Genomic DNA, 57,671 nt, shown 5'->3' with positions numbered 1-57,671 from the left:
ACCCGGCGGTGCTGGTCGTCGTCCTGGCTCAGGCCGAGCTTGGCGAAGATGTGCTGGGTGTGCTTCTCCACGGCCCCTTGGGTGACGACCAGCTCGCGGGCGATCGCGGCGTTGGAGTGGCCCTCGGCGATCAGCCCCAGCACCTCCCGCTCGCGGGGGGAGAGCGAGCGCACCGGGTCGTCCCGCCGGCGCCGGGCGAACAGCTGGGCGACCACCTGCGGGTCGAGCACCGTGCCGCCGGCCACGACGTCGTCCAGGGCGGTGAGGAACTGGTCCACCTGCGCGACCCGGTCCTTGAGCAGGTAGCCGACCCCGCCCGCGCCGTCGGCGAGCAGCTCGTCGGCGTAGGCCACCTCCACGTACTGGGAGAGCACCAGCACCGCAGTCCTCGGGACGGCGCGGCGCGCCTCGACCGCGGCCCGCAGCCCCTCGTCGGTGTGGGTCGGGGGCATCCGGACGTCGACGACGGCGACGTCCGGCCGGTGCTCGACGACGGCCCGCACCAGTGACGGCCCGTCGGCGACGGCGGCCACCACCTCGGTGCCCGCCTCGCCGAGCAACCGGACGAGGCCCTCACGGAGCAGCACCGAGTCCTCGGCCAGCACGACCCGCATCCGGGGGCTGCCTCCGGTCACCGGCACGGCAGCTCGCCGATCAGCCGGGTCGGCCCGCCCCGCGGGCTGTCCACGGTCAGCACCCCGTCGACCGCGCGCAGCCGATCGGTCAGCCCGGCCAGACCGTGGCCGGGGGCCAGCACGGCACCGCCGCGGCCGTCGTCCTCGACGACCACCCGGAGCCGGTCGTCCTCGCAGACCACCGTCACCCGGCTCACCGTCGCCTCGCTGTGCTTGGCGACGTTCGCCAGCGCCTCGCTCACCAGGAAGTAGGCGGAGTTCTCCACGGCCGGTGTCAGCCGCTGCCCCGGGGGGAGGGCGACGGCCAGTTCGACCGGCACGGGGGAGCGGGCGGCGAGGGCGGCGAGTGCGGCGGCCAGGCCGCGGTCGGCCAGCACCGGTGGGGCGATCCCGCGGGACAGCGCCCGCAGCTCCTCCAGCGTCTCCCTGGTCTGCGCCGCCGCCTCCTCCAGCGTCGCGCGGGCGCCGTCCGGGTCGCTGTCGACCATCCGGCGGGCCCGGTGCAGGTCCATGCTGAGCCGGACGAGTCGCTGCTGCGGGCCGTCGTGGATGTCGCGCTCGAGGCGGCGCAGGGCGACGGCCTCGGCCGCCACGGCGGCGTCCCGGCCCTCGGAGAGCCGGCCGATCTCGGCCTGGGTGGCGGCCCGGGAGGACAGCAGCCCCCGGCCGAGCTGCGCCTGGGCGAGAGCGCACCCCCGGACGACGACCGGCAGCGTCAGGGCGAACAGCACCCCGATGGCCGTGTAGAGGAGGACCCGGTTGATCGAGGTGTCGGCCATCCCGATGAGCTCGGGTAGCGTGTAGTTGTCCGGCTGTCCCGACTCGTCGTAGGGGATCGACCAGTCCCAGGTCACCGAGGTCAGGCCGGCCAGCGTGATGGCCCACCAGACGACCGTGACCACGAAGGCGGGCACCGCCACGAACAGGCGGAGCACGGCGTGCAGCGCGTCCATCCAGTACTGCGGCTCGCGCATCGGCGCGAGCAGCCGACGCATCCGGCCGGCGTCCGGACCGGGCCGCCGGTAGACCGGACGGGTCACCGGCGTGCGCAGGACCGCGGGCAACCAGGACCGCTCGGCCGTGGCGAACCCACGGGCGGCGAGCAGGGTGCCGACCGCCACGGGCAGCCCGATCCACACCACGGTCAGCCCGAGCCCGACCGCGCCGCCGGTGACCACCAGGACGAATGCGAGCAGCGACAGCGGGAAGGCGAGCAGCACGTAGCCGGTGTCGATGCCGAGCTGGCGCCACCAGCCGCGCCGGGCCTCGTGTGCGACGGGGAGTCCGGCCGAGACGGGCAGCTCGGCGGTGGTCGTCGTCATGCCGACCAGCCTGGCCGGGGGCGACGGGCCGTCCCAGCCCGCTGGCTGGCCGGTACGGACTCGGGCTGTCCCGACCTGTGCGCGCTCATCTCAGGCGCAGATGCTCCCGGCCTGCCCCGGCCGTGTCCAGGACGTCGACCCGAGCAGCGGGTTTCGCGCCGACGGCGGACGCATCTACTGTCGGTGTGCCCCCGACCGTGTTCGTGCCCGCCCGCCCCGGGACCCCGGCTCCCTGGTTGGCCGCGGGCACAGGAAGTAGCCCATGCGCCGCACCGCAGTCCTCCCTCGTCCCGCTCGCGGCCCCGCCGTCCCGGCGCTCGCCCTGGTCACCGCCCTGGTGCTCGCCGGGTGCACCGGCTCGGACGACGGGGACTCCGGCGGCTCGGCCGACTCGGGTGGCTCGGACGACCCCGCCGTCGCCGGGGCCGTGACCGCGGCTCCGGATGCGGCGCGCACGCTCGTGCCCGACGCCGACCCGGTGGCCGCCGCCGTCTCGACCAGCCGGGCGCTGTACGAGAGCTCGGACGTGGCCGTCGTGGCCGGTGGCGGCGATGTGGACGCGGAGCTGCTGGGCGCGGTGGCGGCGGTGGGTCTCGGTGTGCCCCTGCTGCTGGGCTCCGGCGACCCCGCCGACGTGCTCGGGGCGGAGCTCGACCGCCTCGGCGTGCAGACGGTTCTCGCCGTCGGCGACGCCGCCGCCGACCTGGTCCCGGGTGGCTCGGACGACGTCGACGTCGTGGCCGTCCCCGCCGACGCCGAGGCGCTGGCGGAAGCGACCGGCCTGGACCTCGCCGAGCCCACGACCGTGCCCGACGCGGAGCGGGCGGCTGCGGTGGCCGGGCTGGCGCCGGACGCGCTGCCGGTCCTGACGGCGGAGGCCCCGCCGGCCCCGGCGAGCCCCACCGAGACGGCAGCGGAGGGCTCGGAGACCGGTGCGTCCGAGACCGGGTCCGAGGCGTCGGAGACCGAGTCCGAGGCGTCGGAGCCGGCGGAGGCGACGGGGGAGCTGCCCGAGGTGCAGCGCCCCGAGCCGCTGGAGGACGTGGTGGTCCTCGCGAGCGGGGACGCGCAGTCGCTGGCCGGGATCGCGACGGCCCGGGCCGCCGGTGCCGAGGTGCTGCTCACCGGCGGGGTGGTCGATCCGCGCGGGTCGGCGGAGGTCGTCGAGCGCCTCGCCGCCGAGCCCACGGTCGTCGTGCTGGGTGCCGACCTGGCCGGGGCGCCGGGGATCGACTGGAAGCTGGACACCGTGGCCACCGGTACGCAGTTGCCCGGCGGCGGTCAGCTGCTGTTCCCCGAGCACACGCTGATCGCCCTCTACGGCATCCCCGGCAGCGGTGCCCTGGGCCTGCTGGGCGAGCAGGACCTGCCCGGCGCCATCGCGCGGGCACAGCAGTACGCCGACGAGTACCGGCCGCTGGTGGACAACACCGTCGTCCCGACGTTCGAGATCATCGCCACCGTGGCCTCGGCCTCGGCCGGCCCGGACGGCAACTACTCCGCCGAGCAGGACGTCGAGACGCTGCGCCCCTGGGTCGAGGCCGCCGGTGAGGCCGGCCTGTACGTGGTGCTGGACCTGCAGCCGGGCCGCACCGACTTCCTCACCCCGGCCAAGCAGTACGAGCCGCTGCTGACGCTGCCCTACGTCGGGCTGGCGCTGGACCCGGAGTGGCGGCTGAAGCCGGGTGAGGTGCACCTGCGCCAGATCGGCCAGGTGGACATCGACGAGGTGAACCAGGTGGTCACCTGGCTGGCCGACCTGGTCCGGGAGAACGACCTGCCGCAGAAACTGCTGGTGCTGCACCAGTTCCAGGTGCGGATGATCGTCGACCGCGAGCGGCTGGACACCTCCCGTGACGAGCTGGCGATCCTGGTGCACGTCGACGGGCAGGGCTCCCAGCCGGCCAAGCAGACCACCTGGGAGGTGCTGCACCGCGGCGCCCCGGAGCCGCTGTACTGGGGCTGGAAGAACTTCATCGACGAGGACGAGCCGATGATCTCCCCCCAGGAGACCATCGAGACGGTGCAGCCGACCCCGGAACTGGTCACCTACCAGTAGCGAGAAGAACGAGTCCCTTCCGCGGAGGCGTGTTCGGTAGGGTTCCTCGGCGCCGACTCGGCGTCCGAACCCGCGGACGCCGTCGAAGGAGCAGGCTCTCTCGAACCGACGGGGCAGGCGCCGGTCGTCCAGATCCGTGTGGGACGGCACCGTTCCAGGGGGACGACGACAGCGATCGCGTTCCGCGTCACGTCCGGCGGCAGAGCTCCTGCGGCGGACGAGAGGACCTCATGCCCGACCTGTTCATCGATGGAACGTGGCAGGACGCCGCCGAGGGCGGGACCCGGGAGATCCGGTGCCCGGCAGACGGGACCCTGGTCACCACCGTGTCGGAGGGGACTGCGGAGGACGCGGTGCGCGCGGTGCGCGCCGCTCGTCGCGCGTTCGACAGCGGCCCGTGGCGCGACACCACCGGCACCGAGCGCGGGCGGGTCCTCCACCGGGTCGCCGACCTGCTCGAGGAACAGAAGGACGAGGTAGCCCGGCTGGAGTCGCTGGACACCGGCAAGCGGCTGGTCGAGTCCGAGCTCGACGTGGACGACATCGCCGCGGTCTTCCGGCACTACGCGGGTCTGGCCGGTGCGGACGCCGGGCGGGTCGTCGACCCGGGGATGCCCGACGTCTCGAGCCGGATCGTCCGCGAGCCCATCGGGGTGTGCTCGCTGATCACGCCGTGGAACTACCCGCTGCTGCAGACCTCGTGGAAGGTGGCCCCGGCGCTGGCCGCGGGGAACACATTCGTGCTCAAGCCGAGCGAGCTGACGCCGTCGACCGCGATCTGGCTGATGCGGGCACTCACCGAGGCAGGGGTGCCCGACGGCGTCGCCAACCTGGTGCTCGGCACCGGGGCGCACGTGGGTGTGCCGCTCACCGAGGCGCCCGAGGTCGACCTGGTCTCCTTCACCGGTGGCCTGGAGACCGGCCGGAAGATCATGGCCGCCGCCTCGGCGACGGTGAAGAAGGTCGCCCTCGAGCTGGGGGGCAAGAACCCGAACATCGTCTTCGCCGACGCCGATCTCGACGTGGCGCTCGACTTCGCCCTGACCGCCGTCTTCCTCGACTCCGGGCAGGTCTGCTCGGGAGGTGCCCGCCTGGTCGTCGAGGACACGATCCACGACGACTTCGTCGACGAGCTGGTCCGGCGCGCGGAGAAGATCCGGCTGGGCGGGCCCTTCGACCAGGAGGCGGAGACCGGGCCGCTGATCAGCGCGGCCCACCGGGAGAAGGTCGAGGACTACGTCGCCGCCGGGCTCGCCGAGGGAGCGGTGCTCCGCGTCGGCGGCGGACGGCCGGAGGACCCGGAGCTCGCCGACGGGTTCTTCTTCCTCCCGACCATCTTCGACGGGTGCCGCACGGACATGCGTGTGGTGCAGGAGGAGTCGTTCGGCCCGGTGCTCACCGTGGAGACGTTCAGCGGCTCGAGCTCCGACGAGCTCGAGGACGCGGCCGTGGGGATCGCCAACGACACGATCTACGGCCTCGCCGGCGCCGTCTGGACCCAGAACGCCGGCCGCGCCGAGCGCGTGGCCCGGCGGCTGCGGCACGGCACGGTCTGGATCAACGACTACCACCCCTACGTGCCGCAGGCCGAGTGGGGCGGGTTCAAGCAGTCGGGGACCGGTCGGGAGCTCGGCCTCGCCGGCCTCGACGAGTACCGGGAGACCAAGCACATCTGGCACAACACCAGGCCGGCCGCGCAGTACTGGTTCGGCGAGCCGGCAGGGAGGGACGCATGAGCAAGTCCTACGACTACGTCATCGTCGGAGGCGGGTCCGCCGGATCCGCCCTGGCCAACCGCCTCAGCGCGGACCCGGCCACGACGGTCCTCGTCCTCGAGGCCGGGCGCAGTGACTTCAAGGTCGACCCGTTCATCCACATGCCGGCGGCGCTCCCGTACCCGATCGGCAACCGCCTGTACGACTGGAAGTACGAGTCCGAGCCGGAGCCGCACATGAACGGCCGCCGGGTGTTCCACGCCCGCGGCAAGGTCCTCGGGGGCTCCAGCAGCATCAACGGCATGATCTTCCAGCGCGGCAACCCGCTGGACTACGAGCGCTGGGCCCGGGAGCCGGGCATGGAGCAGTGGGGCTACGCCGAGTGTCTGCCCTACTTCAAGCGGATGGAGACGTGCCTGGCCGGTGCGGACCAGTGGCGTGGTGGCTCCGGCCCGCTGGTCATGGAGCGTGGACCGGCGAAGAGCCCGCTGTTCGGTGCCTTCTTCGAGGCCACCCAGCAGGCCGGGCACCCGTTGACCGACGACGTCAACGGCTATCGGCAGGAGGGGTTCGCGCCGTTCGACCGCAACGTCCACCAGGGCCGTCGGCTCAGCGCCTCCCGCGCCTACCTGCACCCGGTGACGAGCCGGCCCAACCTCACCGTGCACACGCTCTCCCACGTGACCGGCGTGCGGGTGCACGGTGGCCGCGCCGTCGGCGTCGACTACCTGCGCGGCGGCACGTTCACGCGCACCGTCGACGCCGGTGAGGTGGTCCTGTGCGGAGGGGCGTTCAACTCCCCGCAGCTGCTCCAGCTGGCGGGGATCGGGAACGCCGCGGAACTGGAGCAGCTGGGCATCGAGTGCGTCGCGGACCTGCCGGGCGTGGGGGAGAACCTGCAGGACCACCTCGAGGTCTACATCCAGTACGCCAGCAAGCAGCCGGTCTCGATCGCGCCCTGGCTCAAGCACCGGCACAAGCCGCGGATCGGTGCCGAGTGGTTGTTCCTGCGTCGGGGCGTCGGGGCCTCGAACCACTTCGAGGCCGGGGGCTTCATCCGCAGCAACGACCAGGTCGACTACCCGAACCTGATGTTCCACTTCCTGCCGATCGCCATCCGGTACGACGGGACCCGACCGGCCCCCGAGCACGGGTACCAGGTGCACATCGGGCCGATGTACTCCGACGTCCGCGGCACCGTCAAGATCAAGTCCACGGATCCCTTCGAGCACCCCGCACTGCGGTTCAACTACCTCTCGACGGAGAGCGACCGCCGCGAGTGGATCGAGATGGTGCGTGCGGCGCGCGACATCCTCGAGCAGCCCGCGTTCGCGCCCTTCAACGCCGGGGAGATCTCGCCCGGCCCGTCGGTCGAGACCGACGAGGAGATCCTGGACTGGGTCGCCCGCGACGCCGAGACGGCGCTGCACCCGTCGTGCACCGCCAAGATGGGCACCGACGACATGAGCGTGGTGGACCCTTCGAGCATGCGCGTGCACGGTGTCGAGGGGCTGCGCGTCGTGGACGCCTCGGTGATGCCCTTCGTGCCCAACGGCAACATCTACGCCCCGGTCATGATGCTGGCGGAGAAGGCCGCGGACCTGATCATGGGGAACGAGCCGGCGCCGCCGCTGCACGTGCCGTACTACCGCCACCGTGACGGGATGCCCCTCCACCCGCCGGGCGACCCCCGGAACACGGTCCTCGCCGGGCAGACGTCATGAGCGAGCAGACCGTCGCGGCCGAGGGGTCGACGACGGCTGGGCCGTCGGCGCGGATCAAGAAGCCGGTGTTCTACGGCTCGGCGGCCGGGGTCCTGATCGTGGCCGCGTGGGCCATCGTCGCCCCGACGGCGGCGGCGGACGCCATCGGGACCCTCGTCGGGTGGACGTCGGAGTGGTTCGGCTGGTTCTACATCCTGCTGGCGACCGCTGTCCTGGTCTTCGTGATCTTCCTCGGGGTGTCCCGGTACGGGCGGACGAAGCTCGGCCCGGAGCACTCGACGCCGCAGTACAGCACCTTCGCCTGGGCCTCGATGCTCTTCGCCGCCGGGATCGGCACCGACCTGATGTTCTTCGCGGTGGCCGAGCCGGTGACGCAGTACCTGGCGCCGCCGGTCGGGGAACCCGAGACCGTCGAGGCAGCGCGTGAGGCGACGGTCTGGACGCTCTTCCACTACGGGATCACCGGGTGGGGGATGTACGCGCTGATGGGGATGGCGCTGGCCTACTTCTCCTACCGGATGAACCTGCCGCTGGCGATCCGGTCGGCGCTGTACCCGATCTTCGGCAAGCGGATCAACGGCGCCCTGGGCCACACCGTCGACCTGGCGGCCGTGCTCGGCACGATCTTCGGTGTCGCCACCTCGCTCGGCATCGGTGTCGTCCAGCTCAACTACGGCCTCGACCTGCTGGTCGGGATCCCCGAGGGCCGCGCGGCCCAGGTCGGGCTGATCGCGCTGGCCGTCGGGATCGCCACCATCTCGGCGGTCAGTGGGATCGACAAGGGGATCAAGCTCCTCTCCCAGCTCAACGTCCTCCTCGCCATCGGTCTCGCGGCCTTCGTGCTGATCGCCGGCAACACCGTGTTCCTGCTCAACGCCCTGGTGCTGAACATCGGTGACTTCGTCAGCACGTTCGGCGACCTCACCCTGCAGACGTTCGCCTTCGACCGGCCGGTCGACTGGCTGAACGGCTGGACGCTGTTCTTCTGGGCCTGGTGGATCGCCTGGGCGTCGTTCGTGGGGCTGTTCCTCGCCCGCATCTCCCGAGGCCGCACCATCCGGCAGTTCGTGGCCGGCACGATGATCATCCCGTTCACCTACATCCTCATGTGGGTGTCGATCTTCGGGAACAGTGCGCTGGACCGGGTGCGCGGCGGTGACGAGGCCTTCGGCGAGCTCGCGATGAACACCCCCGAGCGGGGCTTCTACACCCTGCTCATGGAGTACCCGGTGTTCCCGCTGACCGCGGCGGTCGCCACCTTCGTGGGCCTGCTCTTCTACGTAACCTCGGCCGACTCCGGTGCGCTGGTCATGGCCAACCTGTCCTCGGAGCTGAGGACGCCGCAGGCCGACGCAGGCAAGGGCGTGCGGATCTTCTGGGCCGTGGCCACCGGCCTGCTCACCGCCGGGATGCTCATCGTCGGTGGGGTGCCCGCCCTGCAGAACGCCACCATCGTCATGGGGTTGCCGTTCGCCTTCGTGATGGTGCTGGTCATGGTGTCGCTGTTCAAGGCGCTGCGGGTGGAGGCCAACCGCACCGCCAGCCACGCCCAGAGCCTGCCGGGGCGGCTGTCGGGACGCACCCCGATGGCCGGGGACCGGCGCGGTGGGCGGACGTGGCGCACCCGGCTGAGCCGAGCGATGTCCTTCCCCGGCAAGGCCCGGGTCGACCAGTTCCTCGACGAGGTGGCGGAGCCCGCGCTGGAGGAGGTGGCGACGGAGCTGCGCGCCGAGGGGGTCGAGACCGAGGTGCGCCGCGAGACCGACGAGCTCGGGTGGACCCACGTCCAGCTGGTGGTCGATCTCCGGGGCGACTACCCGTTCGACTACCGGGTCCAGCCCGAGGAGGTGCCGATGCCGGTCTACGGACCGGCCTCACCCCGCGGGGACGACACCTACTTCCGCCTCGAGGTCCACATGCGGGAGGGCGGCCAGGGCTACGACATCATGGGGTACACCCACACCCAGATCATCGACGACGTGCTCGACCAGTACGAGCGGCACCTGGAGTTCCTGCGCCTCCAGGAGTCCGGCACGACGTCCTGACGGGTTCGGTCGCCGCACGATCGCGTGCGGCGACCGTCCCCGTGCGTCTTACTTCTGTCGGTCCCCTCGGGCAGGATCGTCCCCGGAACAGCCCAGCCGGGGAGGAGCCCGTGATGACCGGTGCGATCGTCGAACGGCCGGACGTCGGTCAGGTCGCTGAGCTCGAACCGCGGCTGGCCGAACACCGGCGTGAGCTGACCGGGTACTGCTACCGGATGCTCGGGTCCTCCTTCGATGCGGAGGACGCCGTCCAGGAGACGATGGTCCGGGCCTGGCGGTCGCTGGACCGGCTGCAGGGCAGCGGGGCACTGCGTTCCTGGCTGTACCGGATCGCCACCAACGTCTGTCTCGACGCCCTCGATGGCCGCAAGCGCCGGGCGCTCCCGGTCGACCTGTCCGACGAGTCCTCGGCCCCCGTGCCGGCGTCGCTGGCCGGGGTGCTGGCCGACGGGGCGTGGGTCGAGCCGGCGCTGGACCGCAACGTCCCCGTCGGGGGCGACCCGGCCGACCTCGCCGTGCAGAAGGAGTCGGTGCGGCTGGCCTTCGTCGCCGCGCTGCAGCTGCTGCCGCCGCGGCAGCGGGCCGTGCTCATCCTGCGGGACGTGCTGCGCTGGAAGGCAGACGAGGTGGCGGCGCTGCTCGAGACCTCCGTCGCGGCCGCCAACAGTGCGCTGCAGCGTGCGCGGGCCACCCTCGCCGCGGCCCAGGCCCAGGAGAAGGCCCCCGACCGGGACGTCGCCGCCCCGGACGCCGAGCTGCTGGCCCGCTACCTGGACGCCTTCCTGCGCTACGACATCGAGGCCCTCGTCGCGCTGCTGCACGAGGACGCCGTGATGGACATGCCGCCCTACGCGATGTGGCTGCGCAGCGCCGCGGACATCGGCACCTGGTTCGCCGGCCCCGGTGCGGAGTGCCGCGGCTCGCACGTGGTGCCGCTGGAGCTCAACGGCAACCCGGCCTTCGCCCAGTGGCGGCCCAACGGGCCGGACGGCGCGCACCGGCCGTGGGCCGTGCACGCGCTGACCATGGCCGACGGGCGGATCACCCGGATGACGGCGTTCCTCGACACCCGGCTGTTCGACCTCTTCGGCCTGCCGCACGACCCGGCGGCCTCGACGGCTGGTTGACGCTCACCGGTTCCGACGGCTCTGCACGGACACGATGACGCCGGTGGCCAGCGCCGCGGCGGCCACGAGCAGCAGCGCCGGCGGGTAACCGACCTGCGGTGCGGCCAGGGCGAGCAGGAATGGGATGGCCAGCCCTGAGTACGCCAGCGAGTAGTAGACGGCGACCAGCCCGCCCAGTTGCTCCGGGGTGGCCAGTCGTTCCACCTCGCGCAACCCGCCCACCAGGCACACGCCGTACCCGACGCCCAGCACCAGCGCCGCCGCCACGACCGGAAGCAGGCCGGGACGGGCGGTGGCCAGCGCCGCGGCCAGCACGCCGGTCGTGACCGCGGCCAGTCCGAGGACCATGGCCCGGGCGTCCCCGCTGCCGAGCAGGTGCCGGCCCCAGCGTTGGCCGCCGAGGCCGGCGCTGAGTGCAGCAGCCGCCAGGAAGCCCGAGAACGCCACGCCGATCCCCGGGAGCGGTCCCACACCGTGGGCGGGGAGCGTGGTGAAGACCAGGGTCACGCTGCCGAACACCCACGGGGCCATCGGCGCGACGACCCGGCGGAACCGGCTGGTCCTCGCCGCTGCCGGGATCAGCTGCCACCGGCCACCCGAGGAGGCCGGACGCGTCTCGGGAGCCCGGGGCAGCAGCGCGAGCGCCGTGCCCCCGAGGGCCAGGTGGAGCAGGTAGGGCAGGACCGTGGGCAGCGGCGCCCACTGGGCCAGCAGGCCGGCGACCAGCGGTCCGACACCGAACCCGGCGGTCAGCGCCAGTGCCGCACGGCGTGCGGCCGCACCGGGGGCTCTCCCGGACAGCTCCTTGATCCACGCCGTCCCCACCGTGAACACCGTGCCGGAGACGACCCCGGTCAGCAGCCGGCCCGCGTAGAGGCCGGCCGGGCCCCAGCTTCCGGTGATCAGCACCACGGTGGCCAGCAGCGAGACCGCGGCGAAGCTGATCATGATGCGGCGCCGGCCGTAACGGTCGCTGGCCGGACCGCCGACGAGGAAGCCCGGCACCAGCCCGACGGCATAGACCCCGAAGATCGCCGTGGCGCTGGCGTCGGACAACGCCAGGTCGTGGCGGTAGACGGCCAGCAGCGGCACGAACTGGTTCGCGCCGTAGCCGACCGCGAACATCGCCAGCGCCGGCCAGCGCCACGCCCCGCTCGCCCGCTGGCCGGGCGCACCGGCCCTGGAGGTCACCGCAGCTCCTCCAGGGCCGGGCGCAGCAGCGTCAGGCCGCCTGGTCCAGCGTCGGGTAGTCGATGTACCCGGCGTCGGTGCCCCCGTAGAAGCTGCTCTCGTCGGCGAGGTTGAGGTCGGCGTCGACCTCGAGCCGGCGGACCAGGTCCGGGTTGGCGATGAAGGCCCGGCCGACCGCGACGAGGTCGGCGCGCCCGTGGGCGAGCAGTGCGTCCAGGTTGTCCGTCGTCGTCGCCAGGCTGAAGGCCGGGTTGACGATCATCGGCCCCGACCAGGCGCGGCGGATCTGCTCGGTGACGGCCGGCGGCCCCTCCACCACGTGCAGGTAGGCCAGCCCGAGCGGCTCCAGACCCGCCACGACCGCGGCGTACACGTCCTCGGTCTCGTGCTCCACGATGTCGTTGAAGCTGTTGGCCGGGGACAGCCGCACCCCCACCCGCTCGGCGCCCACGGCGCCGGCGACGGCAGCGGTCACCTCGAGGAGGAACCGGGCGCGGTTCTCGGCCGAGCCGCCGTAGCGGTCGGTGCGCTGGTTGGTGCCCTCGGCGAGGAACTGGTGCGGCAGGTAGCCGTTGGCGCCGTGCACCTCGACACCGTCGAAGCCACCCTCCTCGACCGCGAGGCGGGCTGCCTCGGCGAACTCGGCGACGACGGCCTCGACCTCCTCGGTCTCCAGCGCGCGCGGCTCGACGAAGTCCTGCAGGCCCTCGGTGGTGAACACCTGGCCGGCCGGGCGAACTGCCGACGGTGCGACCGGGCGGCCGCCGTCCGGCTGCAGCGAGGGGTGGGAGATCCGCCCGGCGTGCATGAGCTGCAGGTAGATCCGACCGCCCTGCTCGTGCACGGCATCGGTCACCCGGCGCCAGCCGGCGGCCTGCTCGGCGTTGTGGATGCCCGGGGTGTTCGGATAGCCCTGCCCGACGGCGCTGGGCTGGGTGCCCTCGGTGACGATCAGCCCGGCTCCGGCGCGCTGGGTGTAGTAGGTGGTCATCGACTCGGTCGGCACGCCGTCGGCAGCCGCCCGGTTCCGGGTCATGGGGGCCATGACCAGCCGGTTGCGCAGCTGGAGGCTGCCGAGGGTGGCGGGGGAGAAGAGCGAGGACGTCATGGGAGAACTCCTTGGTGCGTTGTCGGATCAGAGGCTGGAGTGGCCGGCGACGGCCTTCTCCAGCTCCGGCTTGAGGCCGGCGAGCTGCCGGTCCAGCGAGGCCGGGTCGGTGCGGTTGGCGTCGATCATCTGCGCGCGGGCTTCACCGCCCCGGACGACGGTGAGGCTGCCGTCGGCCATCCCGGCGATCGTCGCCGCAGCGACCTCGTCGGGGGTCTCGTAGACGAATCCGTGCTCGGGGCCGGCCTGCGAGCTGGCCATCATCGGCGTGCTGGTGGCACCGGGGAACACGGTGAGCACGTGGACGCCCTCGTCGTAGAGCTCGCGGCGCAGCGATTCCCCGAAGTGCGCGATGCCGGCCTTGGTGGCCGCGTAGGTGGCGTAGAACGGCATCCCCACCAGTCCGATGCCGGAGGAGACGTTGACGACCAGGCCGTTGCCGCTGGCCCGCAACGCCGGCAGGGCGGCGCGCGTCAGCAGGATGGGAGCGGTCAGGTTCAACGCGATCTGGGCAGCCACCTCCGCCTCCTCGATCGCTTCCAGGCGGCCGGCGCGGACGTTGCCGGCGTTGTTCACCAGGACGTCGATGCCGCCGAACTGCTCCTGCGCGGCAGCGACCGCGGTGGCCGCCGCCCCCGGCTCGGTCAGGTCTACGGCGACGACCGAGGCATGGCCGCCGCGCTCGCGGACCAGGTCGGCGACCTCCTCCAGCGGCTGGGAACGGCGGCCGACCAGGGTCAGCCGCGGTGCGTGGTCGGCGAGTTGCAGCGCGAGGCTGCGACCGATGCCGGTGGCGGCGCCGGTCAACAGGATCGAGCGGTCGTGCAGGTCCATGTGGTCGTTCCTCTCAGCGGGAGGTCCCGCGGATCAGCTGTGCTCCTCGACGTGACGGACGAGGCCCACGACGTCGTCGGGGTGTGGGTGACCGATCGCTCCGGAAGAGCAGGCGACCGTTCCGACGGTGGTGCCGGGGGCGAGGCCCGTTCAGTGCAGGTAGCGCGGTGGCGTAGGACGAGGTCGATGCTGTCGGGGTGCAGCAGTGGACTGATCGGTCCAATTCCCGCTTACCATGATCGTCATGCACACGACGGGGGATCGAGCTGCGGAACCGGTGCTAACTGCGCGAGGGCGGGCGACCCGGGAGCGCATCGTCGCCGCGGCGGCCGAGCTAATGCACGAGCGCGGCGTGGCCGGTACCAGCCTGGACGACGTCCGCGCCGCCACCGGCACCAGCAAGTCGCAGCTCTACCACTACTTCGCCGACAAGGCTGCGCTGGTCGGTGCGGTGATCGGGCGGCAGGTGGGGCAGGTGCTGCAGGTGCAGCAGCCGGAGCTGGACGACCTGGGCTCCTTGGCGGCGCTGCGGCGGTGGCGGGACCGGGTCGTGGAGGTCAACCGGCACACCGGCTGTGTCGGTGGCTGCCCCCTGGGTCGGCTCGCCGGCGAGCTGGTCGAGTCCGACCCGTCGGCTCGCGCGGACCTGGTCGCCGGGTTCGGGGAGTGGCGGGAGCACCTGGCCGTCGGCTTGCGGGCCATGCAGGCCCGTGGCGAGCTGGCCGGCGGAGCCGATCCGGAGGAGCTGGCACTCGGGCTGTTGGCAGCAGCCCAGGGAGGGCTGCTGCTCGCGCAGACACACCGTTCGGTCGAACCGCTCGAGGCCGCGCTGGACCTCGCGTTGGCGGGTGTCGCCGTCCACCTGGTGGTCTCAGGCGACCGGTGACCCGCGGGCCGACGATGCCGGTGGGTGATGTGGCCACCTCGATGAACCGGCCGCCGCGGCGGGCCCGGCACGGGACAGGACCCGGCAGACGCCAGCTGCACCCCGGTCGGCGACTCGAAGCGGGGCCCTCGATGGCCTCGGTTTCGTGCCCGACCGGGCGGGATGCGCCCCCGCCGGGCAAGGTCTCACGGCAAGCCGAAGACCAGAAGGTCTCACGGCGAGCCGAAGACCAGAGGGAGGAACCGGATGAACGGGTCCGAGAGGTTGGGCGGGACCACCGCCCTGGTGACCGGGGGCAGCAGCGGACTCGGCCGGGCGACGGCGCTGGCGCTGGCTGCAGCCGGCGCGGACGTCGCCGTGCTGGCCCGCGGCTCGGCCGAGCTGGAGCAGACGGCCGAGGAGGTCCGCGCCCACGGGGTGCGGGGGAGCGCGGTCGTGGTGGACCTGGCCGACGCCGAGGGCGTCCAGCGGGCGGTGGAGCAGGTGCGCGCCGACCTCGGGCCGGTGCGCCTGTTGGTCAACGCGGCGGGTACCGACGTCCCCGGACCGGTGACCGAGCTGGACGTGGCCGGCTGGGACCATGTGCTGGACGTGAACCTGCGCGCGTCGTTCCTGCTGGCCAGAGCGGTGTGGCCGGACTTGAGCGCGCAGGGCGGCGGGACGATCGTGAACGTCTCCTCGGTCGCGGGCCGGCGGGGTTGGGCGAATGCCTCGGCCTACTGCGCGGCCAAGTTCGGGTTGACCGGTCTGACGCAGGCGCTGTCGGCCGAAGGCAGGCCGCACCGCATCCGCGCCTGCGTCCTCTATCCCGGCGCGATGGACACCAGTTGGGGCGTCTGGTCCCCTGAGGACCGGCAGAACGGCGCCGAGCCGAACGTGCCCGCCGACGCGCTGGCGCCCGATCAGGTGGCCCGGCTGATCGCCTGGATCGCCTCCGCTCCGCCCGACGTCGTGCTCAACGAGGTCACCGTGACGCCGTTGCTCGAACAGGGTTGGCCCTGACCGACCCTCTCGGCCGTGAGGCGTTGCTGGGTTCGAGTGGGCACGCGGGGTGGTGAGCCTCGAGACTGGAGGACATGTCGCTGACGATGGGCATCGGACCGCTGGCCGCGGCCAACCGCAACCGCCTCAACGCCGATCTCTCCGCGGCGCCGGCACACCTGCTCTACTCGCACGAAGCCGGCAAGCGGGTGCGCGGCGTGGTGAACGGCGAGACGGTGCTGGACACCGAGCGGGCGGTCCTCCTGCACGAGACGGGGCTGATGCCCCAGTGGTACGTCCCCCGCGACGATGTCCGGACCGACCTGCTGACGCCGACCGACACCAGCACGCACTGCCCGTTCAAGGGCGATGCCGCTTACTGGACGCTGACCGTCGGCGACCGGACGGAGGTCGATGCGGTCTGGTCCTATCCCGATCCGCTGCCCGCCGTACCCGAGCTCGCCGGGCTGATGGCCGTCTACTTCGACCGGCTGGATGCCTGGCTGGAGGAGGACGAGCAGGTCCTCGGGCACCCTCGCGACCCGTTCCACCGGGTCGACACCCGACGCAGCAGCCGCCGGGTCACCGTCCGGGTCGGCGGCGCTGTCGTCGCCGAGACCGACCGCGCCGTCGCGTTGTTCGAGACGGGGTTGCCGGTGCGCTGGTACCTGCCCCGGGAGGTGTTCGACGTCGCCGGGCTCAGCGACTCCGACACGCGGACGGTCTGCCCGTACAAGGGAATCGCCACCTACCAGCACCTGACCGTGGGCGGCCGGCGGTACGAGGACCTGCTCTGGTCCTACGTGCCTGGGCTCCCCGAGGCGCAGCAGGTGTCCGGATTCGTCTCCGTGGACGACAGTTCCGACGACGTCCAGGTCGAGGTCAGCAGAGCCTGAGCTGTCGTGTGGGGGCTACGCGGCTCGCGCACCCACCCGACGGGTCAGAGGTCCCGGAGGACGACGGCGTAGCGGACGCCGGCTTCTTCGTCGACCGCGCCGGGTGGACGCATGCGCCCGCTCATGAAGACCTGCTCGAGCAGCTGGGACGGCTGCCGTTGCCGGCTCGGCCTCCATGTGTGTGCCGCGTGCGCCGGTCAGCGCGCTGGAGCGGGTGACCGGGATCGAACCGGCATGGCCAGCTTGGAAGGCTTGGGACTCCAAGCGCCATCTATGCTGGTCCGCGCCATGTCATGCGGATGCCGTGCCTTCCGCGTGCCTCAACTCGGCGCTCGCGATGGCGGCGAGCGGCGTCCCGCTCCTCTTCGGCCCGCCTGTAGCGGAGGTGGGTTCCGGCGTGCGACGCCGTGTCCCAAACGGTAAGTGCCTTTTGTTCAGGGGCTCGGCACGGACGGCGAGTAGGGCAATGTCGTCGCTGCAGCAGTCGGAGGTGAAGCGATGGACGGCCTCGCGCACGGTCGCCACGAGTACGGCGCTGCCAGCCGGGGGACACCGGCTCGTGCGTGTCCGCTTGGCCCACGAGGCCCTCTATAGCCTTACCGTCATCCGGGCGATCCTGATCCGATCCTCCACCGGTTGCCCTCTGGTCATGGGCCTGGCCAGTTGCAGGCGCAGGACTGCCACCCCGCGACCCTGACGGGCTCTGGACTTGCCGGCATCGAGGACGGCGACCGGATCAGCATCGGACCTTCCATCGGATTCGGCCACAGCGGTCGAGCCCGTGGTGCCGGCCAGGCGGCATGAGCTGCCTGCGTCGGCCGTGTCCGCGGTCAGTTGTTGCAGTACGCATCGGGAGGTGTTTCATAGCTCATCGAGGCATCGGAGCCACCCCATGTAACGCACCCCAATACATTAGCGAAGATGGGGCCCGCGTAGTATTGATATAACCCGCTGTCGCTAATGCGATCACTTCCATCCAGCTGGATAAAGGCTGCTATCGGCGTTGACTGACCTACGTCTGCCACCTTAAGGGTTACGACACAAGCTTGACCCATGCCCGAATTCCAAAGGAAGTAATTAACGCTGAGCGGCAATGTAAAGTAGTAGGCCACACTGAATCCTGAGCCGCAAATCTGCTCGGCTGTGTATGGCTGTGTCGCGGACGATTCCGGCTGCGACCCTGTCGGCTCCGGTTCCGCCGGCCCCGTCGGCTCCGGCTCTGCCGGCCCCGTCGGCCCCGTCGGCTCCGGCTCTGCCGGCCCTGTCGGCTCCGGCTCTGCCGGCCCTGTCGGCCCCGTGGGCTCCGGCTCTGCCGGCCTCGTCGGCTCCGGCTCTGCCGGCCTCGTCGGCTCCGGCTCTACCAGCCCCGTCGGCCCTGTCGGCTCCGGCTCTACCAGCCCCGTCGGCCCTGGCGGCTCCGGCCCTGCCGAGGCCTGGGGGGCAATCTGCTCCTCAGGGGATGGATTGACGGGAGTAGGTTCGATAGCGGCCGGTTCGCTCACGGTGGGCTCGCTAGCTGTAGCGGGCAGCTCGCTGGTACGGGCGACAGAGGGCGGCGTACTACCGGCGCGCTGGGACGTGGCCGCCTCTCCTGCTTGACCGTGGGCTACCAGGACGGCGAGACCTGCGGAGCCCGCGAGGGTCAGTGCGGCTGCGCCAGCCGCCGCCGCACGACGCCGGCCCGAGCGCTGCTTCTTCGCCGGCGGCGGCTCGCCGACCCGGGCGACCTCGGTCAGCATCTGGGAGGCCGGCGTGATGACCTCCGGTGGCGGTGGGTCGGTGACCGGAGCGGCTGGAAGGCCCGCGAGTGTGGCGCTGAGCTGTTCCAGTTGCCCGGCCAAAGCAGCGGCGTCCGGCCGGGCTTGGGGCTGGACCGCGAGAGCCTGATCAAGTACAGCCCACAGCGGGTCGGGGATGCCGGCCGGCTGGCGGCGCGGTGCGGCTTCGTGCTGCCTAAGAACCGCCATAAGGGTGTCGCCACGGAACGGCCGCCAGCCCACGACCATCTCAAAAAGCACGACACCGAGCGCATAAACGTCAACGGCGGACGTCACGGGGACACCTGCGGCGCACTCGGGCGCCATGTAGGCCGGGGTTCCCACCACGTGCTTGGTGCGCGTCACCGTGGCGGCATTGATTAGCCGGGCCACGCCGAAGTCGCTGACCTTCGCGCGGATCTCGCGCTCGCCGGGTTCCAGTAGCACGTTCTCGGGCTTCAAATCACGGTGCACGACGCCGGCGGCATGGGCTGCTGCCAGCCCTCGCCCGACCTGGGCTGCGATCTTGCAGCTGACGGCGGGGGGCAGGGGACCGCGCTCGTTGAGATGTTCGCGCAGGTTCGGGCCGTGGACCAGTTCCATGACGATGGCCGCACGGTCCTCGTGCACCAGGAACCGTTCGACACGAACCAGCGCGGGGTGCTCGAGGCCTACGAGGGCCTGGGCCTCCCGCTCGAATCGCACGATTGCGGTCGGGTCATCGAGGTCGTCGCGCAGGACCTTGACAGCATGGATTGTGCCGTCCCTTGTGTGCACGGCGCGGTAGACCCGACCGCTCGCGCCCTTCCCGAGCAGCTGGAGCAGCCGGAAGTCGCCGAGGGATACCGGGTCCACGTTCGCCACGGCAGGACCTCCCCCTGAGCCACCGAGGCGCACGACGGTACGCATGAGATTGGACGCCGGTAAGAGGCTGCGCCCTGGCGTGCAGCAACAGCTGCGCCGTGCGCCCACGGGCCGAGCGCGACGGTCATCTCGAATGTGCGGTCGTTCCTGCCGCTGCAGGCCTCGGTGGGCCGGTGATCTCAGCAGCCACGCACGGGAGTCTTTCGCTTGCTGCCCGTGGGTTGTACGTTGCGCCAGCGAGCCCGCCTCCGGCACCAAGGGAACTGCCCGTGAAATCGTGCGGTAGGCAGGAGAAGCCCCGACGGGTAGCGCACCCGATCCGAGGTTGCGTACGTACGGCGGGCCCGCGCTGGGCTGGGCGTCGGTTGACGGCCGGCCGGCCGCAGCCGACGCCGCGGACCCCAGGTGCGGGAACAGTTGCCGCTAGGTGTGCCGGCACGTGGGAGCAGGCGTGCGGCTGACCCTCACCTACGACCGGGGTAGCGGCGGCCCGGTTGACCTCCTGGTGACGGCGGACGCGACGGTCACGGTGGGTCAGCTCGCCCAAGCCCTGGCTGAGCGGAATCCTTCCGGGGGCCGAAAGCTGGCGCTTCCGACGATGGCGCTGAGCGGCGTCCTTCTGCCCGCGGATTTGTCGGTGGCCGACTCGCGGCTGCAGAGCGGTGCCCGCGTGCGTGCCGTCGAAGGGAGGGACTCTAGGTCCGGCGCCCCGGGTGCTGAGGCTAGGGCTCATCTCGTGGTCGTGTCAGGACCGGATGCTGGCGTCAATCCCATTCCCTTGCAGAGTGGCGTCAGCTCGATCGGACGCGATGAGAGTCAAACGGTCCAGCTGCGTGATCCGAAAGTGTCGCGGCGACACGCGCAGCTCGTCGTGGGCGACATGGTCGAGATCATGGATCTCGGTTCAGCCAATGGAGTGCTGCTCGGCGGGCAGCGCGTCGATCGAGCGCTGTTGCGTCCGGATGACCTGGTGGTGCTCGGCGACACGGCCATTCGTGTGGTGCACGGTGGCGCGGCGACCCCGGACCCGGAGGGCAACGGCGAGCTGTTCAACCGCTCGCCCCGACTCGAGGCCCGCTACGAGGGAACGGAGTTCGAGGCGCCCGAGCCACCGGCGCCACCGGCACGCCAGCCCGTGCCGTGGACGCCGTTCCTCGCGCCGCTGCTGCTGGGGCCCGCGCTGTACATCATCACCGGGCGGGCGGTGACGCTCCTTTTCCTGGCGCTGAGCCCGATCCTGATGGCGGGCAGCGTGCTGGAGCGCCGGTGGATGGTGCGCCGCGACCACAAGGAAGCGGTGCACCGCCACCGGGCAGCCGTGGACCGCCTACGCGCCCAGTTGGCCGCTGCCCGTGAGACCGAGGAGGCGGGACGCCGGGCCGAGCATCCGGCGACGGCCGAGCTGACGCGTGCGGCAAGGACGCGCTCCCCGGTGCTGTGGTCCGCGCGGCCGGACCGGCCCGGTTTCCTGGAGCTGAGGTTCGGCCTTGGTAGAGCCGACTCCCGCAGCAGCGTCAAGCTGCCAAGTAGGCGATCCGCCAATGCAGACCTGTGGCAGGAGCTGCTCGAGCTGCAGGACAGCGTGGTAACTGTCGACAGCGTGCCGCTCGTGGCGGAGCTGCCGGTCGTCGGATCGGCTGGGGTGGCGGGAAAGCGGTCGTCGGCGGTCGCGACGATGCGGGCGCTGGTGGCCCAGCTCGCCTGTCGCCACAGCCCGGCCGAGGTCGTGCTGGCAGCCGTTGTGTCGACCGAAACTGTGAGTGACTGGCGGTGGCTGAGGTGGCTGCCACACACCCTCAGCGAGCACAGCCCGCTACCGGTCGATCACCTGGCCGCCGGGGCGCCGCCAGTGGCCCGGCTGGTCGCGGCGCTCGAGGAGCTCGTCCAGTCCCGTCGTGCGGCCAAGGGCAGCGATGTCCTGCCCGCGGTGGTGCTGCTGGTCGAGGACGCGGCTCCAGTGGAGCGAAGCCGCCTGGTGGCTCTAGCCGAGTTCGGGCCTGCCGTCGGAGTTCACCTGCTGTGGCTCGCCTCCTCCGTGGAGCGGCTGCCCGCAGCCTGCCGCTCCTTCGTCGAGATCCAGGGCGAGGGCGAGGCGACCTCGGTCGGCTTCGTCCTCTCCGGTCGGCGCACCGGCGGCGTCCAGCCCGAGCGACTAGCGGCGGATGAGGCGGACACACTCGGCAGGTCGCTGGCGCCGCTGGTCGACGCCGGCGCACGGGTGCAGGACCAGTCAGACCTCCCGTCAGCCGCTGCGCTGCTGCCGCTACTCGGTCCTGAGCTGGCCGACGCTCCCGAGGCGGTGGTGGATCAGTGGCGGATCGGTGGGTCCCTTCCCAGCGGGGACGGATCCGGTCGAGCGCGGCCACGGAGCAGGACCGGTCTGCGCGCGACCGTGGGGGTCGGCGCCGGGCAGCCGTTCGTCCTGGACCTACGAGAGCATGGCCCGCACGCCCTGGTCGGAGGCACCACCGGCGCGGGCAAGAGCGAATTCCTGCAGACCTGGGTCGCGGCGATGGCCGCGGCGCACAGCCCGGCGCGGGTCACCTTCCTGTTCGTGGACTACAAGGGAGAGGCGGCGTTCGGCGAGTGCGTCCGACTGCCCCACTCCGTCGGCCTGGTCAGCGACCTGAATCCGCACCTGGTGCGTCGCGCACTCACCTCGCTGCGCGCCGAGCTCCGATACCGAGAGGAGGTGCTGCGCGAGCACAAGGCCAAGGACCTGCTGGACCTGGAGCGCCGTGGTGTGCCGGGCCGGCCGCCGAGCCTGGTGATCGTCGTGGATGAGTTCGCCGCGCTGGCTAAAGAGGTGCCGGAGTTCATCGACGGGGTCGTAGACGTGGCGCAGCGCGGCCGCTCACTCGGCCTGCACCTGGTGCTCGCCACGCAGCGCCCGGCCGGGGTCATCCGGGAGAGCCTGCGAGCGAACACGAATCTGCGCATTGCACTGCGGCTTGCCGACACCGAAGACAGCAACGACGTACTGGGGATCCCCGACGCAGCCACTTTCGACCCGGCGCTGCCCGGCCGGGCCATGGCCAAGCTCGGGCCCGGCCGAGTCACCGCATTCCAGGCCGCCTACGTCGGCGGCCGGACGCCAGCTACGCCGCCCGCGCCACCGATCACCATCCTGGAGCGGCCGTTCGGCACCGGCGCCGAATGGGAGCCAGCCCCGTCAGCGAGCGAGCAGACCGAGACACCGGACCGCGGCAGCAAGGACGGCGGCGAGGAGGAGACGGACCTCGGCCGGCTCGTCAGCAGCATCAAGCAGGCGCACACGGATGCCGAGATCCCGGATCCTCGCCGTCCCTGGCTGCCCGAGCTCGAGCCGGTGTACAGCCTGGAGGAGCTCTTCAGCGGGGAGAACCCCTACCTGCTGCACGAGCCGCCGCAGCAGCGCTCCGACACTGGACTCGTGTTCGGGGTGCAGGACGATCCGTCCCAGCAGCGGCGGATTCTCGCCTCTTTCCTGCCGGACCGGGACGGCGCGATGGCGGTGTTCGGCACCGGCGGGTCGGGCAAGAGCGCGTTCCTGCGCACCCTCGCGCTCGCGGCCGCCCGCAGCCCCGACGGCGGTCCCTGCCAGGTGTACGGGCTGGATTTCGGCGCCCAGGGCCTGCGGATGCTCGACCCGCACCCGTCCGGACAAACGCCGGAGGAGGGGAACGGCGGCGCCGACTCGTGCCGGTTGCCGCACGTCGGAGCCATCGTTGCCGGTGACGATGACGAGCGGGTCGTGCGGCTCCTGCGCATGCTGCGTGAGCTCGTCGACGAGCGGGCGGTGCGCTACGCCAAGGTGTCGGCGGGCACCCTCGTCGAGTACCGCCAGCTCGCGGGTCACCCGAGTGAGCCTCGGGTGCTGCTGCTCGTCGACGGCCTCGGTGCATTCCGTTCGGCGTATGAGGTCGGACTGCAGGCGCGCTGGTTCGACGTGTTCCAGAGCATCGTCGCCGACGGGCGTGCAGTCGGGGTACACGTCGTCCTGTCCGCCGACCGGTCCACCGCCCTGCCCGCCGGCCTCGCTGCACTGGTGCAGCGTCGGCTCGTGTTGCGCCTCGCCGGTGATGGTAACGAGGCCGTTCTGCTGCGAATCCCGCACGGCGCATTCACTACTGATACTCCTGCCGGGCGAGGGTTCCTGGACGGCGATGAGGTGCAGGTCGCGGTCCTGGGTGGCTCTCAGAGCACCACTCAGCAGGCGAAGGACGTCACGCAGTTGGCCGCCGAACTGGGAGCCGATGCGCCGTGGCGCTCGGCGAAGCCGCCGCCCATAGGACGGCTGCCGGAACGCGTGACCCTAAACCAACTTCCGGTGCAGGTCGCCGGCCTGCCGGCCCTGGGTATCGAGGATCTGTCTCTCGAGGCGGCGGGCTTCACTCCATCGGGGACGCTGCTCGTCACCGGTCCACCGGGAAGCGGGCGCACGTCGCTGCTAGCGACGCTGACGTTGTCCTACCGCCGCGCCCTCGGCCGGGGAAGCTGCGTGTACCTCGGCGTTGGTCCGTCACCGTTACTAGGCCAGCTGTGCTGGGACGAGTTTGCGCACGACGTCGACAAGATTGCAGCCCTCGTCAAGGACATCACCGGCCGGCTCAGCGAGACGTCGGACGCCGCAACCATCGTTGTGGTGGAGAACCTGCCCGAGTTCCTCAACACCCCCGCCGACGCGCCACTCCAGCAACTCATCAAGACCGTCCGAAAAGCAGGGGCGCTCCTCGTCGCCGATGGCGACACCAGTGCAATGACGCCGGGCTTCGGTCTTCTCCAACTCGTCAAGCAAGGACGGCACGGTATCGCCCTGCAGCCCGAGCAGACCGACGGCGACAACATCTTCAAGACCACCTTCCCGCGCGTCAATCGCGCCTCATTTCCGCCAGGCCGTGGGTTCTACATCAGCCGCGGCCATGTCGCGCGCGTCCAGTGCGCCCTACCGGAGGAGGACCTCACCGAGCTTGCAGTGGCCTGAGGTCACCGAAATCGCCTCTCGGCCGTCACCGCTCTGGCTAGCCCAGGAATTACGAGGAAGGACGACAACAATGCCCATCACTGGAATGGACATCGACGGCGTGCGCCAACTGGCAGCGCAGATGGACAACAACGCCGCGCAGATCGAGCAACTGATAGGGACGCTCAACGGCGCCCTCGAGAGCACCGAGTGGATCGGCCCCGACCGGGAGCGTTTCGTGGGCGACTGGCACGGCACGTTCATGCCCCAGCTGACGACCGTCGCCAACAGCCTCCGCGACACGGCCAACGCGGCCCGCAGCAATGCCGATCAGCAAGAGCAGGCCTCCGCGTAGGCCGTCGCAATATGAGGGGCGGGAGTGATGGCCCTCAGCGGGATGGACGTCGAGGCGGTGCGGGCGCTGGCACGTCAGCTGGACGACGCCGCCGGACAACTCGAGACGCTCAGCAGCACCCTGTCCGTCCGCCTCAACTCCGTCGAGTGGGTGGGCTCTGACGCGGACACGGCCCGCGCCGACTGGGAGGGACACCACGGACCTCTGCTCGCCGCCGCCGGCAGCCGGCTGCGCGACGGCGCCCAGGCGCTATTCCGGCAGGCCGACGAGCAAGTCGCGGCCAGCGAGGCGGGAGCCGGCGCTCTAGCGGTGCTGGTTCCCGCCCCGGCGCCGCAACCACCTGAGCCACCACCCGCGCCCGCGCCACCGGGTCCCGAGAAACAGGGCGGCTTTTGGAGCAGCTTTGGGCATACAGCACTCGACGTGGTCGGCCTTGTGCCCGTCGTCGGAGCACCCGCCGACGCCGTGAATGCCGTCTGGTACGTCACCGAGGGGGACAAGGCTAATGCGGCTCTCTCCGCGGCCGGGATGATTCCGGGCTTGGGGGAGGCGGCCACGCTTGGCAAGCTGGGCGCCAAGGGTGTCAGAGCAGCCGATGCTGCCGTCGACGCCGCTAGGACTGTGGATGCGGTGACGGATGGCGCGGTGGCCGTCAAGGGGACTGCTGGGGTGCCAAGCGGCCCTGGCCCTAGTTCGGGTGCCCGCGGTGCTGGAGGACCGCCACAGGAGCCCGTTGGCCCTCTTCCTTCGGGGGGCAGTGATCCGCTTCGGGGCCCGGTGACCTTCCATCCGCCGCCTAATTCTACGGCAGCCGAAGTTGCAGCCACTCGAGAGCATGTCCGTCGCTGCCAGGAGGCGCTGGAGCGGGGCGACTTGAACCCCGGGGGACGCGTGCCCGTGGACAGGCAGTTGAGACAGGCTGCCTCCGCGGCGGCCCGGCGGGAACGTACCCAGGCGGCCAGAGAAGGCAGGCCTTACGCGGACGATGAACACGTTGGTCACGTGCCTGACACGACCTGGACAGGCAAGGCTGAACCGCCGGGCGGTTGGCAGCCGCTTCCCGGTCGAGTCAACTCGAGCATCGGCGGCCAGTCTAATCGGTACCCTCAGGGCTACCGACCCACCGAGTTCCGCATAGGGGAGGAGGGCGGGTGACTTCCGCTACCAACTGGTCCGAGCTCATCGGGTACCTCGTGCTGGTTAAGCAACGCATCAACGAACTCGATCCCGACAACCCCCTGACCTGCCGGCTACCGCGCCCAGGGGCGACCGTCGAGCGGCTCGCACTGGTCGAGAACCATCTTGGGACCGCACTAGACCCCGCCTATCGCGAGTTCCTTCTGCAAGCAGACGGCTGGCCAGAGATCAACCTAGGGTTACATCTTTTGGGGACGGAGGACTTGCTAGGCAGCGATCTTGGGCGAGTGGCTAACGAGTACCTGAGGATTTACTTGAGTGAGCCGCTGGCTGGCTGGACCATCCTCGGGGTGCAGCCGATAGCCGTTGCGGCCGACGATCGCGACCTCGTTGTTGTTCGCCCCCCGGGGGTGCCGGGAGCAGGTGCGGTGGCGTGGCTTGACGGCGGAGTTGTGGAGGACTACCCCGGCTTTGAGGAATGGTTCCGTACCGTCATAGAGCTCCACCGACAGGAGCTCGCCAGGCTCAACGCTGCCGTCGCACCGTGAAGGGTGGCCGTCTGCGTGGTACCCACCTCCGAACGTACCGCGCGGCGCGCCGCTTGTGCTGGAGCTCGCGCCGGTCGGGGGCCACAGGTTTAGGGGGACTGCCACAGGTTTAGGGGGACTGTCATGCGCCGTGTCTGATGGAGGCTCTCAATCGCCGGAAAGATCACAGTTCGGGCGGCCCGCCGACCGCACGAACGAAAACGGTGTCGCGGGACACCAGTGGACGGTGCCCGCGACATCGCAGCGGAGCGGGTGACGGGAATCGAACCCGCACAGTCAGCTTGGAAGGCTTGGGCCTCCAGGCATCATCTTGGCTGGTCAGCGCCAAATCGGGCGCATGCCGTGCCTTCCGCGTGCCTCGGCGCCAGCTGCACTGGTTCGACGGGAGCGAATCATCCTGCGGATCGTCATGAGCTTCGAGCGGGACGGCCTCATCGATGTGGACTCGGTGACCTTGCGCGGTCTCCGCGGCCGGTCTCGAGGGGGCCTCTACGCGGGCTGATCGCCCACCGGTTTCAGGTAGATGACCTCGCCGGGATGAGGCAGCAATGACTCTTCCTCGGCTGCGGCCAGAGCGGTGACGAGTGCGCCGACGAAGCCGCGGTTCTGCGGAAAGGCCTGCATGGTGACCATGACGATTCCGGCATGTGGGCGTCCCTCGGCCAGGGACTGAAGATGCAGTCGTGCGAAGTCGCCGATGTTGCGGGTGACGACGGCGCGACCCTCGTCGCGAGCGAAGCCGAGAACGGCGTCGTCGGGCAGGGCCCGTAGGTCGGTCCGCTCGGCCACGGCGACCACGTCGAGTCCGCGGTTGCGGAGTTCCTGTGCGACGCGGGGACCGATCATCTCGTCCAGAAGCAGTCTCACGGGTGGAGGAGTGACGCAGCCCGGTCGGCTGCGGCCGCACCCTCCGCTTCCGCTCGTTCGGCGTGTGCGATGAGCGCATCTACCTCCTGCGGATAGGCGCCCCAGTACTCAAGCGCGGCGCGCACCATGCGGCGGGGGGCACCGGTGTTGTCGTCGAGCATGGTCAGGAGCTCGTCCTCGGAGAGGTCGGGCTCGGAGGCGCGCGCGGCCTTCAGCGTGCGGACAATCTCCCAGACGTCCGGCCCGCCGACGACGGTCGCGCGCCGGCCGGTCGGCCCGTCACGGAAGAGGATGCCCGGGTGCTCCTCCATGCGAAGTCCTTCATCGACGTAGCGCGCGGCGACCGCAGAGCGGGTCAGGCCGGGGTGGCGGGCGACGTATGACGACAGCCGGTCGATCACCGGCTCGTCGAACCTGATGGATGTCGGACTCGGCATGCACTACAATGTACGCTAGCGTAGTTCGGGCGCAAGCACGCGCTGAAGCATGAAGGCTGGCGGCCTTCGGGCGCCAGCCGGCGCACGTCATCCGGGCCGGTGGTCCAGGCGGCATCGCGCACCGCGTCGAGGACCTGGGCGTCGGTGGCGGTGCGGGCCCGATCGGCCGCGACGGCGACTTCCACTCCCGATAGGTCCGCGCGGCGACCTGGCAGCCCTGCTCACGCAGCACTCGGCAGATCGACTCGACCGCACGGCCCTGAGCCTGCTGATCGGCGATGAACGCCATGATCAGCGGTTGCGGGGGTCGAGTTCCCCGGCGAAGAAAACCGTGGCCGCCTTGAGGATCTCGTTGTCCTCCCGCAGCCGGCGGTTCTCCGCCTTCAGGCGCGTGATCTCTGCCGATTCCTGCGACGTGGTGCCCGGCCGGGCACCGTCGTCGATCTCGGCCTGGGCGACCCAGCGACCCAGCGGCGCACCGACTCCCGGGCCACTCCCAGCTGGCGGGCGACGGCCACCGCCGCGGCCGTGGTCGAGGAGTACTCGTCCCGGTGCTCACGCACCAGCCGCACCGCACGCTCCCTCAGCGCCGGATCGATCTTCTTCGGCATGACGCCATCCTCCGTGACTCACAAGGAGGCGGCACGAAACGTGAGGCGCTCCAGGGCGTCGAGGTTGCGTCGGTATGCAGTCACGGTTTTGGCGGGTGACGCACGCATGAACCGTCCCGGCGGGTCCGAGTCTCCGGATCCGCCGGGACGGTTCGGCCGGTGGATGCCCCACCGGCCGGCTGGTCGCCGAGCCCGCCGACACGAAGCGGAGCGCGCCCGCCGAGCTCGTCGACGGATCCGCCATCTGGCAGCGACGACTGGCCGACGGTCTGTGCCGGATGCACCGACGCGGTGAGCTCGACGCAGAATCGGGCATGCTGGCTTCGGGCCTGCTCGCCGCGTTGCAGCGAGGGCTGTTACTGGCTACTCAGACGACTCAGCCGACGCGCTCGGTCCGCCCCCTCGAAGCGGCACTCGACCGGGCACTCAGCGGCGTGGGCGCGCACCTCACACGGACGGCCGGCTTCCCGCGAGCATGGGCAAGATCTCTGGCCCGAGCGCTCCCGGAGCCAACGCCGCACCGTGAGAAACCCGGTCGACGACTGTCCCACGGGTGGGCTCGCGATGGCGGAGAGACATGGCCGGGCGGCGGCCTCCCGGGCGTACCGGTACATTCCGCCGTGGAGAGCGGGAGCTCGGGCGCACCGGGCTGAGAGGGCAGCAGAAGGCGTTGCCGACCGCATGAACCTGACCGGGTAATGCCGGCGGAGGGACTCGACGTGGTGGGCATCTCCCTGACCGTAATGACCGTGGCTGCCGTGCTCGTGCTGTTCGCGGGGGTCGGCCTCGCCGTCGGCCGCGACCGCAACCTCGAGGAGTTCGCCGTCGCCCGGGGCACGCAGGGCGGCGGAGCGCTGGGCCTGTCGTTCTTCGCGTCGGGCGTCGGCGCGTGGGTGCTGTTCGCGCCCCCGGAGGTGGGCGCCCAGGTCGGCCTGGCGGGGGTGCTCGGCTACGCGGTGGCGATCACCCTGCCGCTGGCCGCACTGGCCCTGGTCGGCCGGCGGCTGCGGGTTCTCGTGCCGGCCGGGCACAACCTCGTCGAATTCGTGCGGCTGCGCTTCGGGCGCGGGATGCATCTGTACGTGCTGGGGATCTCGCTCGTCTACATGCTGGTGGCCCTGGCCGCCGAGCTGACGGCCACCGCCGCGGTCCTGGGCCGACTGAGCGATCTCGATCCGCGGGTCGGCGTCGTCGCCGTCGCCGTGGTCACCACCGTCTACACCGCCTACGGCGGGCTGCGCGCCTCCATCCGCACCGATGGGTGGCAGGGCTGGCTGCTCCTGCTGCTGTTGGCCGTGGTGGGGGTGGTAGTGATCCGGGCACTGCCGGACGCCGGCCCGCAGGACGCCGGTCAGTTGCTGGACATCGACCTGGCCGGCCTGGAGGGCGCCGCGACGCTGGTGGTGGCGGTGCTGGCCACGAGCCTGTTCCACAACGGCTACTGGCAGCGCGTGTGGTCGGCGCGCGACCAGCGGGCCCTGACGCGCGGTGCGGTGATCGGCGCCGTGATGCGGTTCCTGGTGGTGCTACCGGCGGGCCTGGTGGGGCTGCTCGCCGCCGCGTCGGCGGTCGACCTGGGTAGTCCGCCCGCGCCGTTCTTCGCGCTGCTGGCCGGCTCGTCGCAGTGGGTGCTCGTCGTCGTCCTGCTGTTCACTCTCGCCCTCGTCACCTCCACCGTCGACACCCTGCAGAACGGGCTGGCCGCGGCCGTGGTCACCGAGGCTCCGCGGATGGGGCTCCGCGGAGCCCGCGTGCTGGTGGTGCTGCTCACCATGCTGCCGATGTTGGTGGCCTTCCAGGGCTTTTCGGTGCTGCGGCTGTTCCTCATCGCCGACCTGCTGTGCGCGGCGACCATCGCCCCGGCCTTCCTGGGGCTGTGGCGCCGCGCGACCCCCGCCGCCGCGATCTCGGGCGCTGTGGCGGGCCTGGTCGGCGCGCTCGCCTACGGCCTCATCGCCGGTGGGTCGTTGAGCGCCGCCCTGGCGCTGGCCACGTTCGCCGATGGTCTGTCGCTGCCGCCCTTCGCGGCGGCGCTGGCGGCGTCCACCGCGGTGACAGTCCTGGTCTCCCTCCTCGGCCGGGGCAGCGCCGACCTGCGAGACCTGTCGGGCCGGGTGGTGTCGCTGGACGCCGAGGGAGTGCGATGAGCAACTCGGAGCCGGAGCCGCTCGATCTGGACGCTCGGCTGCTGACCTGGATCGAGCAGGCGGTGCAGCGGTGGGACGACGCGGGTCCGGGCGAGGCAGGGGAGGCGGAGTTCGACCGCCTGGCGCTGGACCTGTTCGCCGACCAGTACGAGCGCAACACCCCTTACCGGCGCTTCTGCCGCGCGCGAGGCGCGGAGCCGGGGCGGATCGCGCGGTGGGAGCAGATTCCGCCCGTGCCGCTGAGCGCCTTCAAGGAGCTCACCTTGTCCTGCGACCCACCGGAACGCGCGGCCGCCATCTTCATGACCAGCGGGAGCACGGACCCGAGCCGGCGCGGGCGTAACCACCATCCGCACCTGCGGCTGTACGACGCCTCGCTGCGGGTGAACTTCCGGCACTGGTTCCTGCCCGACCGGGAGCAGATCCGGCTGCTGGTGCTCAACCCGCCGCCCGCGCAGCAGCCGGACTCGTCCCTCGCCTACTTCCTCGGGCGGCTGGTCGACTCCTTCGGCGCGCCGGGCAGCGGCTGCTTCGTCGAGGAGGAAGGCCTGGACGTCGACGGACTCACGGCAGCCCTGGCGGAGGCGGAGCGGGACGGGGTGACGGTCGGGCTGCTCGGCACGTCGTTCGCTTACGTCCACCTGCTCGACGCCCTGGAGGCCACCGACACCTCCTTCGCCCTCCCCGCTGGGAGCCGGCTGCTGGACACCGGTGGGTTCAAGGGCCGTTCCCGGGAGGTCTCCGCCGAGGCCCTGCGTGCTGCATTCCGGAGCCGGCTCGGTATCCCCGAGGCCTGGTGCGTCAATTACTACGGGATGACCGAGATCAGCACCCAGTACTACGACACCAGCCTGCGGCGGGCCTGGCTCGGACAGGACGCCGTCCCCGGGGTCAAGGCGGTGCCACCCTGGGCCCGACTGCGCGTGGTCGACCCCGGCACCGGCGAGCCGGTACCTGCCGGTGAGCGTGGCTTGCTGGTCCACTACGACCTGGCCAACCGTGGCTCCTGCCTCGCCGTGCTGGCCGAGGACGTCGGTTACCTCGCACCTGGCCTCGCCGTCGGCACGCCCAGTAACGAGTTCGTGCTGCTGGGCCGGGCGCAGGGCAGCGAGGCCCGCGGTTGCTCCATCGCCCTGGACGAGATGCTGGTGGCCAACAGGGGGCGCCGGCGGTGACCGGAGCCCCGGCGTCCGACGGAGTGGATGCCTTTTTCCTGCCCCAGCTCGACGCCATGGAGTTGACCGCCCTTGAGTGGACGACGTGGCGCGTGGGCACGGTGCCGCTGCGGTTCCCCGTCGTGACGCCGCGGCTGGTCGAGCAGCTGTGCGATCGCCTCCTGCAGGCCCAGGCGGAGAAGCTCGCCGAGCGCCCCGTGATGGAGGTGCTCGAGGTGGTGGGCAGGGCGGTGGCCCGTTGGTACGACCCCTCCTGCCCGCAGCGGCGCCTGGCCGAGGAGCTGCTGCCGCAGATCACCGGCTACGCCCCCGAGATGGTGCGCCGCGGACTGAAGGAACACCTCAAGACCTTCCGCCGAGACCGGCTGCTGCGGTTCCTCGCCCAGGACTTCGACAACCCGCTAGTGCTCGACGGGTTCCACCCGAACCGGGCCGGCGGACGCTCCCGCGCCTACGGCCCGCGCCTGACGACCCAGTTCTTCGCGGGCAACGTGCCCGGGCTGCCGGCCTGGAACCTCATCTGCGCTCTCCTGGTGAAGTCGGCGACCCTGGGCAAGTCCGCGGGCGCCGAGCCGCTGTTCCCCGTTCTGTTCGCCCGTACGATCGCCGAGGAGGACCCGGGTCTGGCTCGGTGTCTGGCCGTCCTGCACTGGCCCGGCGGGCAGGAGGACGTCGAGCAGACCGCCTTCCTCCGCTCGGACGCGGTGATGGCGACCGCGGGCCTGCACGCAACGGAGAGCCTGGCCCAGCGGGTCCCCGTCGGCATGCCGTTCGTCCCCTACGGCCACAAGGTGAGCTTCGCCGTGGTGGGACACGAGGCGCTGGCGCTGACCCGGTTCGCCGACACCGCTCGCCGGGTGGCGCGGGACGTGTCCCAGTACGACCAGCAGGCCTGCCTGTCCCCGCACGTGGTGTTCGTCGAGCGTGGGGGAGCGGTGGACCCACGGGTTTTCGCAGCCGCCCTGGCCGCGGAGATGGAGCGCTACGAGCGGTCCAAGCCCAGGGCCGGCCTGAGCCTCGAGGAGAGCGCCGTGATCGCCGGTGTGCGCTCGCAGTACGAGTTCCGCTCGTACGACGCGGACCAGGGGGTCCAGGTTCTCGCCGACCCGCACGGGACCGCCTGGACCGTGCTGTTCGAGGAGCGGCCCGAGCGGTTCGAGCCCTCGGTCCTCAACCGGGTGGTGCGGGTGCACCCGGTCGACGGGGTGGAGGACGTCGTGCCGTACCTCCTGCCCCTGCGTCGCTACCTGCAGACCGCCGGGGTCGCCTGCGCTCCCGAACGCCTGGACGCCTGGGCCTCGCTGCTCGGCCGCTGCGGCGCGGACCGCATCTGCGCGGTGGGGCAGATGCCGCAGCCTGCGGCGGGGTGGCACCACGACGGCCTGGGCAGCCTGGCCTCCCTCGTGCGGTGGACGGACATCGAGGGTGCGGCGGAGGCGGACGTGGAACGGTACGACCCCGAGTGGACCCGGCCCTCGGACTGGTCGCACGGGAGGCCGCGGTGAGCGCCGTCCCGGCACCCGGCGCGCACGCGGGCGGCCTGGGACGCAGCGACCTGCTCCACGGGCGCGTGGCGCTGGTCACCGGGGCCAGCCGCGGCATCGGCGCCGCCGTCGCCCGGGCGCTGGGGGCGCACGGCGCTGCCGTGGCCGTGAACTACCTGCGCGATGCGGCGTCCGCCGAGCGCGTCGTCGCCGGCATCGAGAGCTCCGGAGGGCGGGCCCGGGCCTTTCGCGCCGACGTCACCGACCCCGCCGCCGTCCAGCGGATGGCCGCCGAGGTCGACGACCGCTTCGGACCCGCGAACGTCGTGGTCAACAACGCGTTACGTAGCTACGCCTTCGACCCGCTGGCCCGCCGGACGGCGTGGGAGACCACCTGGTCGGACTACCGGGACCAGCTGGAGGGGAGCCTGGGAGGCGCGGTGAACGTCTGCCGAACGATGCTCCCCGGCATGCAGGCCCGCGGCGATGGCCGGATCGTCAACGTGGTCACCGACCTAGTTGAGCGGCCCAGCGTGCCGTACCACGACTACACGACGGCCAAGGCAGCCCTGCTCGGCTTCTCCCGAAACCTGGCCGCCGAGCTCGGTCCCTTCGGGATCACGGTCAATTGCGTCGCGCCGGGCCTGGTGCATCCCACGGACTCGAGCAGGACCGCGACGGACGAACAGCGGGACGCCCTGGAGGAGGCAACGCCGCTGAGGCGTCTGGCCACCCCCGACGACGTCGCCGGGGCGGTGCTCTTCTTCGCCAGCGAATGGGCCGCCTTCGTCACAGGCGCCTGCCTCTTCGTCGACGGCGGTCTGGTCATGCACTAGGCCGGTGGACTCCTGTGGCGTCCGTCCGTTCCGGATACGCGGACGGATGGTGCCCCGAACGGGGAATCGGGGCGCTGACGTGCGATAGGCAGTTGGGCCCCGAAGAGCGTCGTCGTTGGTGGAGATCCGATAGAATGCGCCATCAGGGACGGGACCCCCGAACCCACCAGTTGGGCTGATGCCGCATGGCTTCCGGCTGCGTCGGGCGATAGGGAGACAGCTTCCGGCGTCCGACGCCGGCCGGCGAGGCGGGGCCGGGCCCCGGCGCCCGCCCCATCCCGCGTGGACACTCGTGGCCGGTGCACTGACCGTCGGAGGCGCGGCCGCCGTTGTCCAAGGCCGACGCCGCTGCGGAAAGAACCCACGGGACCAGTCGCCAGCGTCTCAGCGGGGCTCGAAGGGTGTTCACAGGCTTCCCCATCGCGTGCATCTGCGCCGGCCTGCAGCCCGATCTGCTCAGCGACGCCGCCTGGTGGCGGACCCCGCTGTGGCAGTACGCCGTCTTCGCCGTCGTCATTTACAGCAGGGCGGCGGCCGAGCGACTGACGGTGCCGGTGGAGGAGACCGCCCGGCGGATCGCCGCTCGGCACGGCCTCGAGCTCACCGCGTGACCTGTCTCGCGCCGGTTTTGATGGAGGCCGTCATTCGCCGGAAGGGCAAGAGTCAGCGCGGCAGCTCGAACGACGAGAACCGGTGTCGCGGGAGACCTGTGAACGGTGCCCGGCGACACCGGGGTCGAGCGGGTGACGGGAATCGAACCCGCACAGTCAGCTTGGAAGGGTGTGGCTCCGTAAGCCCATACTGGCTGGTGAGGTGAATGCGCGAGAGGTGCCGTGCCTTCCGCGTGCCTCAGCTTCCGAATGCCGTCCCGAGGCGGTCGCGGAACCGTGCCGAACCTGCGCGGACGCGATCAGGACGGCCCTGGCGGTCGGGGGTGACCTCGCGCCGGTTCAGCGCCGCGAGCGCGGCCTCGATCCGCAGCCGGGTGTCGTCGGACGCCCAGCCGGCGAGGACGGCCGCGTCGCCGCCGGCAGTCGCCTCGATCGCCTCGAGCGCGGGGCGGTGGAGTTGGATCTTGGCCAGCCGGTAGGACTCGGGCGACCGGGCGGCGAGCTCACCCGCCAGCGCGACCGCCCGCGGCAGCAGCTCACCGGGCTCGGCAAGCTCGTCGACCATTCCCAGGGCCAGCGCCCGCTCGCGGTCGTGGAGGTGCGCGCCGAGCAGCACCTGGCCGGTACGAGAGCCGAGCGCGTACCGGACGATCTCCATGGCTGTGGTCGGGAAAGGGACGCCGACCACCAACTCGGTCAACCCGATCCGCCCGCCGGACATCAGCCGCAGGTCGCAGGCGAGAGCCAGGACGCAGCCGCCGGCGATCGCGTGCCCGTTGACCGCCGCGACCGTCGGCCGCGGATGGTCGAACACGGCGCGGAACGTCCGGGAGAGCGCCCCCAGGAGCTGCTCGGTGTACGGCCGGCCGCCGTGCAGGATCCGGTGCAGGTCCACTCCGGCGGAGAAGGACGAGCCGCTGCCGGTGATGACGACCGCCCGGTCGGTTGTGGTCACGGCCTCGGTGAGTGCGTCCAGCAGCTCCACGTCGAGGGCGCCGACCCGGCCCTGCTCGATGTGAAGGACGGCGACATCATCCCGATCTTCGGTGACCAGCATCGAGCCATCATCCACGCTGCGACTGGTGATGCACAGCGCGCGCAGACGGACGACGGGGCAGTGCGGACGCCAGGAGAGCCCGGCCCGTCGGTCGGGCACGCCGCGCCGTCGTGCGGAGAGGGGTGCGAAGGTGACGTCGTGCAGGTCCGGCCACGCGTACTCGTCCTGCTCGTTGCGCTCGCCTCCGCCGTGGCCCAGTCGTTCGGTCGCTTCTCGTACGCGCTGCTGCTGCCGGCGATCAACCGAGACCTGCTCGGTTCGTACGCGGTGGCGGGGCTGGTCGCCACGGCGAATGTCACCGCCTACCTAATGGGGACGGCGGCCGTCAGCGCGCTGTCCCGCCGCGCCCGGCCGGCCGCGCTGATCCAGGCCGGCCTGTTCTTCAGCGTGCTGGGCCTGGGGCTGCTCGCCCGTGCCGGCAGTGCGGTGGAGTTGTCCGTCGGACTCGTCCTCACCGGCGTCGGCGGGGCCTTCATCTGGGTGCCGGCTCCCGGGCTGGCGGGCTCGGTCGTCCGCCCGTCACGCCGAGGCGCTGCGATCGGCGTCGCGGGGTCGGGCATCGGCGGAGGCATCGTGTTCGCGAGTGCGCTGACCTGGGCGCTGCAGTCCCGGGGCGGCGATGCCTCCTGGCGCACGGTCTACCTGGTGGAGGCGGCGATCGCGGTGGTGGTGCTGGTCCTGTGCCTGCTCCTGCTCCGGCCGGCGCCGCACCGCGACGACGACGCCCCCGTGCGCGCCGGAGCCCTGCGACAGGTTCCCGGATGGATCGGCCTGACCGGCGGCTATGCCGCCTACGGCCTGGCCTACTCCGTCTACTCCAGCTATCTGGTGACCGCGCTGGAGGACGACGCCGGGTTCTCGGCTGGCCACGCCTCGGCGGTCTACACGCTGGTCGGCGGCGCGCTGGTCGCCGGCGGAGTCGTGCTGGGGCCGCTGTCCGACCGGTGGGGTCGCGGTGCCACGCTGATCGGCGGCTTCCTGGTGATGGCAGGGGCCATCCTGCTCGTGCCGCTGGGCCGGGAACCCCTGGCGTCGGTGTCGGCCTTGCTGTTCGGCTTGATGATGTCCGGGCTGCCGGCGGTCATCGCTGCCCACCTGTCGGACTTCCTGACCCCGCGGGAGTTCGCCGGGGCCTTCGGTCGCTGCACCTTGGCCTTCGGCCTGGCTCAGCTGTGTGGTCCTCCGCTCGGTGGCCTCCTGGCGGAGACGACCGGCGGGTTCCTGATCCCCTTTCTCCTCGCCGCTGCCGTGGCGGCGGTGGGCGCCGCACTCAGCCTGGACGTCCTTCGCGCCACCACCACGCGCCGCGAGGCTGAAGGCGTCACCTCTTGATCCGCGCAGCCCGGCGGCAGGTCCACCGGTTCCCACGAGCCGTCGGGGCACGCTGACACCGTCCAGTGACCGGCTGCTGGTCGGGACCCACCAGCGCCCGCCACCGGCTCGACCTGGGCTGTGCGGCCGGCGAGCCGCCGGAAGTACGGGTGCTGGCCAAACATTGCCAGCCGGACATGACAGCCCGCGGCCGGTCGGAGCACCGCGGCAATCCGTACGTTTACGCCGCCGCCGAGTCCCTCATCGGCCCCTACAAGACCGAGCTCATCCGCCGCCGCTGCCCGTGGAAGGGCCTCGACGACGTCGACCTGGCCACGCTGGAGTACGTCGACTGGTTCAACCACCGCCGCCTCCATGGCGCCTGCGGCGACATCCCACTGTTCCGCGCGGAGCCTGATGGACGCTCTCATCCGCCGGGAGGATGAGAGTCAAGGCGGCACGACGAAGCGCCAGGTGTAAACGATGTCGCGGGAGACCTGTGACGGTGTCCCGCGACATCGAAGTGGAGCGGGTGACGGGAATCGAACCCGCACAGTCAGCTTGGAAGGCTTGGGACCCTAGGCGCCATCCTGGCTGGTCAGGGGCGAGTCAGACGCATGCCGTGCCTTCCTCGTGCCTCAGCGCCAAGTGACCGGCCGGAGGAGCGGCTCCTCACTGACGCGCGGTCGGCGGTCAGTCGAGTGCTGCGTTAGCGGCGCCCCGCCTAAGAAGGGGTGGACTGGCCGGGGTGGCGGGCCGGCTTTTCCCTCGGGGTCTTCGCCACACGATCCCCGACTTCTTCCCGACGGACGACATCTCTGGCGAACGCTGGCACTCGCGGTTGGAGGTCTGGTTTGCACGGGGTTGCTCGCCTGCCTGGCCATCTGGCGCGCCTCCAAGTAGTGCACAACCGCGCCTCGTTGCTCGTTTGGTCACGGGCAGGTAACGGGCCGTACCGTCCGCCTTGTGGACATCTGGGCGCTGGTGATCACCACCCTCATCGGCGGTGTCGCTGGCTGGTTCGGCAACGTCGTGAGGTACGCAGGCGAGCGCAAGCAGAAGCGTGAGGAGCTGGACCAGAAGGACGCCGAGCTGGCCCAGACGAAGCAGCGTGACGCTGACGACCGGGTCAAGGCCCGCGAGGAGCGGGAGCTGGAGCTGATCGACAAGGCCCGTGAGCTGCTGAAGAGCGACGACGAGGACGACAAGATCGCCGGTCGGTACTACCTGATGGGCCTGATCCGGGTCCAAGAGGACCGCAGCCAGCTGGTCGACGAGATCCTCAACCAGTTCTCTCAGAAAGAGTTCGGCGCCCCCGTGGCCCAGATCAGGGCCGCAGACACCCGCCACGAGGACTACGTCGTGGTCGTGGGCGACACCGTAGCCATCAGGGATGAGGTTGTTGCCGAGACTGCGATGTTGGACGATGGTGGTACGGAGGGCACCGACGACCTCGATGACGATGACGATGACGCTGGTGAGGGGAGGGATGATGACGAAGGGCCGCAGGCTGAAGGTCATCCAGGTGACCCCGAGCCAGGTCAAGGCCGCGCAGGATCAGCTCGAGCGTGACCGCCTCATGAACCGAGAGAGCGACGCCGCCGTCGTCCAGATCGCCCGAGCCGTGCGCAACGCCGTCGTCCACGGCTCCATGGCCCCCTTGACAGTGTCTGGCACGTACGGGGACAAAAAGTTCTCTCGGTCGACGAAGGAGACCTCCCAGCGCAGTGACACGGGCATCAAAGCTACGGGGCTGTAGCTCCCGGTCCCTGAGCTAGTGCCGGGTCAGGCAACCTTCGCCCTCTTGATGGTCTCAGCTCGGCGGAAGACCTTGCGGAGCTTGGGGTCGGTGACGTGCCGGTTCCGCCAGGGGATGTAGCCTGCCGTGGTCGCTGTGAAAGATCGCCCCGGCCAGGCTGCCGCGTTCGGCTGCCGCGGCGGCGAGGGCGTCGGTGACCAGCTCGGTGCGCATGTGGTCAGCGATCGACCAGCCCACCAGCCGGCGGGAGAAGCAGTCGATCACCGTCGCCAGGTACAAGTTCCGTCCCTGACCGCAGGGCAGGTAGGTGATGTCCCCGACGTAGACGCTGTTCGGCTCGTCGGCGGGTGAAGTCTCGTTCCAGCAGGTCAGGCACGAGCTGGCCAGCCGGGTCGCCGATCGTGGTACGCACCCGGCGCCGCAGCCGGATCCCGGCGATGTCGTGGACGGCCATGACTCGGGCGACCCGCTTGTGGTTCACCCGCTCCGCAGGCGGGACGCCGTCGTTGAGCTCGGCGGTCACCCGTGGCGCCCCGTAGGCCCGGTTGACGGCGTGCACCGCACGGATCCGCCCAGCCAGCTCGGCATCGGCCTGGGCGCGGGCGGCCCGGGTCTCGGCAGCTTCGGCCCAGGCGGAGAACGACGACCGAGACACCCCGATGATCTTGCACAGCCGCTGCACTTCAAAGGCGTTCCGGTGGTCGGCGACGAACTGGAAGCGGGTCACCAGCGCGTCTCCCCGGCGAAATACTTGGCCGCCGCCCGGAGGATGTCCCGCTCGCTGTTCAGCTTCCGCGCGTCAGCCTCCAGCTCACTGACTCGAGCGCGGAGGCGAGCGACCTCCTGCTCGGGCCCCTCGCCATCCGGTGGTGCGCCGGACCGGCCCCCAGGACGGGAGTGCAGCTGGACCCCAGCGGTCCTCAGCCACGCCGACAACGTCGAGTCCATGATCCCCAGGTCGCCGGCGATGCCCACCACCGTCGCCCCCGGAGTCGACCGGTACAGCTCCACCGCGTCTCGGCGGAACTCCTCGGAGTACGTCTTCCTCGCCACCGTCTGATCTTCTCGCTTCCTCCAGGCCAGGCCTGGATTCAGCGTGTCCACGATCAGGGGTCAAGTCCCGCCTTCGGCCTAAACCGGTCCGAGCTGCACACCAGGCTGGGTCTGGCCGGTCCGGATGTCACGTTTCCGCGCGTGCTGGGGATCGAGGCCAGCGGCGTCGTCGAGGCGGCGCCGGGGACGACCCTCCGGCCGGGGCAGAAGGCCGTGGCGTTGATGGGTGGCATGGGCCGCAGCTTCGACGGTGGCTACGCTGAGTACACGCTCGTCCCCGCCGGACAGGTGATCCCGGTGGACACCGACCTGGACTGGGCCGGCCTGGGCGCACTCCCCGAGGCGTTGCAGACCGCCTACGGCTCGTTGACCACCGGCGTCGGGGCGCGGGATGCGGACGCCGTCCTTATCCGCGGCGGAACCTCGGCCGTCGGCATCCTGACCGTCCTTCTCGCCAAACGCCGGGGCATGACCGTGCTGTCCACCACGCGCCGCGAGCAACGACGCAATGAGCTGCTCTCCTTGGGCGTCGACCATGCCCTGATCGATCACGGCCGGATCGCCGAGGAGGTCCGTGACCTGGTTCCCGGCGGTGTCGACGGCGCTGTGGAACTGGTGGGAGCCCCCACCTTGCGGGACACCTTGCGCGCCACCCGCGCCGGGGGAACCGTCTGCTTCACCGGCATGCTGTCGAACGAGTGGATCATCCGGGACTTCTATCCCATCGAGTTCATCCCCAAGGGCGTGCGCTTGACCGCCTACAGCGGAGAAGCCGCCGACCTGCCCGCCGAGGTCTTGAGCGAGGTCGCCAACGCGCTGCGCCGCGGTGAGGCGCATCTCCCCGTGACGGTGCGCGGGATGGATGAGATCGTCGCCGCGCACGACGACATGGAGCACAACCGGGTTCTCGGCAAGCAGGTCGTGGTGACCCGGGGCTGATCCCGGCGCCCCATGGGCGATGGACAACGCCCCCCCCAGGACGGCCGCACAACCTTCTGTGCCATGCCCATCCGTGCCGGAGGGGACGGCGCCGTCGCGGCGCCGCCCCCTCCGCTGGCTTCCGTGCTACCCCAGCTCGACGAGGGCGTCGGTCACGGTCGGGCCGGCCGCCCCCTCGACGAAGCTCGCGAACAGCACGATGGACGCGCCGACCAGCGCAAAGTCCTTCATGAACTGCGCCTGCTCGGACGCCTGCGGGTCGCTCTCCTTCCAGAACGGGTGGAAAGACGAACGCCGCGACAACAAGGAAGGCGGCGAGTGCGAGCGAGCCGAGGTCGCCCCAGATGCCGAACGCGACGGACAGCTCGCGTCAACGCCCTCGACTCCTCGGGCGTAGTGGCCATAAACTTCACCCTGGTGACGGACGTTCCGTGGGCTGCGTGGCTGCCCCAGCAGCGCTCTGTGACCGGCTGGCCGCTATGCCCTGGCGTGGGGGCCGAGGACACGGTCGAAGATCGCGCCGGTGGCGGCAATGACCACGACCTTGTCCAGGACGTCGATGGTCCACTCCTTGCGCGACCACGTCCACGGCTTGCCCAGCCCGAGGGCTGGGATCATCACCAGGTCCTGGGTGTAGATGGCGCCGAACGTCGCCGCCGCGCCCCGCGCGCCGCGCAGGCCCAGGTGGGCGGCTACCCCGTAGGCGCCACCCCACATCGCGCCCAGTGCGGTGTGCGCGGCGTAGTTCAGCCGTTTCCTCCCCGCATCGCTGCTGGGCTTCACCGGCAGCAGCTTCTCGGCAAGCTCCGCCGGGCCGTAGCTGTCCTCACGTTCGGAGAGGGGCATCTCGACCAGCTTCTGCCACGCGGTCATCACGACGCTGCCGGCCACTCCGGCCAGCGCGCCGCGACCGACGTTCGCCGCCAGAGACGGACGCTTCGTTGAACGGTTGATGTTGGACATGGCGACCGCCTACCCCGCCGGAGTTGCCTCAACCGCGCTCGACGTCCTCCACCTCGACGTCCACTCGCTCGCCGGGGAAGCACAGCATCCCCCGGACGGCCTCGGCGTCGTGGAAGGGCTCGGGATAGGTCCACACCAGGTCCTTCTCGTACCGTTCATCAACGCGGAGCGACCAGTAGTGCGCGATCCCCTTGTACGGGCAGCGCGTGGTCGTGTAGCTGGGCTCGAGCAGGTCCGTCCGCACGTCCTCGCGCGGCAGGTACCACCGCACGGGCAGGCCGCTCTCGAGGAGCATCCGCGGCCGTGAGGAGTCGGCCACGACCTGCTCACCCACGCGCACCCGCACCCGACGGGAGCTGCGCAGGACGTCGATGCGGGTGTAGGGGTCTCGGGGGTGGACGAAGACCTCCTCGTCCTCCTCGAACACCCCGTCCATCGAGTCCCAGTCGAAGGCGATCTGGCCGGTGATCCCCGCAGCCGCGGAGGGTGGCTGCTCCCAGGAATAGGCCGCGTCCACCGCCCGCCGCTCGCCCACCTGCACCGTCCAGTACGTGCCCTCTCCCATCCCAGGGTCGGACCGCCGCCGATCGCTGGGCTCGAACAGGTCCGTGCGCACGTGCTCGCGCGGGAAGAGGTAGGTCGGCGTCCGGCCCGGCGGATGCAGGAGGCGGACGTCAGTGCTGTCGGCGACCGCCGTCCCGCCCAGGACGATCCGGACCCGCCGCGGCGAACTCTCCAGGTACAGCACCTGCTCGGGGGCGTGCGGATCGAAGTTGAATCTTCCTGCCGGATGCTCTCCGAACGGCCCGCTGCCCTTGGTCAAACCCATACGCCGCGACTACCCGGCCACCGGCGCCGACACGCCTCCGACCTGGCCAGCACAGCCCAGGCAACTGCCACGACCTTGCGGCAGCAGCAAAACGCCGGTGCAGCAGGGGGGCCCGGTTGGCTGTGCGCCGAGCCGGCGAGCGACCTACGGCCCCCGAGCTGTCTCTTCAGCCGCAGGACCTCACTGGCATCGCCGTTGCCGAGGCGCGACACCGCCTCTTCCGGCGAGGTCGGTGCCGGTGGTCCTGTAGCCGGTCGGGCCACGGGATCGATGATCCGGCGTGGTGCTGCGAGATCCCCGATCGCCGGTAGCGTTCGTCGGACCCCGAAAGGACCGTGATCAGGGAACCGCGACCGGCGGCGCGGGCATGAGGGCCGTGGAAGGGATGCTGAGGCTGCTGTGGACGTCGACCCGATCGCTGCCGCGGTAGCCGCGATCGTCGCCGCTCAGTGCATGGAGTCGCTGGCCTACGCACAGCGGGGGCTGGGTCAGGGGGTGCGTCAGGACATCTTCGCCGAGGGTGGGGCGATCCTGCGGGCCCGCCGGCGGTACCAGCGCCTGGTCGGATGGTTCGGCCACGCCGTCCTGGCCGTGGCGATCGTCCTGCTCTACTCGCTGTTCTTCGCCGCGGTAGGCAACGACCACCTGGCCTGGTGGGGCCTGTTCACCGGCGCCGTGCATGCCGCCCTCGGCGGAGTGGTGGTCGGTGCGTGGCCTGACCTGCATCCGGACATCCCTGGGCGCCTGGCGCCGCCGGGGGTGTTCTACCGGCACTACAGCCGGCGCGACGTGATCACCTTCTGCGTCGGCCACCTGGTCTTCGGAGCCGTAGCCGGCACCGTCTACGCCGCCGTGCACCCCGGACTGCCACTCAGTGCAGCCTTGTGATCAGGTCTCCAGCTCGGGGCGGGTGGTGCGCAACGGGGCGAGGGCGGACGCCTGGAGGGGTGTCCCTCTGCGGTGGCAAGAGGGTGGACCTCCAGGCGGGCCTCGAGGTCTGCGGCGGGGCGGCGCGCTCGGCGTGGGTGTACGCGGCCGCCGCGGTCCATACGCGGCCCCAGCAGGCGTTCCGAGCGGGGGATGTGCAGCAATGCGTCGCGCAGCCGGGTGGACCGGGCGGCGAGGTCGACTTCGTAGCCGGCGAGCACGGTCAGCTCGGCGAGGGTCTCGTCATCGATGCTGATCCGGCGCAGGGTGTGGGGGATCGTGCGGGCGGCGTCGGCGATGACGTAGGCGTCGCGGGCGCCGGTCTTGCCCTCGCCGGGGTGCTGGTAGGCGATCCGGCGCATCGCCACCCCAGGCAGGTAGTCGACCGCGATGCCCAGCGAGCGGGCGACGGCGATCGGCAGCGCTCTGACCGAGGCCGGCTGGTCGACGATGGCCAGCAGCGGGCCGTGCTCGGCCCGGTGGGTGAACACCTCGGCCAGTGCGGTCTCGTCGGTGAGCAGCGCCCGGCCGCCGGCCGCCGGGGTCCAGGGCGCAGGCGTGATGTTCGGCCTTGCCTACTACGTCGAGCCCGGAGGAGTTGGCGCTGAGCAGTGCGTCGGTCAACTCGAACAGGGCAGACTGATCCTGGGCCTTCGTGGGTGTCTTGTTCTGCGAGTTCCTGGGCGGGTTCTCGCAGAGCCTCACGCGGCAGCCCCTCGACGTCGTCGTCCGACACGATCACCGAGGCGAGGAGCCCGATCTGCACCACTCCAGCGGACTCTCCCGAGCCCCTGAGTGCTGTCCGGGTGGCACAGGACGCGGCACGACGGGCGGGAGGACGGAACACTGATGGATACGAGCCAGGAGTCGGTGCGGATCTTGGAGGCGGACCCCGGGCTCGGCGAGGGACTGAGCGGCGGCCAGCTGGCGGTCGCCCGTGGAGCGGTCGTGGCGTCCGTCCAACGGCTGGGCGCGGGGCTGTGGCGTGGCGCGGACGAGCAGGTGCCAGCCGGGGGGTTCCTGGTGCTCGAGGGGTGCATCGCCCGTGAGGTGTCGATCCTCGGGGAGACCGCCGCTATCGAGTTCCTCGCCGAAGGCGACCTGCTGCGTCCGTCCGGAGAGGTAGGGGCCGCGTCAGTCGACTCCCGGGTCGTCTGGCGGGCCCTCGAGCCGACGCGTCTGGCGGTTCTCGACCGCGACTTCCTGCTCGCCGTGAGACCGTGGCCGGAGCTGATGGCGGGATTGCTCGAACGGCAGGAGCGCCGGGCGGACTGGCTGGCCAACGTCCTGGCCATCAGCCACCTCTCCCGCGTGGATCTGCGAGTCCTCGTCCTGTTCTGGCTGTTCGCCGACCGCTGGGGGAAGGTCCGGGGCGATGAGGTGAGAGTGCCCATCCCGTTGACGCACCTGAACATCGCCCACCTGATCGGAGCGCGGCGCCCCACCGTGACGACCACGCTCAACAAGCTCACCGAGGCTGGGTTGCTCCTGCAGGAGAGCAACGGGTACTGGCTGCTGCGCGGGGGGCCGCCTGAGCAGCAGCGGGACGTGCTCGACAAGATCGCTGCGCTGCGGCCAGGGCGGACCGCTCCTCGGGCCTGAGGATCCCTACAACTGATGTCAGTTGGCTGACATCAGCGCTCGGCGCCGGTGTAGCGGCACCCCTTCCTGAGCATGAGCGTCACGTGTCTTCATCCCAGTCCTTCGGGCCGCAGGGCCGGGTCTCGCCGGCACCGGTGCGCAACGGAAGGGCCTCGGTGTTCACCGGCGCGGGCGGGCGCCGGCGCGCCCCCTCGATGGATGAAGCGTTGAGCACGGGCACCGGACCGCTGCGACCATGACGCCGATTGCGAACTACGCCCTCCTCGGTGACTGCCAGGGTGCCGCGCTGGTGGCGCTGGACGGTTCAGTTGACTGGTGGTGCCCGGCCCGGTTCGACGCGCCCAGCGTGTTCGCGCGCCTGCTCGATCCCGGGGCCGGTCACTGGTCGATCCGGCCACGCGACGAGTGGACCGCGACCCGCCGCTACGTCGAGGGCAGCATGGTCATGCAGACGGACTTCACCACTGCCAGCGGTGTTCTGCGGCTGACCGACGCGCTGGCCCTGGGAGCGGGAGAGCGGGGCCACCAGATCGGCCACGCCTCCCCGCACCTGCTCGTGCGGCAGGTGGAGGCCGTACGAGGCGAGGTCGAGATCGACGTCGAACTGGCCGTGCGCCTGGAATACGGCTTGATCACCCCCCAGATCACATCGACTCCGCAAGGGATCGAGCTCGGCGGCGGAGCCGAGCGGCTCGCGCTCACCGCCGACCGGCCGCTGAGCGTTGCGGACGGGAAGGTCACAGCGCGGTTCGCCCTTCGGGAAGGGGAGAGCGCCGTTTTCGCGCTCCACCACCGCGCGGCCGTGCAACCGCCAACTGCTGCGCTCGACGGACGCGCGGCCCTGGCCGACACCGTCGCCGGGTGGCAGTCCTGGAGCCAGCTGCATCAGGGCTACCAGGGCCCCTACCGGGAGCAGGTCACGCGCGCCGGGCTGGTGTTGCAGGCGCTGACCTACCGGCCCACCGGCGCGGTGATCGCCGCGGCCACGACCTCGCTGCCGGAGACGCCCGGCGGCAGCGCCAACTGGGACTACCGGTTCGGCTGGTTGCGCGACGGCAGCTTCACCCTCAAGGCGCTGTGGGTCGCGGCCTGCCCGGACGAGGGGGAGCGGTTCTTCGACTGGATGGCCACCTCCACCGGTTCGGTCGGCGAGGGGCAGGTGCCCATCATGTTCGGAGCCGGAGGAGAGCGAGACCTCACCGAGCACGAGCTGGACCACCTGGCCGGCTTCGCCGGCAGCCGACCGGTCCGGGTGGGCAACGACGCCTGGACCCAGAAGCAGCTGGACGTGCTGGGGGAGGTGCTGGAGTGCGCGTGGGTGCTGCGCGACCAGCTCGGGGAGCTCAGCCCGTCGACCGCGGCGTTCCTCCGCTCCCTGGCCGACCGGGCGGCCGCCACGTGGCATGAGCCGGACGCCGGCATCTGGGAGGGCCGCGAAGGCGATCGCGACTACGTGACCTCGAAGGTCATGTGCTGGGTCGCCCTGGACCGTGCGGTCGAGCTGGCCGACCGCCTCGGCCCGGAGGCGGACGTGGCGCGGTGGAAGCAGGCGCGGGAGGAGGTGCGCGCCGCGATCCTGAAGCGTGGCTGGAACGAGTCGGTCCAGGCATTCACGGGGGCCTTCGACTCCGACCATCTCGACGCCGGCGTGCTGCTGCTGCCGATCGTCGGGTTCCTCCCCGGCGACGACGAACGGGTCGTGGCGACCCTCGACGCGATCGAGCGGGAACTGTCCAAAGACGCATTGGTGCAGCGCTGGACAGGTTCGGGGGACGAGGGGGCGTTCGTCATCTGCTCGTACTGGCTGGCCGCCGGCCGGGCAATGGCCGGACAGGTCGACCGCGCCAAGCAGATCTTCGAGACCGTCACCGGCTACGCCAACGACGTCGGGCTGCTGTCGGAGGAGATCGACCTGCGGGACAGGGGCCTGATCGGCAACTTCCCGCAGGCGCTGTCCCACATCGGCCTGGTCAACGCAGCCTGGGCCATCGCCCAAGCCGAGAACCCCCACCGACCGGACCAGCCGAACTAGGGACCGCAGACGAGCGGACCGGCAGGACCACGTAGCAGGACAAAGAAGGGCAAGAACATGGGAAAGCTCCAGGACAAGGTCGCGCTCATCACCGGATCTGACTCCGGGATCGGGCAGGCCACCGCCATCGAGTTCGCACGCCAAGGCGCCGACGTGGTGGTGCACTACCTCGAGGACGAGCAGGGCGCGAACTCCACCCGCGAGCAGGTCGAGGCCCAGGGCCGCCGGGCGATCGTCGTCCAGGGCGACCACGGCTACGAAGACCAGGTGCAGGCCATGTTCCAGGCGGCGCTCGACGCCTTCGGCCGGGTCGACATCCTGATGAACAACGCCAGCGTCGACGCCTCGGGCACCTACGTCGCCGACCTGGAGATCGAGGACTTCGAGCGCACGCTGCGCAGCAACCTCATCGGGCAGCTGATCTGCTGCAAGCACTTCATCAACCACCGCAAGCAGCAGGGCGGCGGCGGCAAGATCATCAACACCACGTCGGTGCACCAGGAGCAAGCCCGCGCTGGGGCGGCGGACTACGACTGCTCCAAGGGTGCGCTGCGCAACCTCACCCGCACCCTGGTGCTCGAGGTCTCCGAGATGGGCATGACGGTGAACAACATCGCCCCCGGCATGGTGCTCACGCCCTTCAACCAGAAGGCGATCGACGACCCGGAGTACCGCGAGCAGCAGGTAGAGAGCATCCCACTCAAGCGGGCCGCACAGCCGGAGGAGATCGGCCGGCTCGCGGTGTTCCTCGCCTCCAGCGACGGCGACTACGTCACCGGCGCCACCTACGTGATGGACGGCGGACTGATGCAGATGTCGGGCCAGGGAGCCTGACACCAGCCATACCGCAGCGACGAGCTGTCCAACGGCGGGGCACAGTGGGCGGCTGCATGCCGGTCGCCCACTGTGCCGTGCGGCTTGGCCACCGTGCCTGCTAGAAACGATGGAGACCGCATGACCCTGACTGCCCCCGCCACACCGACCCTGCTCGCGCGGTTCCTCGACGTCCGCGCCCTGACCGAGCGTCTGGCTGCGCCGTTGTCACCGGAGGACCAGACCGCGCAGTCGATGCCCGACGCCAGCCCGGCGAAGTGGCACCGCGCTCACACGTCGTGGTTCTTCGAGGAGTTCCTGCTCGACCCCGCAGGAGGTTACCGGCCGTTCGACCCGACGTTCGGGTACCTGTTCAACTCCTACTACGAAGCTGTGGGCCCACGGCATCCGCGCCCGGAGCGTGGGCTGGTCACCCGCCCCTCGGCCGACGAGGTCGGCCGCTACCGGGAGCACGTCGGGCAGGCCGTCGCCGCGTTGATCGAGCGGGGGCTGGACGAGGCGCAGGCCGAGGTTGTCGAGCTGGGCCTCAACCACGAGCAGCAGCACCAGGAACTGCTGGTCATGGACGCCCTGCACCTGCTCTCCCGCCACCCGTTCGGCCCGGCGATGATCGACTGGCCGGTGGAGGATGACCCCGACCCTGAGCCGTTGACCTGGCGCCCGGTGCCCGGCGGGCTGTACGAGGTCGGCCACGACGGCGCCGGCTTCGCCTATGACAACGAGGGCCTGCGGCACACCGTGCACCTGGTGCCGTTCGAGATCGCCGAACGCGCGGTCACCAACGAGGACTGGCTGGCCTTCACCGCCGACGGCGGTTACACCCGGCCGGAGCTGTGGCTGTCCGACGGTTGGGCCGCGGTCCAGCAGCAGGGCTGGCAGGCACCGGGCTACTGGCAGGAGCAGGACGGCCAGTGGATGGTCTTCGGTTCGGGAGGTGTGCGGACGCTGCGCCGGGCCGAGCCGGTCTGCCACGTCTCGTTCTACGAGGCCGACGCCTACGCCCGCTGGGCCGGTGCCCGCCTGCCCACCGAGGCCGAATGGGAGGTTGCCGCCGGCGACGTGGCCGAGCTGCGCGGTCAGCTGCTCGACCCCGACCGGCTGCACCCCGGCGTCGCCGGCCGTCACATGCTCGGCGATGTGTGGGAGTGGACCTCCAGCGCCTACCTGCCCTACCCCGGCTTCCGCCCGGTGGAGGGCGCGGTCGGGGAGTACAACGGCAAGTTCATGTCCGACCAGCACGTGCTGCGCGGTGCGAGCTGCGCGACCCCGGCGGGGCATGAGCGGCTCACCTACCGCAACTTCTACCCCGCCGCCGCCCGGTGGGCGTTCGCCGGACTGCGGCTGGCGCGCCCGTGACCGCCGTCCACGACCCGGCGTCCCCGTGCGACGGCGGGATGCTGGATATCGCGGCAGCCGAGTTGGCGCTCCGGATGGATCGCCACCTGCCGCCGGCGGCGATGCGGGACGCGCTGGAGGCCGACGTCCGAGTAGGGCTGAGCGCCACCCCGAAGACACTGCCGCCGAAGTGGTTCTACGACGCCCGCGGCTCGCAGCTGTTCGCGGACATCACCCGGTTGCCGGAGTACTACCCCACCCGGCGGGAACGCGCGATCCTGCAGGCGCACGCCTCCGAGATCGCCGGGCTGTCGGCAGCCGACACCTTGGTCGAGCTGGGCAGCGGAACGTCGGAGAAGACCCGCCTGCTCCTCGACGCGCTCGGCGAGGCCGGCACGCTCCGACGTTACGTGCCCGTCGACGTGGACCAGACCGTGCTCACGCAGTCCGGCGAGGCCGTGGCCGGTGAGTACCGGATCGAGGTGCACGCCGTCGTGGCTGACTTCGAGCACCACCTGCCGCTGCTCCCGGCCGGTGGCCGCCGGCTGGTCGCCTTCCTCGGCGGCACGATCGGCAACCTGCTGCCCGCGCAGCGCGCCCGATTCCTGCGCACGCTGGCGTCGACGATGGCAGCCGGGGACACCCTGCTGCTCGGCACCGACCTGGTGAAAGACCCCGCGCGGCTGGTCGCCGCCTACGACGACGCGGCGGGTGTGACGGCTGAGTTCAACCGCAACGTGCTGCACGTGATCGCCCGCGAGCTCGGCGCGGACGTCGACCCCGACGCGTTCGCACACGTCGCGCTGTGGAACGCGGAGAACGAGTGGATCGAGATGCGCCTGCGGTCGCTGCGGGAGCAGGTGGTGCGCGTCCTCGACCTGGAGGTGCACTTCGCCCAGGGGGAGGAGCTGCGCACCGAGGTCAGCGCCAAGTTCCGCCGCGAGCGGGTCGCCGACGAACTCACCGCCGCCGGCTTGCGGCTGAGGTCCTGGTGGACCGACCCATAGGGCGACTACGCGCTCTCCCTGGCGACCAAGGCGACCCCGTGACCCCGGGCGCCGAGCGGAATCGTGGCGATCCGAGGATGGAGCCAGGAAGTGAGGTCGACGAGCACGTGCGAGAACTGGCCAGTGGGTGCCAGTACACGGTCGTGTACGGCAACGACCGCGTCACCGTCGTCGAGGTCGGCGGCGAGCTGCGGTCCTACGTAGCCGGCCGGGGTGAGCTGCTCGACGGGACCCCGAGGGCGAGCTGGCACCAGCGCACGTGGCCAGCTCCTGGTCCCCTGGCCCCAATCGGCTGCGCGACGGCCAGTACACCTGGGCCCCATCGGAGCGGGCCTAGCGTGGCCCTGAGGAAGGAGACAGCATGACCCCAGAGCATCGTCAACCGAAGGTGGTCGTCGTCACCGGCGCGAGCGCCGGGCTGGGGCGGGCCATCGCGCATGCCTTCGGCGACCGCGGTGACCGTGTCGCCCTGCTCGCCCGCAACCGCGACGGCCTGGAGGCGGCCGCGGACGAGGTGCGGGCCCGTGGCGGGCAGCCGCTGGTGCTCGAGGTCGATGTCGCCGACGACGGCCAGGTGGAGGCGGCCGCCGAGCGGGTGGAGCGCGAACTCGGGCCGATCGACGTCTGGGTGAACAACGCCATGGCGGCGGTGTTCGCCCCGTTCCTGGAGGTCAGTCCTGAGGAGTACCGACGCGGTGTGGAGGTCACCTTCCTGGGCTCGGTCAACGGCGCACGCGCTGCCCTGCGCCGGATGACCGAGCGCGACAGGGGACACCTGATCCAGATCGGCTCGTCGCTGGCGTTCCGCGGCATCCCGTTGCAGTCGGTGTACTGCGCGTCCAAGCATGCGCTCAACGGCCTGTACGACTCACTCCGCGCCGAACTGCTGCACGACGGCAGCCGGGTGCAGATCACGTCGGTGCACATGCCGGCGATGAACACCCCGCAGTTCCGGCTGGGACTGGCCAAGATGCCCCGCAAGCCCCAGCCGGTGCCACCGATCTACCAGCCGGAGGTGGCCGCGTGGGCGGTCGTCTGGGCCAGCGAGCACCGGCGCCGGGAGGTCTGGGTGGGAGCGTCCACGGTGGGCACCATCCTCGGCAGTCGAGTGGCCGGCGGGCTGCTGGACCACTACCTGGGCCGTACCGGCTACTCCTCCCAGCAGACCGATGAGCCGGCCGATCCGGATGCGCCGAACTATCTGTTCTCTCCGGTGCCCGGCGACCACGGCACCCACGGCCCGTTCGACGACCGGGCTCACGGCCGCAGCGTCCAGCTGCCGCTGAGCCTGCACCGCAGCGCGCTTGCAGCCGGCGTGGGCCTGCTCGGCGCGGCCGCCGTCGGACTCGTGCGACGACGCTGACGTGAGGCCTGGCCGCCGCTGGGGCGGCCAGACCACGAGCTGCTCGTCGAGTTGAGCAATCTGGGCACGTGGATGCTGCACTGCCACATCTCCGAGCACCTCGAGGCCGGGATGAGCATGGCGCTCACCGTTCGGTGATCGAACGGCGTCCCCGCGCGAGGATCGTCGCGAGGACAGGCGACGGTCCCGTCGGGGACCAAGGCCGTGCCCGATGCCCGTGGATGTGGAGGAGCCGGGCGGACCGGAGCGAGAAGCCCGCTGAGCAGCTTGAGTCGTCGGCCGCGCAGGGACGAAGGTGATCCGGGTCAGAGTTGTCGGACGTCGGCTTCGACGGCTTCGAAGGCCTTGCGTGCGGCAATCAGGACCGGGTCCCACACCGGTGCAAACGGTGGTGCGTAGGCCAGGTCCAGGGAGAGGATCTGGTCGACGGTCATCTCGTTCCAGATGCAGATGGCCAGGGCGTCGATGCGCTTGGCGGCCGCCTCCCGGCCGACCACCTGCGCGCCGAGCAGCCGCCCGCTGCGTCGTTCGGCGATCATCTTGACCCGGATGGGGCGGGAGCCGGGGAAGTAGCCGGCCTTGGTCGTGGAGTCCACCGACGCGGTGACGAACGAGTAACCGGCCACCAGCGCTTCCTCGCTGGACAGGCCGGTGCGGGCCACCTCGAGGTCGCAGACCTTGGTGATCGCGGTGCCGATCACGCCGGGAAATGTCGCGTAGCCGCCGCCGATGTTGATGCCTGCGACACGGCCCTGCTTGTTGGCGTGCGTGCCGAGCGCCACCACCACCGGCTCCGGGAGGTGTCGTCCATTGGCAGCATCACCGACTGCTATGACTGTGAGCATTGGAGGGGTCGCTGCGGTGGCGGCCTGACCCTTGTTACGACCCGCCCAGCGGGTGCCTTCGCGTTGACGTGTCGACCGCTGCCGCAGCGACGCCCGGGCCGCCGGCCGGGCGGTCGTGACCTGATAGGAGCCTGATCGCAGCAGGTCCCATCGCAGTCCTGTCCGTCCCGCCCAACCAGCGGGATACGACCGAGATCTGTGAGGAGACCTCGGCCATGAACAGGATGACCTTGCGCCGCGATGATGTCGTCGTCGGCGTCGACACACACAAGGACGAACACGCCGTGGTGGTGCTCGACGGTCTCGGCGAAAAGCGCGCCCAGCAGTTCGTGCCGGCCACCGCGGAGGGGTTCGCGCACTCGAGACCGTCGCGACCGGCCACATCGGGCCGCACGGTCGGCTGGTCGCCTTCGGTGTCGAGGGCACCGGGTCCTACGGCATCGGGCTTGCCCGGTTCCTCCGCCGGCAGGGCCAGCACGTCCGCGAGGTCAACCGTCCCCCGCGCAAGGGCGAGCGGCGGCTGTCTGGCAAGAGCGACCTGATCGACGCCGAGCACGCCGCTCGCCAGCTCCTACCGGCGTGAAGCTGGCCACCCCGAAGACCGCAGATGGCGACGTCGAGTCGCTGCGGCTGCTCAAGATCGCCCGGGACACCGCCGTCAAGGCCCGCACCGCCGCCATGATCGCGCTCAAGGCGACGCTGGTGACCGCCGCCGACGAACTGCGCGCGGAGCTGGAGCCCCTCACCGATCACAAGCTCATCCAGGCCTGCGCGGCGCTCGACTCTGCCGCAAACCTCTCGGCGTCGGACGCGGCGATGTGGCATGTGCTGGCATCGCTGGCGCGCCGATGGCTGCAGCTGCACGACGAAATCGCGGTGCATAGTCGGCACCTGCAGTCCCTGACCAGGGCAGCCGCGCCGCAGCTGCTCGAGCTCGTCGGGGTCGGCTTCGACATCGCCGCCGAGGTGCTGGTGACCGCCGGGGACAACACCGACCGGGTCCGCTCCGAGGCCGCCTTCGCCAAGATGTGCGGCGCCTGCCCCATACCCGCCGGCTCCGGGCGGACCAACGGGTGGCACCGGCCCTACCGCGGCGGCAACCGGCAGGCCAACGCCGCCCTCTACCGCGCCGTCATCGTCCGCATGCGCTGGCACCAGCCGACCATCGACTACGTCACCCGCCGCACCGCCGAAGGCCTGTCCAAGCGCAAAATCATCCGCTGCCTCAAGCGATATGTGGTTCCCCCGAAATCGTGGAGGACTTTCTATGCCGCGTCTCGGTTGAGCGCGGCGATTTCGTAGTTGATCGGTGACAGGCCTCCGGCGGAGCTGTGTCGGCGGGTGTGGTTGTAGAACCCGTAGCACCAGTCCATCACGGCGGCCTGTGCTGCCCTCGTGGTGGCGAAGTCGTGCCGGGACAGCACCTCCCACTCGAGGCTGGAGAAGAACGCCTCGGCCGCGGCGTTGTCGAAGCAAGAGCCGACTCGTCCCATCGACTGGCGGATGCCCAGCCGCCGACACAGGGCGGTGAACCGGTCGGCGGTGTAGGTCGACCCACGATCGGGGTGGAAGATGACCCCGGCGATGCGCTCAGCGCCGCCGCGGGCCGCCACGGCCATCTCGATCGCCGCGCAGGCCAGCTGCGCGTCCGGGTGCAGCCCGGTGGCTGCGCCGAGCAGCCGCCGGGAGTACAGGTCGATCACCGTTGCCAGGTACAGCTTCCCGGCCGCGGTCGGGACCTCGGTCATGTCCCCCACCCAGCGGGTGTTCGGCGCGCTGGCGGTGAAGTCCCGGCGGAGCAGGTCGGGGAACTTCGCCGCGGTCTTGTCCTGCCGGGTCAGCCCGTTGCGCCGGCGAATCACGCGGGCGACCAGGCCCTGACGGCGCATCGAGTCGGCGACAGTCTTCTCCGACACCGTCCAGCCGGCCTCCCGCAGATCGGTCACCAGCCGGGGCGAGCCGTGCAGCCCGCGCACGGCTTTGAACGCCTTCGCGACCGCGGCGTCGACCTCGGCACGCCGCTGCTCGGTGGGCGTCGGCGTCCGGGACGACCACTTGTAGAACCAGGACTCCGACACCCCGAGCAGGGCGCAGGTGATCGTGTGCGGCACCCGGTAGTTGGTCCTCTGGTCGGCGATGAAGCGGGCCACGCTCACTTCGTCGCCTCCTTCACCCACAGGACCACCGATCGCTTGAGGACATCGCGCTCCATCCGCAGCTCGGCGTTCTCCGCGCGCAGCCGCTTGAGCTCCTCGATGTCACCTCGGGACAGGCCCTCGGTGCCCTTCCGGGCCTCCCGGGCCTTGTTCACCCAGTTGCCCAGCGTGCCCTCGTTGACCCCCAGGTCACGGGCGACCTGGGCGATGGGCTTCCCGGTCTCTTCGACGATTCGGACCGCTCCCTCGCGGAACTCCCGGTCGTACTTCTTGCGGATCTCTGGCATCGCTACCCCTTATAGCTGATGCCTCCGCGGTCTCGGGGGAACCTCAGTGTCTGTTGCGGGCGTAGCGGGCCAGCACGATCCGGCGGGTGCCGGATGCTCGGGTGATCGGTGAGGTGCCGGCGTAGTTCTTGCGGGCCTTGGCGTCGACGTAGCGGGCGTGGTCGTCACCGAACTCGGCGAGCACCCGGGCGCCGAGGATCGGTCCCAGCCCGGGCTGGCTGGTCACGATGTCAGCGTCCGGGTGCCGGCCAAAACCCTCGGCCACCACCGCCTGCAGAGAAGTGATCTCGTTGTTCAGGCCGGAGATGAGGCGGACGTGGCTGGCCACGATCGCGGCGTAGGCGGCCTCGATCTCCGGTGCCAGGCGCAGCGCCGGCGCCCGCAGCACGGCCTGGATCGCCTCGGCCTTGGCCTCGACATCGCGGCGGCGGGCCCGGGTCAGCGCCGCGGTGATCTTCGATCTGGACAGCCGGGCCGCCCGCGCGGGATCCGGAGCGCGCTCCAGCAGCTCCAGCGCATCGGCCGCGGTCAGCTCGGGGAAGGCCTCGATCGCGGCGGGGAAGAACTCCCGCAGCGCCGACCGGAGCCGTTGCAGGTGGCGGGTGCGGTCCCAGATCGCGCTCTGATGCACCCGCGCGACCATCTTCAGCCCCTCCACCTGCGGGCTGTCACCGGCCACCGGCCGGTGGTGAGCCCGGTCCAGCCGGATGATCTCGGCCAGCACGTGCGCATCCCCCCGGTCGGACTTGGCACCGGAGGCGCCGTGTCGTTCCCGGTAGCGGGCTACCTGCACCGGATTGAGCGGGAACACCTGGTAGCCGGCCGCCACCAGCGCAGACACCCACGTGCCACGGTCGGTCTCGATCCCGATCACCACGCTCTGCGCCACGAACCCCGTCGCGGGGTCGACATCGTCCTCGGTTAGGTGCTCGGCGATCAACTCGTGCAGCCGGGTCAGCCCGGCGATGCCCTCGGGCAATCGGGCCCTGGCCAGCCGGTGCCCGTCCTCGTCCTGGACCTCGATGTCGTGGTGGTCCTCAGCCCAGTCATCACCCACGAACAGCACCCGTGCCTCCTCCGGTCGGCTCCTGCGGTCGGCAGCGCGGAGGAGACAGCCAGCGGACTAATGGTCAAGTGCTCACCGGACAACGCCCGGGACACGTCATCCCATCAGCGGTCAGGCCCCCTCACGACCGGTGGGCGCACGATCTGACGATAGGAATCAGGTGCGTTCCCGTCGGTGAGAGTGCTGACCCACCGGCCGCTACCGGCACCGAACCTGCCAGAGACCAGCAGGCCCGGTAAGCCCCATTAGTCGGTGAAGCGGACGGCGTCGAGCCGACGGCGGTCGACCTGGACGGTGAAGACGTCGGCCCGGCTGTAGTGGCCGGTCGGATCGAAGTTCTGCCGCTCTTCAGCCACGCGGCGCAGGTCGAGATCGGCGACCACCAGCCGCTCCTCGTCCACGACCGGTTCGACGACCCATGAGCCGTCAGGTCCGGCGATCGCCGACCCGCCCCGGCAGTAGTCGGTGACGCCGGCCTCCTGGAGCTCGGCGTAGAGGGGGAAGTCGGTGGGCACGTCCGACAAGGAGATCAGGCCGTTGGCCGCGAGGGAGAACACCCGGCCCTCCAGAGCCACGAACCGGGTGATGTCGGCGGTGTTGCGGGGGTTGCCCGGCCACACGCTGACGTGGAGTTCCTCGCCCTGGGCGTAGAGCGCGTGGCGTGCCTGCGGCATCCAGTTCTCCCAGCAGTTCAGCCCCCCGACGCGGGCGCCCGCGTACCGGTGGACCTGCAGGCCATGGCCGTCACCGGTGCCCCACACCAGGCGCTCTTCGTACGTCGGCATGAGCTTGCGGTGCGTGCTGACCACGCCTGCGCCCGGGTCGATCGCGACCAGTGTGCAGAACACCGTGCCCCGGGCTGAGCCGGTCGTCCGTTCCGTCGTCCCGAGGTAGACGAAGATCCCGAGGTCGCGTGCCGCCTCGGTGATCTGCCTGACCTCGGGACCGTCCATCGCCACGGCCGCCTCGAGATAGGCCGCGTAGGCGCGCTTCTGCGCGGGGTCGTCGAACCGTGCGCCGCCGGTCAGCTCCAGCCAGAACGGATAGCCGGACAGGAACGTCTCGGGGAAGGCCACCAGTTCGACGTCCTGCGCCGCCGCGTCCTCCAGCCAGTCAGTGATCTTCTTCGTGGTGGCCTGGGGGTCGAACCAGTACGGCCGGGCCTGGGCAGCGGCGATACGCACAGGTCGACGATAGGACACCGCCAGTGCACTCCCGTTCCGCCCTGACCGGTCGTCGGCGCTCACAGGGGTCCCGTCGCCTGGCAGGCGGAGGCAGATCCGCCCGATGACGACCACGGGTGAGCCCCCGCTCGATTTCCGGGTCCTGCGCACCTGCCGGGCAGGATGGGTTCATGGTGTCCTTCGCAACCAGCCCGATGAACACCCTGATGGAGGTCGCTGTCCGCTACGACCTGGCCGAGAGCACGTGCCCGGCACTGCGCATCGGGGATCTGGTCGGCGCCGACGCGCTGATCGACCTGCCGCTCGGCTACGGCACCTCCTCCGGTGGCGCGGAGTTGCGGGCGCTGGTCGCTGCCGGAGCCGGGGTGGACCCCGGGCAGGTGTTGCTGACGGTCGGGGCGATCGAGGGGATGTTCCTGCTCGCCCAGGACCGGTGCCGGCCCGGCGACGCCGTGCTCCTGGCGAGCCCGTGCTTTCCACCGGCCCGGAGCGTCCCCGAGGGACTCGAGGCGCGCGTGGACGTCGTGGCGCTGCGTTTCGACGATGGTTACCGGCTTCCTCTCGACGCGGTGGCAGACGCCCTCACGCCGCAGACCCGACTCGTGTCGCTGGCATCGCCGCAGAACCCGTCCGGGGTTCGGCTGACCGAGGAGGAGCTGCGCGGCGTGCTCGCGGCCGTCGACGAGCGTGCACCGGAAGCTGTCGTGCTGGTCGACGAGACCTACCGCGAGTCGACCTACGGGAACACGCCGGTGCCGGCTTCTGCCGCCTGTCAACGCCGGGCCAAAGTTGACCCCCTGTTGCCGATCGAAAGTTGACCCCTCGGGG

General features: G+C 71.1%; 47 protein-coding genes and 2 pseudogenes (1 of these 49 running past the window's edge). 30 read left to right on the top strand and 19 right to left on the bottom strand.

Annotated elements, in window-relative coordinates:
* Both IN07_RS17900 and IN07_RS17895 read right to left on the bottom strand, forming a co-directional pair.
* Positions 1-635, bottom strand: partial view of a response regulator transcription factor gene (locus IN07_RS17900; RefSeq protein ID WP_231558451.1) — the 5' portion only. Its footprint begins 31 nt before the window's first position; the window shows 635 of its 666 coding nt (coding positions 1-635); the start codon lies at positions 633-635; its stop codon lies beyond the left edge, outside the window.
* The gene (locus tag IN07_RS17895; RefSeq protein ID WP_036338203.1) at positions 632-1,957 is read right to left on the bottom strand and encodes a sensor histidine kinase; all 1,326 of its coding nucleotides are present in this window, start codon (positions 1,955-1,957) and stop codon (positions 632-634) included. The genes IN07_RS17900 and IN07_RS17895 overlap by 4 nt, the downstream gene beginning before the upstream one ends.
* Before the next feature lie 262 nt (positions 1,958-2,219).
* Here IN07_RS17895 and IN07_RS17890 point away from each other — a divergent pair, with 262 nt between their 5' ends.
* From IN07_RS17890 to IN07_RS17870, 5 genes are all read left to right on the top strand, one after another.
* Entirely contained in the window at positions 2,220-4,016 is a 1,797-nt protein-coding gene (locus tag IN07_RS17890; protein WP_036338200.1) for a hypothetical protein, read from the top strand.
* 230 nt (positions 4,017-4,246) lie between these two features.
* Positions 4,247-5,752 (top strand): aldehyde dehydrogenase family protein, encoded by a 1,506-nt coding sequence (locus IN07_RS17885; RefSeq protein WP_036338197.1) that lies wholly within the window; start codon positions 4,247-4,249, stop codon positions 5,750-5,752.
* Positions 5,749-7,455, top strand: a complete 1,707-nt coding sequence (gene betA / locus IN07_RS17880) for a choline dehydrogenase (protein WP_036338195.1) — start codon at positions 5,749-5,751, stop codon at positions 7,453-7,455. The genes IN07_RS17885 and betA overlap by 4 nt, the downstream gene beginning before the upstream one ends.
* Positions 7,452-9,500 carry a choline BCCT transporter BetT gene (gene betT, locus IN07_RS17875; protein ID WP_052091447.1) on the top strand — a complete coding sequence of 683 codons (2,049 nt, stop codon included), beginning with the start codon at positions 7,452-7,454 and terminating at the stop codon, positions 9,498-9,500. The genes betA and betT overlap by 4 nt, the downstream gene beginning before the upstream one ends.
* A gap of 113 nt (positions 9,501-9,613) precedes the next feature.
* The gene (locus tag IN07_RS17870; protein WP_036338191.1) at positions 9,614-10,627 is read left to right on the top strand and encodes a sigma-70 family RNA polymerase sigma factor; all 1,014 of its coding nucleotides are present in this window, start codon (positions 9,614-9,616) and stop codon (positions 10,625-10,627) included.
* A gap of 3 nt (positions 10,628-10,630) precedes the next feature.
* Here IN07_RS17870 and IN07_RS17865 read toward each other — a convergent pair whose 3' ends face one another.
* From IN07_RS17865 to IN07_RS17855, 3 genes are read right to left on the bottom strand one after another with little or no spacing between them, the layout of a single operon-like run.
* Complete coding sequence (locus IN07_RS17865) at positions 10,631-11,818, bottom strand: MFS transporter (protein ID WP_036338189.1); 1,188 nt, start codon at positions 11,816-11,818, stop codon at positions 10,631-10,633.
* A 31-nt stretch (positions 11,819-11,849) separates the two neighbouring features.
* Positions 11,850-12,926 (bottom strand): alkene reductase, encoded by a 1,077-nt coding sequence (locus IN07_RS17860; protein ID WP_036338186.1) that lies wholly within the window; start codon positions 12,924-12,926, stop codon positions 11,850-11,852.
* Positions 12,927-12,953: 27 nt separating this feature from the next.
* The gene (locus IN07_RS17855) at positions 12,954-13,760 is read right to left on the bottom strand and encodes an SDR family NAD(P)-dependent oxidoreductase (protein ID WP_036338183.1); all 807 of its coding nucleotides are present in this window, start codon (positions 13,758-13,760) and stop codon (positions 12,954-12,956) included.
* 277 nt (positions 13,761-14,037) lie between these two features.
* Between IN07_RS17855 and IN07_RS17850 the strand changes: the two genes are divergently transcribed.
* The 3 genes from IN07_RS17850 to IN07_RS17840 all read left to right on the top strand — a co-directional run bounded on the left by IN07_RS17850 (position 14,038) and on the right by IN07_RS17840 (position 16,523).
* Positions 14,038-14,646 carry a TetR/AcrR family transcriptional regulator gene (locus IN07_RS17850; RefSeq protein ID WP_197058540.1) on the top strand — a complete coding sequence of 203 codons (609 nt, stop codon included), beginning with the start codon at positions 14,038-14,040 and terminating at the stop codon, positions 14,644-14,646.
* 246 nt (positions 14,647-14,892) lie between these two features.
* Entirely contained in the window at positions 14,893-15,648 is a 756-nt protein-coding gene (locus tag IN07_RS17845; RefSeq protein ID WP_036338180.1) for an SDR family oxidoreductase, read from the top strand.
* Positions 15,649-15,722: 74 nt separating this feature from the next.
* Positions 15,723-16,523, top strand: a complete 801-nt coding sequence (locus tag IN07_RS17840) for a DUF427 domain-containing protein (RefSeq protein WP_036338177.1) — start codon at positions 15,723-15,725, stop codon at positions 16,521-16,523.
* A gap of 830 nt (positions 16,524-17,353) precedes the next feature.
* Here the strand turns inward: IN07_RS17840 and IN07_RS24855 are convergent.
* Positions 17,354-19,144 (bottom strand): serine/threonine-protein kinase, encoded by a 1,791-nt coding sequence (locus IN07_RS24855; RefSeq protein ID WP_197058539.1) that lies wholly within the window; start codon positions 19,142-19,144, stop codon positions 17,354-17,356.
* A gap of 451 nt (positions 19,145-19,595) precedes the next feature.
* Here IN07_RS24855 and IN07_RS17830 point away from each other — a divergent pair, with 451 nt between their 5' ends.
* The 3 genes from IN07_RS17830 to IN07_RS17815 all read left to right on the top strand — a co-directional run bounded on the left by IN07_RS17830 (position 19,596) and on the right by IN07_RS17815 (position 26,126).
* Complete coding sequence (locus IN07_RS17830; protein WP_036338170.1) at positions 19,596-24,107, top strand: FtsK/SpoIIIE domain-containing protein; 4,512 nt, start codon at positions 19,596-19,598, stop codon at positions 24,105-24,107.
* A gap of 70 nt (positions 24,108-24,177) precedes the next feature.
* Positions 24,178-24,441, top strand: a complete 264-nt coding sequence (locus IN07_RS17825; protein ID WP_036338168.1) for a WXG100 family type VII secretion target — start codon at positions 24,178-24,180, stop codon at positions 24,439-24,441.
* 1,151 nt (positions 24,442-25,592) lie between these two features.
* Positions 25,593-26,126 (top strand): SMI1/KNR4 family protein, encoded by a 534-nt coding sequence (locus tag IN07_RS17815; RefSeq protein WP_036338166.1) that lies wholly within the window; start codon positions 25,593-25,595, stop codon positions 26,124-26,126.
* Positions 26,127-26,615: 489 nt separating this feature from the next.
* Here the strand turns inward: IN07_RS17815 and IN07_RS24160 are convergent, their stop codons facing one another.
* From IN07_RS24160 to IN07_RS26500, 3 genes and pseudogenes are all read right to left on the bottom strand, one after another.
* The gene (locus tag IN07_RS24160) at positions 26,616-26,993 is read right to left on the bottom strand and encodes a DUF5615 family PIN-like protein (RefSeq protein WP_052091446.1); all 378 of its coding nucleotides are present in this window, start codon (positions 26,991-26,993) and stop codon (positions 26,616-26,618) included.
* The gene (locus IN07_RS17805; RefSeq protein WP_231558450.1) at positions 26,990-27,394 is read right to left on the bottom strand and encodes a hypothetical protein; all 405 of its coding nucleotides are present in this window, start codon (positions 27,392-27,394) and stop codon (positions 26,990-26,992) included. Before IN07_RS17805 ends, IN07_RS24160 begins: the two co-directional genes overlap by 4 nt.
* Positions 27,395-27,492: 98 nt before the next feature.
* Positions 27,493-28,041: pseudogene (locus IN07_RS26500) on the bottom strand (IS3-like element ISPfr13 family transposase); the annotation flags it as partial.
* Positions 28,042-28,790: 749 nt separating this feature from the next.
* Between IN07_RS26500 and IN07_RS17800 the strand changes: the two are divergent.
* The 5 genes from IN07_RS17800 (at position 28,791) to IN07_RS17780 (ending at position 34,294) form a co-directional block, all read left to right on the top strand.
* On the top strand, positions 28,791-30,188 hold the full coding sequence (locus tag IN07_RS17800) for a sodium:solute symporter family transporter (protein WP_197058538.1): 1,398 nt from the start codon (positions 28,791-28,793) through the stop codon (positions 30,186-30,188).
* Complete coding sequence (locus IN07_RS17795) at positions 30,185-31,363, top strand: LuxE/PaaK family acyltransferase (protein WP_036338163.1); 1,179 nt, start codon at positions 30,185-30,187, stop codon at positions 31,361-31,363. The genes IN07_RS17800 and IN07_RS17795 overlap by 4 nt, the downstream gene beginning before the upstream one ends.
* A gap of 56 nt (positions 31,364-31,419) precedes the next feature.
* The gene (locus IN07_RS17790) at positions 31,420-32,868 is read left to right on the top strand and encodes an acyl-CoA reductase (RefSeq protein ID WP_064972447.1); all 1,449 of its coding nucleotides are present in this window, start codon (positions 31,420-31,422) and stop codon (positions 32,866-32,868) included.
* Positions 32,865-33,683 (top strand): SDR family oxidoreductase, encoded by an 819-nt coding sequence (locus IN07_RS17785; protein ID WP_197058537.1) that lies wholly within the window; start codon positions 32,865-32,867, stop codon positions 33,681-33,683. Before IN07_RS17790 ends, IN07_RS17785 begins: the two co-directional genes overlap by 4 nt.
* A gap of 401 nt (positions 33,684-34,084) precedes the next feature.
* A complete protein-coding gene (locus IN07_RS17780) occupies positions 34,085-34,294 on the top strand; it encodes a hypothetical protein (RefSeq protein ID WP_052091444.1) in 210 nt (69 codons plus the stop codon).
* Between the two features lie 238 nt (positions 34,295-34,532).
* Here the strand turns inward: IN07_RS17780 and IN07_RS17775 are convergent, their stop codons facing one another.
* Positions 34,533-35,351, bottom strand: coding sequence for an enoyl-CoA hydratase/isomerase family protein (locus IN07_RS17775; RefSeq protein WP_081975521.1), 819 nt, complete (start codon positions 35,349-35,351; stop codon positions 34,533-34,535).
* A 138-nt stretch (positions 35,352-35,489) separates the two neighbouring features.
* Here IN07_RS17775 and IN07_RS17770 point away from each other — a divergent pair, with 138 nt between their 5' ends.
* From IN07_RS17770 to IN07_RS17760, 3 genes are all read left to right on the top strand, one after another.
* Positions 35,490-36,683: an MFS transporter gene (locus tag IN07_RS17770; RefSeq protein ID WP_036338161.1), complete on the top strand. Its 1,194-nt coding sequence runs from the start codon at positions 35,490-35,492 to the stop codon at positions 36,681-36,683.
* A gap of 65 nt (positions 36,684-36,748) precedes the next feature.
* Positions 36,749-37,108 (top strand): integrase core domain-containing protein, encoded by a 360-nt coding sequence (locus tag IN07_RS26990; RefSeq protein ID WP_036338158.1) that lies wholly within the window; start codon positions 36,749-36,751, stop codon positions 37,106-37,108.
* A 520-nt stretch (positions 37,109-37,628) separates the two neighbouring features.
* On the top strand, positions 37,629-38,234 hold the full coding sequence (locus IN07_RS17760; RefSeq protein ID WP_036338155.1) for a hypothetical protein: 606 nt from the start codon (positions 37,629-37,631) through the stop codon (positions 38,232-38,234).
* A 301-nt stretch (positions 38,235-38,535) separates the two neighbouring features.
* On the opposite strand, the pseudogene IN07_RS26490 reads toward IN07_RS17760, so the two are convergent.
* A pseudogene (locus IN07_RS26490) lies at positions 38,536-39,474 on the bottom strand (IS3 family transposase); the annotation flags it as partial.
* A gap of 3 nt (positions 39,475-39,477) precedes the next feature.
* On the opposite strand from IN07_RS26490, the gene IN07_RS17740 reads away from it, so the two are divergent.
* Positions 39,478-40,413 (top strand): zinc-binding dehydrogenase, encoded by a 936-nt coding sequence (locus tag IN07_RS17740; RefSeq protein ID WP_081975520.1) that lies wholly within the window; start codon positions 39,478-39,480, stop codon positions 40,411-40,413.
* A 477-nt stretch (positions 40,414-40,890) separates the two neighbouring features.
* On the opposite strand, the gene IN07_RS17730 is transcribed toward IN07_RS17740, so the two are convergent.
* Positions 40,891-41,376, bottom strand: coding sequence for a hypothetical protein (locus IN07_RS17730; protein WP_036338149.1), 486 nt, complete (start codon positions 41,374-41,376; stop codon positions 40,891-40,893).
* Positions 41,377-41,404: 28 nt separating this feature from the next.
* The gene (locus IN07_RS17725; RefSeq protein WP_052091442.1) at positions 41,405-42,205 is read right to left on the bottom strand and encodes a DUF427 domain-containing protein; all 801 of its coding nucleotides are present in this window, start codon (positions 42,203-42,205) and stop codon (positions 41,405-41,407) included.
* Positions 42,206-42,604: 399 nt separating this feature from the next.
* Here IN07_RS17725 and IN07_RS17720 point away from each other — a divergent pair, with 399 nt between their 5' ends.
* Positions 42,605-43,093: a hypothetical protein gene (locus IN07_RS17720; RefSeq protein WP_036338143.1), complete on the top strand. Its 489-nt coding sequence runs from the start codon at positions 42,605-42,607 to the stop codon at positions 43,091-43,093.
* Here the strand turns inward: IN07_RS17720 and IN07_RS26485 are convergent.
* The gene (locus tag IN07_RS26485; RefSeq protein ID WP_407937441.1) at positions 43,048-43,653 is read right to left on the bottom strand and encodes an IS110 family transposase; all 606 of its coding nucleotides are present in this window, start codon (positions 43,651-43,653) and stop codon (positions 43,048-43,050) included. The two genes, IN07_RS17720 and IN07_RS26485, sit on opposite strands and share 46 nt — an antisense overlap.
* A gap of 328 nt (positions 43,654-43,981) precedes the next feature.
* Here IN07_RS26485 and IN07_RS17710 point away from each other — a divergent pair, with 328 nt between their 5' ends.
* From IN07_RS17710 to IN07_RS26985, 7 genes are all read left to right on the top strand, one after another.
* Positions 43,982-44,734, top strand: a complete 753-nt coding sequence (locus tag IN07_RS17710) for a Crp/Fnr family transcriptional regulator (RefSeq protein WP_036338139.1) — start codon at positions 43,982-43,984, stop codon at positions 44,732-44,734.
* Between the two features lie 235 nt (positions 44,735-44,969).
* Positions 44,970-46,766, top strand: coding sequence for a glycoside hydrolase family 15 protein (locus IN07_RS17705; protein WP_036338136.1), 1,797 nt, complete (start codon positions 44,970-44,972; stop codon positions 46,764-46,766).
* A gap of 57 nt (positions 46,767-46,823) precedes the next feature.
* A complete protein-coding gene (locus IN07_RS17700; RefSeq protein WP_036338134.1) occupies positions 46,824-47,600 on the top strand; it encodes an SDR family NAD(P)-dependent oxidoreductase in 777 nt (258 codons plus the stop codon).
* A gap of 120 nt (positions 47,601-47,720) precedes the next feature.
* The gene (egtB, locus tag IN07_RS17695) at positions 47,721-48,956 is read left to right on the top strand and encodes an ergothioneine biosynthesis protein EgtB (RefSeq protein ID WP_036338131.1); all 1,236 of its coding nucleotides are present in this window, start codon (positions 47,721-47,723) and stop codon (positions 48,954-48,956) included.
* 74 nt (positions 48,957-49,030) lie between these two features.
* Complete coding sequence (gene egtD, locus IN07_RS17690) at positions 49,031-49,942, top strand: L-histidine N(alpha)-methyltransferase (RefSeq protein WP_197058534.1); 912 nt, start codon at positions 49,031-49,033, stop codon at positions 49,940-49,942.
* Positions 49,943-50,303: 361 nt separating this feature from the next.
* A complete protein-coding gene (locus tag IN07_RS17680) occupies positions 50,304-51,305 on the top strand; it encodes an SDR family oxidoreductase (RefSeq protein ID WP_036338126.1) in 1,002 nt (333 codons plus the stop codon).
* Positions 51,306-51,356: 51 nt separating this feature from the next.
* A complete protein-coding gene (locus tag IN07_RS26985; RefSeq protein WP_081975512.1) occupies positions 51,357-51,443 on the top strand; it encodes a multicopper oxidase domain-containing protein in 87 nt (28 codons plus the stop codon).
* Between the two features lie 167 nt (positions 51,444-51,610).
* Here the strand turns inward: IN07_RS26985 and IN07_RS17675 are convergent, their stop codons facing one another.
* On the bottom strand, positions 51,611-52,093 hold the full coding sequence (locus tag IN07_RS17675; RefSeq protein WP_231558449.1) for an NAD(P)/FAD-dependent oxidoreductase: 483 nt from the start codon (positions 52,091-52,093) through the stop codon (positions 51,611-51,613).
* Positions 52,094-52,729: 636 nt separating this feature from the next.
* Here IN07_RS17675 and IN07_RS17670 point away from each other — a divergent pair.
* A complete protein-coding gene (locus tag IN07_RS17670) occupies positions 52,730-53,452 on the top strand; it encodes a transposase (RefSeq protein ID WP_197058533.1) in 723 nt (240 codons plus the stop codon).
* Here the strand turns inward: IN07_RS17670 and IN07_RS17665 are convergent.
* The 4 genes from IN07_RS17665 to IN07_RS17650 all read right to left on the bottom strand — a co-directional run bounded on the left by IN07_RS17665 (position 53,416) and on the right by IN07_RS17650 (position 56,843).
* Entirely contained in the window at positions 53,416-54,306 is an 891-nt protein-coding gene (locus IN07_RS17665; protein ID WP_036338124.1) for an IS3 family transposase, read from the bottom strand. The two genes, IN07_RS17670 and IN07_RS17665, sit on opposite strands and share 37 nt — an antisense overlap.
* A complete protein-coding gene (locus IN07_RS17660) occupies positions 54,303-54,593 on the bottom strand; it encodes a transposase (protein ID WP_036338121.1) in 291 nt (96 codons plus the stop codon). Before IN07_RS17660 ends, IN07_RS17665 begins: the two co-directional genes overlap by 4 nt.
* 43 nt (positions 54,594-54,636) lie before the next feature.
* Positions 54,637-55,659 (bottom strand): IS110 family transposase, encoded by a 1,023-nt coding sequence (locus IN07_RS17655; RefSeq protein ID WP_036338243.1) that lies wholly within the window; start codon positions 55,657-55,659, stop codon positions 54,637-54,639.
* A 245-nt stretch (positions 55,660-55,904) separates the two neighbouring features.
* Complete coding sequence (locus tag IN07_RS17650; RefSeq protein ID WP_036338119.1) at positions 55,905-56,843, bottom strand: carbon-nitrogen hydrolase family protein; 939 nt, start codon at positions 56,841-56,843, stop codon at positions 55,905-55,907.
* A 116-nt stretch (positions 56,844-56,959) separates the two neighbouring features.
* On the opposite strand from IN07_RS17650, the gene IN07_RS17645 reads away from it, so the two are divergent.
* A complete protein-coding gene (locus IN07_RS17645) occupies positions 56,960-57,661 on the top strand; it encodes a pyridoxal phosphate-dependent aminotransferase (RefSeq protein WP_052091440.1) in 702 nt (233 codons plus the stop codon).
* Positions 57,662-57,671: the final 10 nt, after the last annotated feature.

The sequence above is a fragment of the Modestobacter caceresii genome, assembly GCF_000761485.1.
Taxonomy (GTDB): domain Bacteria; phylum Actinomycetota; class Actinomycetes; order Mycobacteriales; family Geodermatophilaceae; genus Modestobacter; species Modestobacter caceresii.
The sequence above is the reverse complement of the archived record's forward strand: the minus strand, read 5'-3'. Positions and strand labels throughout refer to the sequence as shown.

Coding starts and splice junctions, on each gene's coding strand:
- IN07_RS17890 (WP_036338200.1), top strand. CDS start 2,220: ATGCGCCGCACCGCAGTCCTCCCTCGTCCCGCTCGCGGCCCCGCCGTC.
- IN07_RS17825 (WP_036338168.1), top strand. CDS start 24,178: ATGCCCATCACTGGAATGGACATCGACGGCGTGCGCCAACTGGCAGCG.
- IN07_RS17660 (WP_036338121.1), bottom strand. CDS start 54,593: ATGCCAGAGATCCGCAAGAAGTACGACCGGGAGTTCCGCGAGGGAGCG.
- IN07_RS17725 (WP_052091442.1), bottom strand. CDS start 42,205: ATGGGTTTGACCAAGGGCAGCGGGCCGTTCGGAGAGCATCCGGCAGGA.
- IN07_RS17855 (WP_036338183.1), bottom strand. CDS start 13,760: ATGGACCTGCACGACCGCTCGATCCTGTTGACCGGCGCCGCCACCGGC.
- IN07_RS17885 (WP_036338197.1), top strand. CDS start 4,247: ATGCCCGACCTGTTCATCGATGGAACGTGGCAGGACGCCGCCGAGGGC.
- IN07_RS17730 (WP_036338149.1), bottom strand. CDS start 41,376: ATGTCCAACATCAACCGTTCAACGAAGCGTCCGTCTCTGGCGGCGAAC.
- betA (WP_036338195.1), top strand. CDS start 5,749: ATGAGCAAGTCCTACGACTACGTCATCGTCGGAGGCGGGTCCGCCGGA.
- IN07_RS17710 (WP_036338139.1), top strand. CDS start 43,982: ATGGATACGAGCCAGGAGTCGGTGCGGATCTTGGAGGCGGACCCCGGG.
- IN07_RS17895 (WP_036338203.1), bottom strand. CDS start 1,957: ATGACGACGACCACCGCCGAGCTGCCCGTCTCGGCCGGACTCCCCGTC.
- IN07_RS17700 (WP_036338134.1), top strand. CDS start 46,824: ATGGGAAAGCTCCAGGACAAGGTCGCGCTCATCACCGGATCTGACTCC.
- IN07_RS17680 (WP_036338126.1), top strand. CDS start 50,304: ATGACCCCAGAGCATCGTCAACCGAAGGTGGTCGTCGTCACCGGCGCG.
- egtB (WP_036338131.1), top strand. CDS start 47,721: ATGACCCTGACTGCCCCCGCCACACCGACCCTGCTCGCGCGGTTCCTC.
- IN07_RS17840 (WP_036338177.1), top strand. CDS start 15,723: ATGTCGCTGACGATGGGCATCGGACCGCTGGCCGCGGCCAACCGCAAC.
- IN07_RS17705 (WP_036338136.1), top strand. CDS start 44,970: ATGACGCCGATTGCGAACTACGCCCTCCTCGGTGACTGCCAGGGTGCC.
- IN07_RS17795 (WP_036338163.1), top strand. CDS start 30,185: ATGAGCAACTCGGAGCCGGAGCCGCTCGATCTGGACGCTCGGCTGCTG.
- IN07_RS17790 (WP_064972447.1), top strand. CDS start 31,420: ATGGAGTTGACCGCCCTTGAGTGGACGACGTGGCGCGTGGGCACGGTG.
- betT (WP_052091447.1), top strand. CDS start 7,452: ATGAGCGAGCAGACCGTCGCGGCCGAGGGGTCGACGACGGCTGGGCCG.
- IN07_RS17870 (WP_036338191.1), top strand. CDS start 9,614: ATGACCGGTGCGATCGTCGAACGGCCGGACGTCGGTCAGGTCGCTGAG.
- IN07_RS17775 (WP_081975521.1), bottom strand. CDS start 35,351: ATGCTGGTCACCGAAGATCGGGATGATGTCGCCGTCCTTCACATCGAG.
- IN07_RS17860 (WP_036338186.1), bottom strand. CDS start 12,926: ATGACGTCCTCGCTCTTCTCCCCCGCCACCCTCGGCAGCCTCCAGCTG.
- egtD (WP_197058534.1), top strand. CDS start 49,031: ATGGATCGCCACCTGCCGCCGGCGGCGATGCGGGACGCGCTGGAGGCC.
- IN07_RS17845 (WP_036338180.1), top strand. CDS start 14,893: ATGAACGGGTCCGAGAGGTTGGGCGGGACCACCGCCCTGGTGACCGGG.